Source organism: Mycobacterium sp. E2699 (assembly GCF_001666745.1).
GTDB lineage: Bacteria > Actinomycetota > Actinomycetes > Mycobacteriales > Mycobacteriaceae > Mycobacterium.
The window spans coordinates 1-57,108 of record NZ_LZJH01000080.1; the positions used below are offsets into that span (position 1 = coordinate 1).

The window sequence follows — 57,108 nt, forward strand, 5'->3', positions numbered from 1 at the left end:
CCCGGTCAGCGCGTACTTGACGACACCGGCGCACCCCGCCGCCACCACCTCCGGTGACGATCACCCTGGTTCCTCCTGCGCCTCCGCCGCCACCGCCCCCGGCGCCGGAAGCCGGCGCGATGGCTCCCTCGAACGGGCCGCCGGATCCGCAGACCGAGGACGAACCCGCGGTGCCGCCGCCCCCGCCCGGGGCCCCCGACGGGGTGGTGGGCGTGGCGCCGCACGCCACCATCATTTCGATACGGCAGTCCTCCCGGGCCTTTGAGCCGGTCAACCCGCCGCCGGCCGACCCGAACTCGGACGAGAAGGTCAAGGCCGGCACGCTGAATACGCTGGCGCGGGCCGTCGTTCACGCGGCGAACATGGGCGCGAAGGTGATCAACATCTCGGTGACCTCCTGCCTGCCGGCCGCGTCCTCTACCGACCAGCGCGCGCTGGGCGCGGCGCTGTGGTACGCGGCGACCGTCAAGGACGCCGTGGTCGTCGCCGCGGCCGGCAACGACGGGGAGGGTGGTTGCGACAACAACCCGATGTATGACCCCCTGGACCCGTCGGATCCGCGCGACTGGCACCAGGTCAAGGTCATCTCGTCGCCGTCGTGGTTTTCCGATTACGTCTTGTCCGTGGGCGGCGTCGACGCCGGCGGTGCGCCGATCGACAAGAGCATGTCGGGTCCCTGGGTTGCCGTGGCCGGGCCGGCAACGCACATCATGGGACTGTCGCCGCAGGGCGGGGGGCCGGTGAACGCCTACCCGCCGTCGCGGCCCGGTGAGAAGAACATGCCGTTCTGGGGAACCAGCTTTTCGGCCGCGTACGTCAGCGGAGTCGCGGCGTTGGTTCGGGCGAAATACCCTCAGCTGACGGCACATCAGGTCATCAACCGGATCGTGCAGTCGGCGCACAACCCACCGGCCGGCGTCGATAACAAGGTGGGCTATGGCCTGGTCGACCCGGTCGCCGCGCTGACGTTCAACATCCCGCCCGGCGACCGGATGCCCCCCGGGGCGCAAAGCCGGGTGATCACGCCACCGGCACCGCCGCCGCCGCCAGATCACCGGGCGCGCAACATCGCCCTCGGGTTCCTGGGTGCCGTGATCGCCGGTGTGCTGGTGGTGGCGACGGGCGCGCGGCTCCGGAGGGCGCGATGAGATCGGGGCTGACCGGGTTCAGCCCGCGCAGCAATCGGCGGGTCGTCGGGATCTTGGTGGTGTTCCTGCTCGCGCTGGCGGGCTGGGCGGTGGGCGGCTACGTCGGCGCTGCGGTGGCCGTCGTCGCGGGCATCGCCGTGGTGTTCGTGCGGTGGCGGGGCCAGCCGGCCTGGTCGTGGGCCGTTTTGGCGCTGCGGGGCCGGCGGCCGATCAGCTGGAGCGACCCGATCACCGTGGCCAGCAACCGATCTGGCGGCGGGGTGCGCGTCCAAGATGGGGCCGCCGTGGTGGCGGTGCAGCTGCTCGGCCGGGCGCACCGCCCCACCACGGTGACCGGCTCGGTGAGCGTCGAGACCGAGAACGTCATCGACATCGTCGAACTGGTGCCGATGCTGCAGCACCCGCTGGGCTTGGAACTCGACTCGATCAGCGTCGTCTCGTTCGGGTCGCGGTGCGGCGGCGTCGGCGACTACCCGCGGGTGTACGACGCCGAGATCGGCACCCCGCCGTACGCGGGCCGCCGCGAAACCTGGCTGATCCTGCGGCTGCCGGTGATCGAGAACACCCGCGCGCTGCGCTGGCGGACAACCCTTGGCGCAACGGCGATCTCGGCCGCCCAGCGGGTGGCCGGGCAGCTGCGCTGCCAGGGGCTGCGCGCGAAGGTGGCCACCGCCACGGACCTGATGGAGCTCGATCGCCGCCTCGGCTGGGACGCGGTGTCGGGCACGATGCAAAAGTGGAAGGCCATCCGCGGCGAGGCCGGCTGGATGACGACGTACGCCTATCCGGCGGAGGCGATCAACTCTCACGTGCTCGCCCAGGCCTGGACGCTGCGCGTCGACGAGGTCGTCCAGAACGTCACCGTCCACCCGGACGGGACCTGCACCGCAACGGTCACCGTGCGCACACCCACGCAGGCGCCCAGCCCGCCGAGCGTGGTCCTGCGCCGCCTCAACGGCGAGCAGGCCGCCGCGACCGCCGCCAACATGTGCGGGCCCCGGCCCCTACTGCGTGGCTTGCATCGAAGTCCGTTGCCGCACAGCCTGATCGTCGAGATCGGGCCGTCGGGGGTGTTGGTGGGCAAGCTCGGCAACGGCGACCGACTGATGATCCCGGTTACCGATGCAGGCGAGCTGTCACGGGTCTTCGTCGCCGCCGACGACGCGATAGCCAAGCGGATCGTGATTCGCACCGCCGGCGCGGGCGAGCGGGTCAGCGTGCACACCCGCGACCTGAAGCGCTGGGCCAGCGTGCGGATGCCGTTGGTCAGCGTCGTCAACTCCTCCCGGCCGGTGCCGCGCACTACCGTGAGCGTGGTCGAACACGCCGTCCAACAGGGCGGCGACGTCGCGATCTCGCCCGCGCCGCGGCCCGCCACCGTGATGACGATCGCGCCGGCCGGCACGCCGCTTCCGGACGGACACGGACATGCCTTCGAGGTGGCCGTCCAGCAGGTCAGCGGTGCGACGGTGAAAGTCACTGCGGCGGGCGAAAGTTGGCTGGTCGACATGGACCTGTTCCGGGCGGAGAACCGATATGTCAACCTGGAGTCTGTCGCGATGTCATTCGCCACGTAGCGTCGAGGATGGTGCAGACGATGGGGGATTTGCTCACGGCGCGTAGGCATTTCGACCGCGCCATGGCAACCATGGAGCGGCAGGGGCGCGTCGCGGCGTTGCCTGAGTTCATTGCCGCCACCGAGGCCGATCCGTCGATGGCCGACGCCTGGCTGGGCCGCATCGCCTGCGGCGACAACGACCTGGCCTCCCTGAAGCGGCTCAACCATCACCGCGAGTGGCTGCATCGTGAAACCACGCGGATCGGCCGGGCACTGGCCGCCGAGATGCAGCTGGGCCCCTACATCGGCATCACGGTCACCGACGCATCCCAGGTGGGTCTGGCGCTGTCGTCGGCGCTGACGATCGCCGGTGAATATGCCGACGCCGACCGGCTTTTGGCCAATCGCGAGCTGCTTGACTCGTGGGGCAACTACCAGTGGCACCAGTTGGCCCGGGCATTCCTGATGTACGCCACGCAGCGCTGGCCGGACCTGTTGTTGACGGCCGCGGAGGAGCTGCCGCCGCAAGCGATCGTCATGTCCGCGGTCACCGCGTCGATCTGCGCGCTGGCCGCGCATGCCGCCGCGCATCTCGGGCAGGGCCGGGTGGCACTGGACTGGCTGGACCGCGTCGACGTGATCGGCCAGAACACATCGTCGGGCCGGTTCGGTGCCGAGGTGCTGACGGCCTCGATCGGTCCGGCCGACATCCCGCTGCTCGTCGCCGATTTGGCGTATGTGCGGGGGATGGTGCACCGCCAGCTGCACGAGGAGGACCGTGCCCAGATCTGGCTGTCGAAGGCCGCGATCAACGGGGTGCTGACCGACGCCGCCAAAGCCGCGCTCGGGGACCCGAACCTGCAGTTGGTCGTGACAGACGAACAGACCATCGCCAGCCGCACCGACAAGTGGGACGCATCGACCGCAAAGAGCCGTGAGCAGCTGGAGGACGACGACGCGGCCGGCCGGCGCGCCGAGCTCCTGGCCGAGGGGCGACGCCTGCTGGCCAAGCAGGTGGGCCTGGCGGCGGTCAAGCAGGCGGTGTCGGCGCTGGAAGACCAGCTCGAGGTGCGCATGATGCGCCTCGAGCACGGGCTGCCGGTCGAGGGCCAGACCAATCACATGCTGCTGGTGGGACCGCCCGGCACCGGAAAGACGACCACCGCCGAGGCGCTGGGCAAGATCTATGCGGGCATGGGGATCGTGCGGCATCCGGAGATCCGGGAGGTGCGGCGGTCGGATTTCTGCGGCCACTACATCGGCGAATCCGGGCCGAAGACAAACGCGCTGATCGAAAAGTCGCTGGGCCGAATCATTTTCATGGACGAGTTCTATTCGCTGATCGAACGCCACCAGGACGGCACGCCGGACATGATCGGCATGGAGGCGGTGAACCAGCTGCTGGTCGCCCTGGAAACCCACCGGTTCGACTTCTGCTTCATCGGGGCCGGTTACGAGGAACAGGTGGACGAATTCCTCACGGTGAACCCGGGTTTGGCGGGCCGGTTCAACCGCAAGCTGCGTTTCGAATCCTATTCGCCGGCCGAGATCGTCGAGATCGGGCACCGGTACGCCGCACCGCGGGCCAGCCTGCTCGACGACGGCGCCCGGGAGGCGTTTCTGGACGCGGCGACCACCATCCGCAACTACACCACGCCGGGTGGGCAGCACGGCATCGACGCCATGCAGAACGGCCGGTTCGCCCGCAACGTCATCGAGCGCGCCGAGGGGTTCCGCGACACGCGGGTGGTCGCCCAGAAGCGCTCGGGTCAACCCGTGACCGTCGAGGACCTGCAGATCATCACCGCCGCCGACATCGAGGCCGCGGTGCGCAGCGTGTGTTCGGACAACCGCGACATGGCCGCCATCGTCTGGTAGTTCGCGGCGTCCAGTCACGTGTCGACCGGTGCGACCGAATTGCCGCTACGCCGGCTCGAATCGGAACACGGCGAGCCGGCCGGCCAAAGCCTCGAATTCCTCGGCGGTGCCGTCGCGCACCATCCCCGAGCGCTTCGCGAACGCGACGCCCACCGGGACCTCGGCGGGAAACGCACGCAGCACCGGCCGCGCCTCCTCGGGGTCCAGTTCGACGATCTTGACGGTGCGTGACCGTCGGCCCCGGCTCAACGTGCCGGTGCCGGCGGCGCGGGCATTCGCCGCCCAGTCGGCGCCCGGGTAGCCCGCGACGACGTAGAGGCCACCGCGAAACTCGAACGGCGTCATCGGCGTGCTGCGCGGGCGGCCGGACTTGCGGCCGGGCACCGTCAGCACCATGGCCGGCCCGGTCGGAATCCCGAGCCGCTGGACGGCCTTCATCACTTTGTTCATCGGCTTGAGGTAGCGCGGCGGGCGTGGATCGGACATGTCAGCTCTCCTTCGTCTGGGACTTTGCGAACAGGTCGCGGTGCTCCGACACCCACTGCGCGAACGGGGTCGCCGGGCGCCCCAGGATCTTCTCCACGTCGTGCGTGACCAGCGCGGGTTTGTCGAGCGCCTCGGCCTGCATGGCGATGTACGCGTCGGCGAACTCGGCGCCCAACCCCAGACCGATGAACCGTTGCCGCACCATTTCCGCCGGCGCTTCGAAATATTGCAGCGGGCGGCCGAGAACCTCGCCGATGACCCCGAGCAGCTCCGAGTTGGTGAACGCCTGCGGACCGGTCATCGGGATGCGTTGCCCCACAAGGTCATCGGTGAGCAGCGCGCGCGCCGCGACGGCCGAGATGTCGCTTTCCACGATCGGCGCCGACGATGCCGCGGCGTAGGGTCCGCCCACCGCGTCGCCGGCGCGGAGTTGCGCGCCCCACATGCCGGCGAAGTTGGTCGCGAAGACCGAGGGCCGCAGGCTCACCCAGGCCAGGCCGGAATCCACGGCGAGCTGCTCGGCCTCCCTGTTGCGATCGCCGCGGAAGCGCGAGGGCTGCCGCGAGAAGTCGTCGTCGGCGTTGATCGCCGACAACGCAACCAGCTTCGTCACGCCGGCGTCCCCGCAGGCGGCGACCACGTCGGCCAGCCGCTCGCCCAGGGCCCGCGAATTGAGGAACACGGCAGAGGCGCCCGGCAGGGCGTCGGCCGCCGAGCCGACCACCTCGACCTCTTCCGGGAACCCGGCGGCGTCGGGCCTGCGGGTGACGGCGCGCACCCGGGCGCCCGCGGCGAGCAGTTCGGCGACGAGCGGGCGCCCGACGTTGCCGGTCGCTCCGGTTACGACGATTGTCATGGGGGTGGGTCCTTCCGTGAGTTTTCCTGACTGCGCATACGACGGCGCCGGAGCCGGGAAAGTTACAACCGCAACGCGTAACTTTTTGCGGCCCCACATCGTCGAAGGAACATGAACCAGTCACCGTCGCCCCGCGACCAGGTCGCCGAGGCCTGGCGCCTGCACCGCCCCTATCTGGTCAACCTCGCCTATCAGATGCTCGGCGACGTCGGCGACGCCGAAGACGTTGCGCAAGAGGCCTTTCTGCGGCTGTCGCGGACCGAACCGAACGAGATCGACGACGTTCGCGGCTGGCTGACGGTGGTGGCGAGCCGGCTCTGCCTCGATCAGGTGCGTTCGGCGCGCGCCCGCTACGAGCGGCCGGGCGAGGTCGACGAACCGTCGGCGACGCCCCGCTCTGACCCCGCCGACCGTGTCACGCTGGACGACGAGGTCCGTACCGCGTTGCTGGAGGTCCTGCGCCGGCTCAGCCCCGCTGAGCGCGTCGCGTTCGTGCTGCACGACGTGTTCGGGGTGCCGTTCGACACCATCGCCGAGACTGTCGGACGCCCCGCCGGCACCTGCCGCCAGCTGGCGCGGAGGGCCCGGACGAAATTCACTGCGGGGCAACCGAAATTGAACGACATCGCCCCGTCCGAGCACCAGCTGGTCACCGACAAGTTCATCACCGCCTGCGCCAACGGCGACATCGCCGGGCTGACCGCGGTCCTGGACCCGGCGGTCTGGGGCGTGGGCACGGTTCTGGCCGACCCGGCGCCGCCGCCACAGATCAACCACGGGCCGGATGCGGTGGCCGGCAACCTGATGCGCTATCTGGGCCCGGAAGTGACCCTGGTCAGCGGTCCCGCCGGGGGACCGGCGGTGCTGGCCTTCGCCGACCGCCGGCTCTTCGCCGCGATCGTGCTGACGGTCCGCGGTGGCCTCGTGACCAAGATCGAGGCCGTCGCCGACCCGTTGGCGCGGTGGGGTGCCGAGCGGCCCTAACGCGGTGCCGGACGTTCCGGCCGCGCCGCGAAATGACTCGCGATCGTCGCAGTGATCTGGAGAAACTTGCGCCGCGTCGCCGGGGCCATCTCGCCGTCCACGTCGATCACGCCGCCGGGCCGCAGGTGGGGATCGTAGGGGACTTCGATCACCGGCTGCCCGTGCTCGACGAACTCGCGGGCCAGCAGCTCCCGGGTGCGCTTGTCGGCGTGGCCGTCCGAGTCGTTGAGCACCACGATGGTGTGGCGCAGCAGCGTTGTCAGCCGTTGTTGTGACAGCCATTCGATGGTCCTGGCGGCGGCGTTGGCCCCGTCGGCCCACGGCGAGGTCACCACGACCAGCGCGTCCAGGTCGCGCAACACCTCCTGGGTCACCGGCGAATCCATCGTGGAGCCGCAGTCGATGACCGAGATCGTGAAGTGGCGGTCCAGCCGGCGCGCGGCCTCCCGGTAGACCGCGGGATCGAGGACTCGCCGGGGGCCGGATGCCGGTTCGCCGCCGAGCACGTGCAGGCCGGCGGCATTGCGGCCGAGGCGCCCGACCACGTCGGCGTACGACTCCAGATTCTTGTCGGAGGTCAACCCCCAGAACGAGCTGCTCGACCGTGGGTCGATCCGGTAGCCCAACCGGCCGAACGCGGTGTCGGCGTCGATCGCCACGACGTGGTCCTGCGGACGCAGTTCGGCGAAAAGCGATCCGACGCTGGCGGCCACCGACGTCTTCCCGACGCCGCCCTTGCCCAGCACGCCGACCTTGTAGTGGCCATGAAGCGGGATTCGGATCTCCGATTCGTACTGAGCCTCCTGACGCTGGGCGGCGGAGGGACCGGGCCTGATCAGACCGAAGGTGGCCAGGCGCACGATGCGTCGCCAACCCCGGTCGGGCAGGCCGGGCGGCCGCCGCGGGCGGGGCGTGCTGGTCGGGCCGCAGACGGTCGCGCAGGAATTCGTCGCGCTCGTTCATGGGCTCCTCGCGTGCCGGACCAGTACCGGACCAGTATCGGTCACGCCGTGACGTGCAAACTTCGCCGGGGCAGCCGGCGGCCGGGACGCGACTCGCCCCGTCGTCCGCTGAGCACGCGGCGTGGCCGGCTCCGGCACCGGGGGCGACGGGCGTGTGCGTGATCACAGCAAACTCGCGTCATTGGCGGATATGCCGAGCGGTTCGGTAGGATCGACGCTGGGGTCGGGAACATATCAACCGAAAACGTCCATGTCGGCGACGTCGCCGATCGTTCGCTGCAGCGAATTTACGCCGCTGCCAGCGGGCGGTTAGACTTAACGAAGTTGGCATGTCAGGCGGGTATTGTCATATCGTTTTACGACTTGTCGAAGCCGGTTCCAGGCCACCGTTCAGCGCTGCACGGACGAATCCTTGACGGTTCGTCTCCACCTGGGGCACAGCCGATCGGCAAGACGCCGAAGGGGCTCCCGGTTGCGGCCCCGTCGGAGCCGCTCGTAACGGCAGCGAAGAACGTTCTGGTTGAAGGGTCAGGTGCATATGACGCCCAAGCGCGTTGGGTTGTACAACCCCGCGTTCGAGCACGATTCGTGCGGGGTAGCCATGGTCGTCGATATGCACGGCCGTCGCAGCCGAGACATCGTCGACAAGGCGATCACGGCGCTGCTCAACCTCGAACACCGCGGTGCCCAGGGCGCCGAGCCGCGCAGCGGTGACGGCGCCGGCATCCTGATTCAGGTCCCGGACGCTTTCCTGCGCGAGGTCGTGGAATTCGAGCTGCCCCCGCCGGGCAGCTACGCCACCGGCATCGCGTTCCTGCCGCAGTCCTCCAGGGACGCCGCGGCCGCGTGCGCCGCGGTGGAAAAGATCGCCGAGTCCGAGGGCCTGCAGGTCATCGGCTGGCGCAACGTGCCCACCGACGACTCGTCGCTGGGCGCGTTGTCGCGCGACGCGATGCCCACCTTCCGGCAGGTGTTCATGACCGGCGCCTCGGGGATGGCGCTGGAGCGCCGCGCGTACGTGGTCCGCAAGCGCGCCGAGCACGAGCTGGGCACGAAGGGCCCCGGCCAGGACGGTCCCGGTCGTGAAACCGTATATTTCCCAAGCCTTTCCGGCCAGACTTTTATCTACAAGGGCATGCTGACCACTCCGCAGCTCAAGGCGTTCTACCTTGACCTGCAAGACGATCGGCTGACCAGTGCGCTGGGCATCGTGCACTCCCGCTTCTCCACGAACACCTTCCCGTCCTGGCCGCTCGCACACCCGTTCCGGCGCATCGCCCACAACGGCGAGATCAACACCGTCAACGGCAACGAGAACTGGATGCGGGCCCGCGAGGCGCTGATCAAGACCGACCTCTTCGGCGACGACGTCGAGAAGCTGTTCCCGATCTGCACCCCGGGCGCCTCCGACACCGCGCGCTTCGACGAGGCGCTCGAACTGCTCCACCTCGGCGGCCGCAGCCTGGCGCACGCGGTGCTGATGATGATCCCCGAGGCCTGGGAGCGCCACGAGTCGATGGACCCCGCGCGGCGGGCGTTCTACCAGTACCACGCCTCGTTGATGGAGCCGTGGGACGGCCCGGCGTCGATGACGTTCACCGACGGCACCGTCATCGGCGCCGTGCTGGACCGAAATGGCCTGCGCCCCTCGCGGATCTGGGTCACCGACGACGGCCTGGTGGTGATGGCTTCCGAGGCCGGCGTGCTCGACCTGGACCCGGCCAGGGTGGTGCGCCGGATGCGGCTGCAGCCCGGCCGCATGTTCCTGGTGGACACGGCCCAGGGCCGCATCGTCTCCGACGAGGAGATCAAGGCCGAACTCGCCGCCGAGCACCCGTATCAGGAATGGCTCGACAAGGGCCTGGTTCCGCTGGACGATTTGCCGGCGGGCAAGTACGTCCGGATGCCCCACGAGCGACTCGTCAAGCGGCAGTTGACTTTCGGCTACACCTACGAGGAACTCAACCTGTTGGTGGCGCCGATGGTCCGCTCCGGCGCCGAGCCGATCGGCTCGATGGGCACCGACACCCCGGTGGCCGTGCTGTCGCAGCGCCCGCGGATGCTCTACGACTACTTCCAGCAGCTGTTCGCCCAGGTGACCAACCCGCCGCTGGACGCCATCCGCGAGGAGGTGGTCACCAGCCTGCAGGGCACCACCGGCGGCGAGCGCGACCTGCTCAACCCGGACGAGCACTCCTGTCACCAGATCGTGCTGCAACAGCCGATCCTGCGGAACTACGAGCTGGCCAAGCTGATCAACCTCAACCCCGACGACGAGGTCAACGGGCGCCCACACGGCATGCGGTCCAAGGTGATTCGCTGCCTGTACCCCGTCGCCGAGGGCGGCTCCGGCCTGGCCGCGGCGCTCGAGGACGTGCGCGCACAGGCGTCGGCGGCGATCGCCGACGGCGCCCGGGTCATCATCCTGTCCGACCGCGAGTCCGACGAGCGGCTGGCCCCGATCCCGTCGCTGCTGGCGGTGTCGGCGGTGCACCACCACCTGGTGCGCGACCGGACCCGCACCCACGTCGGCCTGGTGGTCGAGACCGGCGACGCCCGCGAGGTGCACCACATGGCGGCGCTGATCGGTTTCGGCGCGGCGGCCATCAACCCGTACCTGGCGTTCGAGTCGATCGAAGACATGCTCGATCGCGGCGCCTTCGACGGCTTCTCCAGCGCGCAAGACCGCAGCAAGGCCCTGAACAACTACGTCAAGGCCGCCGGCAAGGGCGTGCTGAAAGTCATGTCCAAGATGGGCATTTCGACGCTGGCCTCCTACACCGGCGCGCAGCTGTTCCAGGCGGTCGGGATTTCCGAGGACGTGCTCGACGAGTACTTCACCGGGCTGAGCTGCCCGACCGGCGGCATCACGCTCGAGGACATCGCCGCCGACGTCGCGACCCGCCACAGGCTGGCCTACCTGGACCGGCCCGACGAGCGCGCCCACCGCGAACTCGAGGTGGGCGGCGAATACCAGTGGCGGCGCGAGGGCGAGTACCACTTGTTCAACCCGGAGACCGTGTTCAAGCTGCAGCACGCGACCCGCACCGGGCAGTACAAGATCTTCAAGGAATACACCCGCCTGGTCGACGACCAGAGTGAGCGGCTGGCGTCGCTGCGCGGGCTGCTGAAGTTCCGCGGCGACGTCCGTCCCCCCGTTCCGCTGGACGAGGTGGAGCAGGCGAGCGAGATCGTCAAGCGCTTCTCCACGGGCGCGATGAGCTACGGCTCGATCTCGGCGGAGGCGCACGAGACCTTGGCCATCGCGATGAACCGCCTGGGCGGCCGGTCCAACAGCGGCGAGGGCGGCGAGGACGTCAAGCGATTCGAACGCGACCGCAACGGCGACTGGCGCCGCAGCGCGATCAAGCAGGTCGCCTCGGCCCGGTTCGGCGTCACCTCGCACTACCTGACCAACTGCTCCGACATCCAGATCAAGATGGCCCAGGGCGCCAAACCCGGTGAGGGCGGCCAGCTTCCGGGCCACAAGGTGTACCCGTGGGTGGCCGAGGTGCGGCACTCCACGCCCGGCGTCGGGCTGATCTCGCCGCCGCCGCACCACGACATCTACTCCATCGAGGACCTGGCGCAGCTGATCCACGACCTGAAGAACGCCAACCCGGCGGCGCGCGTGCACGTCAAGCTGGTGTCCGAGAACGGGGTGGGCACGGTCGCGGCCGGGGTTTCCAAGGCGCACGCCGACGTGGTGCTCATCTCGGGACACGACGGCGGCACCGGGGCGACACCGCTGACCTCGCAGAAGCACGCGGGTGCTCCGTGGGAGCTGGGGCTGGCCGAGACGCAGCAGACGTTGCTGCTCAACGGATTACGCGACCGGATCGTGGTCCAGGTGGACGGGCAGCTCAAGACCGGACGCGACGTGATGATCGCCGCGCTGCTCGGCGCCGAGGAGTTCGGCTTCGCCACCGCCCCGCTGGTGGTGGCGGGCTGCATCATGATGCGGGTGTGCCACCTGGACACCTGCCCGGTCGGCGTCGCCACCCAGAACCCGGTGCTGCGGGAGCGGTTCACCGGCAAGCCCGAATTTGTCGAGAACTTCTTCATGTTCATCGCCGAAGAGGTGCGGGAATACATGGCGCAGTTGGGCTTCCGGACCTTCAACGAGGCCGTCGGGCAGGTCGGGTCGCTGGACACCACGCTGGCCCGGGCGCACTGGAAGGCCCACAAGCTGGACCTCGCGCCGGTGCTGCACGAGCCCGAGTCGGCGTTCATGAACCAGGACCTGTACTGCAGCTCGCGCCAGGATCACGGCCTGGACAAGGCCCTCGATCAGCAGTTGATCGTGATGAGCCGCGAGGCCCTGGACTCGGGTAAGCCGGTCCGCTTCTCCACCACGATCGGCAACGTGAACCGAACGGTGGGCACCATGCTCGGTCACGAGCTCACGAAAGCCTATGGCGGCCAAGGGCTGCCGGACGGCACCATCGACATCACCTTCGACGGATCCGCCGGCAACAGCTTCGGCGCCTTCGTGCCGAGGGGGATCACGCTGCGTGTCTACGGCGACGCCAACGACTACGTCGGCAAGGGGCTGTCCGGCGGGCGGATCGTCGTGCGGCCGTCGGACAACGCGCCGCAGGACTACGTCGCCGAGGACAACATCATCGGCGGCAACGTGATCCTGTTCGGCGCCACCAGCGGGGAGGTCTACTTGCGCGGCGTGGTCGGCGAACGGTTCGCGGTGCGAAACTCCGGCGCGCATGCCGTGGTCGAGGGCGTCGGGGACCACGGCTGCGAATACATGACCGGCGGCAAGGTCGTCATCCTCGGCCGCACCGGGCGCAACTTCGCCGCCGGCATGTCCGGCGGCGTGGCCTACGTGTACGACCCGGACGGTGAGCTGCCGCAGAACCTCAACGCCGAAATGGTCGAGCTCGAGACACCGGACGAGGACGATGCCGAATACCTGCACGCCACCATCCAGGCGCACATCGACGCCACCGATTCGGCTGTCGGGCAGCGGATCCTGGCCGACTGGCCCGGCCAGTGCCGCCACTTCGTCAAGGTGATGCCGCGGGACTACAAGCGCGTGCTGCAGGCCATCGCCGAGGCGGAGCGCGACGGCGTCGATGTCGACAAAGCGATCATGGCGGCCGCGCATGGCTGATCCGACCGGCTTCCTGAAATACACGCATCGGGAACTGCCGCAGCGCCGCCCTGTCCCGCTGCGGCTGAAGGACTGGCACGAGGTCTATGAGGACTTCGGCGAAGAGACCCTGCGCGAGCAGGCGACCCGCTGCATGGACTGTGGTATTCCGTTCTGCCACAACGGCTGTCCGCTGGGCAACCTGATCCCGGAGTGGAACGACCTGGTGCGCCGGGGCCGCTGGCGCGACGCGATCGAACGGCTGCACGCCACCAACAACTTCCCGGACTTCACCGGCCGGCTGTGCCCGGCGCCGTGCGAGCCGGCGTGCGTGTTGGGCATCAACCAGGATCCGGTGACGATCAAGCAGATCGAGCTGGAGATCATCGACCGGGCCTTCGAGGAAGGCTTTGTGGTGCCGCTCCCGCCCGATCAGCGGACCGGAAAGACGGTCGCCGTGGTCGGTTCGGGGCCCGCCGGGCTGGCCGCCGCCCAGCAGCTGACGCGCGCGGGCCACACCGTGACCGTCTTCGAGCGCGACGACCGCATCGGCGGCCTGCTGCGCTACGGCATCCCGGAATTCAAAATGGAGAAGCGGGTCCTGGACCGGCGGCTGGACCAGATGCGCGCCGAGGGCACGGAGTTCCGGCCGAACGTCAACGTCGGCGTCGACGTCACCGCCGAACAGCTGCGCGCCGACTTCGACGCCGTGGTGCTCGCCGGGGGAGCCACCGCCTGGCGCGATCTGCCGATTCCCGGTCGCGAGCTCGACGGGATCCACCAGGCGATGGAGTTCCTGCCGTGGGGCAACCGCGTGCAGGAGGGCGATGACGTCTTGGACGAGGACGGCCAGCCGCCGATCACCGCCAAGGGCAAACGAGTCGTCATCATCGGCGGCGGTGACACCGGGGCGGACTGCCTGGGCACCGTGCACCGGCAGGGCGCCATCGCGGTGCACCAGTTCGAGATCATGCCGCGCCCGCCGGACGCGCGCGCGGAATCGACCCCGTGGCCGACCTACCCGCTGATGTACCGGGTCTCGTCGGCGCACGAAGAGGGCGGCGAGCGGGTGTTCTCGGTGAACACCGAGGAGTTCGTCGGCAAGGACGGCCACGTGACCGGGCTGAAGGCCCACGAGGTGACGATGCAGGACGGCAAGTTCGTCAAAGTCGAGGGTTCCGACTTCGAACTCGAGGCCGATCTGGTGTTGCTGGCGATGGGGTTCGTCGGTCCGGAGAAGCCGGGGCTCCTCACCGACCTCGACGTCAAGCTCACCGATCGCGGCAACGTCGCGCGCGGCGCCGACTTCGACACCTCGGTGCCCGGCGTTTTCGTTGCCGGTGACATGGGTCGTGGCCAGTCATTGATCGTTTGGGCGATAGCTGAGGGCCGGGCCGCCGCGGCGGGCGTGGACCGGTTCCTGATGGGTTCGACGGCCTTGCCGGCGCCCATCAAGCCGACCGCGACGCCCCTTACTTAGTCACATCAGTCACACCAGAAACAGAAGAATTCAATTCGGCGTTTCTGCCCACGTTTGCCAGGCGGTTGTTGTCTAATGGTTCGTTGTGGGCTCTGTCACAGAGTAGTCACGGGGGAGTCCCGCCAGAACGGACCGATCGCAGGAGTGGTCACTGTGAATGTCAACCCGGTACCTCGGTCGCGGATGGGGCGAATCGCCTGGTCGTGGTTACGTCACCCGGTGAAGAGCCGCGAATTCCCCGCTAAGCAAGAACGACTGATCACCGCCGAAGAGCTGATGCTGTTCGGGGTGTAGGCGCCACCTCACGATTCCGGCGGAGTTTGCTCGGGATCAGCCGTCCCACAACCCCGAATCCCGGATCGCCTCCGCCAACGGTTCCAGGACGGCGGGGTCGTGCGGCGGGGGGAGGTAGACGATGCCGAGGTCCAGTCCCTCGGCGCCCAGGGCGGCGGCATCGGCCATCACCTTCCCGTAGTCCAGGTCCGGCTCGAGGCGCAGATGAGCCGACATGGTGATCTCCTTGGGGTCCCGACCGATGTCCGCACACCGCGCGGCCAGCACGTCGCGCTTCTGTGCGAACAATTCGGGCGGGCCGCCGGCGAAGTTCCAGTGCTGGGCGTAGCGCGCGGTGATCGGGAGGGTGCGCTTCTCGCCGCTGCCGCCGATGCAGATCGGCGGGTGCGGGCGCTGCACGCCCTTGGGCTCGTTGCGGGCGCCTTTGAGTTGGTAGTACTTGCCGGCGAAGTCCGTGGTCTCCTCGCTCAGCAGGCTGATCAGCACCTGGCAGGCTTCCTCGAATCGGTCGAAGCGTTCCCTGATGGAACCCAGCTCGATGCCATAGGCGCCCGACTCCTCCTCGTTCCAGCCCGCACCGATGCCGAGTTCGAGGCGTCCGTTCGAGATGATGTCCAGCGCCGCGGCCATATTCGCCAGCACGGCCGGGTGGCGGTAGTGAATGCCGGTGACCAGGGTGCCCAGCCGCAACCGCTGGGTGGCCTGGGCCAGCGCGGTCAGCGTCGTCCAGCCTTCGAGGCAGGGTCCGCTGCTGTCGGAGAAGATCGGATAGAAGTGGTCGAAGGTCCACCCGGACTCGAAGACGTCGATGTCGTCGGCGGCCTGCCAGACGGCGAGCATGTCGGCCCAAGTGGTGTTCTGGGGTGAGGTTTTGAACGCGAATCGCATGACCCCGACGGTAGTCCGGGTTTATTAAGGGAAACTAAACTCGTCAGACGATGACCCACACCCTCGGCCCGGACACCAGGATCACCCTGTTGGCGGCCGGCCTGATCTTCCTGCTCGCGCTGGTGCTCGGTGTGTGGAAGTACCGCCAGATCATGGCCGCCGAGGATCACCGTGCGCACCCGTACGTCGACATCGCGCACCGCGCGGCGCTGCTCTACTCGTTCGCGACGCTGCTGCTGGCGGCCTTCGTCGAACTCAGCGCCTGGCCGGCGTGGGTCAACCTCACCGCGGCGGGCGTCGTCGTCTTCTTTTCGTCGGCGCCATCCTCAGCTACATCGGCCACGGGGCGCGGCGCGACACCGTCAACCAATTCGAGCGGCCCAACCGGGGAATCGCGATCGCGATGGCCTTGCTCATCGGCGGCGAAATCGGGGGGTTCGCCGTGCTGCTCGCGGGGTTCATCGCCGGCCAGTTCTTCTGACCCGGCCGCTGCCGGCGGGGACCTGCAGCGCCCGCTGCGCCGCGCTCGCCGCCACGGCCCCATGCGGGTGATCGCCTATCGTCGATGCCGCCGCGAACGTCATCGACCAGGCCCGGTCGGATCGTCGCGAACCCGATTGCTGGCCGAATTGCGTTCTGGCGCATGGATGTCGGGGAACTCAACGCGATCAGGACGCCGGCAGCTTCACCACCCGGTTGTTCTGCGAGTCGGTGACATAGATGGCCCCCTTGCCGTCCAGTGCCACACTCCAGGGGCTTTTGAGGCCGGCGAACGGCAGCACCGTCGGGGTGGTGGATCCGGCGGGCAGCTTCAGCACCCGGTGGTTGTTCGAGTCGACGACGTAGACTGCGCCGCTGCTGTCCACCGCGACACCGGATGGATAGCCGAGCCCCGTGAACGGCAGCACCGTCGGAGTGTTGGAGCCCGGGGGCAGCATCAGCACCTGGTTGTTGCGCGTGTCAGTGACGTAGACGGCGCCCTTGCCGTCCACCGCCACCCCGCACGCGTCAGGCCGGTCGGTGAACGGCAGCGTTCGCTGGGTCGTCGATCCCGCGGCCAGCGCCAGCACCCGGTGGTTTCCCGTGTCGGCGACGTAGACGGTGCCGTTGCCGTCCACCGCGACCCCGGACGGATAGTCGAGGCCGGTGAACGGCAGGACCGTGGGGATCGTCGATCCGGCGGGTAGCGCCGCCACCTCGTTGTCGATCGAGTCCGTCAAGTAGACCGTGCCCCGGCCGTCCACGGCGATCCCCAGGGTGTCGCGCTGGCCGGTGAACCGCAGCACCGTCGGGGTGGTGGATCCTGGGGGCAGCGTCAGCACCTTGTCGTTGCCGCTTTCGGCGACGTAGACGGTGCCGCCACTGTCCACCGCGACACCCCGGGGATCCTCGACACCGGCGAGCAGCACCGCCTGGGACGGCTCGGCGGCCGGCGGCGGCGGCGCCGGGGGCGGCGTCGCCGGGGGCGCCGACCTCTGCCCGACCATGATCACTATGCCGACGATGGCGGCGGCGGTCAGCGCGACGGCACCCACCGCGACCGCCAGCCGCCGCTTGCCGCTGAATCTCTTTGCGGGACTGGGGCGTTGAGGCCGCTCCGGCTTTGCTGATGGCACCAGGTTCGGCGCAGTCGGCCGCGTCGGCGTGTCGGTCGAGGGGACCTCCGCTGTCTGTGCTGCGGCCAGTGGTGTGACGACGAGGGTGTCGGCGGGCGCCAACGGTGTTGGCGCCGCAATGGTCTCGGATGCCGGGCTGGCGCCGCTACCGATGAGGATAGTGTCGTCGTCGTCTCGGTCGGGGTTGCCCAGGGCGTGTTGGGCGGCGAGGGCGAGTTCCCCGGCGCTCGCGTAGCGCTGCGTGGGGTCTTTGGCCATGCCCCGCGCGATCACTTCGTCGAACGCGGCGGGGATGTCTGGTCGACACTGGCTCGGACGCGGGATGGGGGCCGTGAGGTGCGCGGTGATCAAGGCGGGCAGATCACCCGGCGCGTAGGGCTGCGAGCCGGTCAGGCATTCATAGAGCACACACGCCAGTGCGTAGATGTCGGACCGGGCGGTCACTTCAGCGTTGCCGAACCGCTCTGGGGCCATGTAGGCGAACGTGCCGATGGTGGTGCCGGTGCTGGTCAACTTCGCCTCACCCGCCGCGTTGGCCAACCCGAAATCCACCAGGCAGGCGAAGTCGTCCCGGTTGACGAGGATGTTGCCGGGTTTGACGTCGCGGTGCGTCACCTGATCGGCATGAGCTGCATCCAGCGCCGACGCGATCTGACGCACGATGGCCACCGCACGAGGCGGGTCGAGCGGCCCCTCGCGGGCCAGCAGGGCCTGCAAGTTGATGCCCTTGATCAGGCGCATGTCGATATAGAGCTGCCCGTCGATCTCTCCGCAGCCGTGGATGGGGACCACGTGCGGATCATGTAACCGCGCCGCGTGCTGGGCCTCACGAAACAGCCGCTCGCGAAACACCGGATCGTGCGAGTAGCGGGCGGCGATCAGTTTCAGCGCCACCAGGCGATGCAGCACGGTGTCTTCGGCCTCATACACCTCGCCGAACCCGCCGGGGCCAAGCAGTCGGTGTAGCCGATAGTGCCCGAACATCGACCCCGCGCGCGACCCCATTGTGGTGTCTGCGGCGTCGCTCATCGCCGACTCCTCACCTCGTCGCACGCTGCGAACGCGACACCTGATCCCTGCGCCGACGTTTGCCGGCTACAACACTAGAACCTGGGCCAGCCGACCCACTGCAAAACGGGCAGGGAGCCGCGGCGCCAGGCTCGGCCGCGCTTGCAGTCACCGCCTGGGCACACTGGAGCCATGGACCCGGTAACGGCGCTGCGGCAGATCGCCTACTACAAGGACCGCAGCCGCCACGATCCCAGGCGGGTGATGGCCTACCGCAACGCCGCCGACATCGTCGAAGCGCTTGACGACGCGGCGCGGGAGCGGCACGGGCAGGCCAACAGCTGGCAGACGTTGCCGGGCATCGGTCCCAAGACCGCGAAGGTCATCGACCAGGCCTGGTCGGGTCGAGAACCCGACCTCCTGGTCGAATTGCGTTCCGCCGCTGAAGATCTCGGTGGCGGTGACATCCGGTCCGCGCTGCGCGGCGACTTGCACCTGCACTCGAACTGGTCGGACGGGTCGGCGCCGATCGACGAGATGATGGCCACCGCGTCGGCGCTGGGCCACGAGTACTGCGCGCTGACCGACCACTCGCCGCGGCTGACCATCGCCAACGGCCTGTCGCCGGAGCGGCTGCGCGCCCAACTCGACGTCATCGACCGGTTGCGCGACCAGTTTGCGCCGATGCGCATCCTCACCGGAATCGAGGTCGACATCCTCGAGGACGGCGGCCTGGACCAGGAACCCGAGCTCCTCGAGCGCCTCGACGTCGTCGTGGCCAGCGTCCACTCGAAGCTGTCGATGGATGCGCCGGCGATGACGCGGCGCATGCTGCGCGCCGTCTCCAATCCGCACGCCGACGTGCTGGGCCACTGCACCGGCCGGCTGGTCGCGGGTGGGCGCGGCATCCGGCCCGAATCGAAGTTCGACGCCGAGGCGGTGTTCACCGCTTGTCGCGACCATGGGACGGCCGTGGAGATCAACTCCCGTCCCGAACGCCGGGACCCGCCGACCCGGCTGCTCCAGCTGGCGCTCGAGATCGGCTGCGTGTTCAGCATCGATACCGACGCGCACGCGCCCGGCCAGCTGGACTTCCTCGGCTACGGCGCCCAGCGCGCGCTGGACGCGGGCGTGCCGGTCGAGCGGATCGTCAACACCTGGCCGGCCGACCAGCTGCTGGAGTGGACGGCAGCGCTCGGGTAGGTGAGGCAGCGGGGGGGCCGTTTCACTCACGCGTCAGATCGCCAGTGACGTACGACACATAATAAAAATGGGTCAAATCCAAACTCGACGTACCGTTTATGCGTCATTGACTGTAGATTAGGTATGGCGAGCCCGCCGGCCTCGACACGCTTGGGGATCCGTGCGCGGGATCGTTACACCGGCGGACAGGGACGCCGGCCGGCAAGTAGCGTGCGCCGGCCACGGCGTCGTCAGCGAAACGGACGAGAAGGAATGTGGCGTGGAACCAGATCGAGCAGATGCTGGCGAACGCCCCACCCTGCGGAAGGCTTGCGCCACCCGGCACACGCTCGGTAGGCGGCGGGCCGAACTGCCGGCGCCGAAGAGACCATCCGATTCGCCGGCGGGTCAGCGGCAAAACCTGGATGTCGTCGGTGGTCCGACGATGACCGGGCCACCGCTCCGGCCCTGGTCGGCATGGCCCGACTTGCCTGGTGACGTGCGTGAACCTGGTGAGACTGTCCGCAGGACGGCGATCGAGGCACCGTGTCGCGCGGTCTAGGATTCGTCAACTCCGTTGCCGCCCAACTGATGGAGGCGAATGCGTACACCGCCACGACGGTGAGCCAACAGGTACTGGCGAGGCTTGTTCGCATGTTCGACGCGGACACCGGTTTCTTACGCCACAACGACCCGGCCATCGCGGCCTCCAAATTGATCGCGGAATGGCCGTCGCGACCCGACCGCCCACAAGCGGATCTCTTGCCGATCGTCGACTTCACCAGCGCCGACGACGTCTTCGGCCCCTGCGCGCACGGCAAGGAACCGCTCGCGGTACAGCCCACGGAACCGGTGGTGATCCGGCCGTCGGCCGCGACGACCTATGCGTACAAGGCCTTTCAGCGCCAAACGGGAAGACGCCGCATCGCGACACCGTCGATGGCGGCCGCTCCGCTGGTTACCAGAGGGGTGACCACGGGTGTACTCGGCTTCGTCAACTATCGCCGCAAGAAGTGGAAGCAGGAAGAGCTGGGCACCCTGGGGGCGGTGGCGACTCTGTTCGCCCAGCTTCAGGCCCGCATCGCCGCCGAAGAAGGGCTTCGGCACCTGGCTGAGCATGACGATCTGACCGGCCTGCACAATCGTCGATCGGTTGTCGCGCGCCTCTCCGACAGACTCGCGGCGGGACGCCCCGGACCCGTCGCGGTCTTGTATTTCGATCTCGATCGGCTGAAAGCGATCAACGATTACTTCGGCCACCCCGCCGGCGATTACTTCCTCAAGGTCTTCGCCGAACGGCTTCAGGCAAGCTTGGGCGACCAGGGCACGATCGGTCGGATCGGCGGGGACGAGTTCCTCGTCTTCTCGGACCGGGCGATGCTCACCAGGAGCGCGGAATCACTCGCGCAGCGGCTTCAGAGGACGCTGTGCGCGCCATTGAAGATCGGCGACGACGTGATCACTCCCTCCGTCAGCATCGGGATGGCGGTGGGCAAGCCGGGACACGACAACACCGCGGATCTACTTCGCCGTGCGGACGAGGCCGCCCTGACGGCCAAGCGCGCGGGGGGCAACCAGGTCGTGGTGTGCACCAGCGACATCTCTCGCAATATCGTCTTCCGCAACGATATCGAGTTCCATCTGCAGGCCGGCATCGACAGCGATGCCCTGCTGCTGCACTACCTGCCCGAAGTCGACTTGCTGACCCGCGAAATCCTGGGCGCCGAGGCGCTGGTCCGTTGGCGGCACCCGACGCGCGGGCTGTTGCTACCGGATTCGTTCATCGGCGTGGCCGAATCGACCAACCTCGCCGCAGACCTGGGCCGATGGGTCATGCGAAGCGCCTGCGCCGAGTTCAGCCGGTGGCAATCCAACGGGGTGGGACACGGCGCGACGATGCGCATCAACGTGTCGCCCGTTCAGCTGATCACCCCCAATTTCGTCCGCAGCGTCGCCGACACCATCGAGGAGTTCGGCATCGACGGCGGATCGGTGTGCCTGGAGATCACCGAGCGCGCCGTGGTTCGCGACATCGAAACCACTCGGCGAACCCTCGCGGAGCTGAAGGAGGTCGGGGTCCAGATCGCCATCGACGACTTCGGCACCGGGTATGCGGTGCTGTCGCACCTGAAATCCCTTCCGGTCGACATGCTGAAAATCGACGCCGGATTCGTCCGCGACCTGGACACCAACACCAGCGACTTGGCCATCGTTCGCGCCATCATCGGCCTCGCGGAGGCCTTCGGCCTGCAACTGGTCGCTGAGGGCGTCGAGACGCCGGCCGCCGTACAGACCCTGTTGGAGCACGGATGTCATCGGGCGCAGGGTTTTCTGTTCTCGCGCCCGGTTACCGGCAGCGCCATGGAGTCACTGCTGTTCAGACGCCGGGTGCCGATGACCTGCTTCGCCAGCGAGGAGGCGCTGACCGGCGAGGCGATCTAGCGCGGGCGTGCTGGACCGGGTGCGGCTGCGTCAGTCGGGGAGGTGCGGCATCTCGAAGCCCGGGTCCCTGCCGACCAACACCGCCGGCGTGAGGGCGGATCTGCCGTAGCGACGGCGCACTTGATCGATTGCCTCATCGACGGTCGGCCTACCCCCACCGAACGGAAGCATCAATTGCTGCGCGCCGCTGCGGTCGATGCCCGACACCGCGAAGCCGACCAGGGTCAGGCCGCGCTCCGCGATGAGGGGCGCCGCGGACGCGACGAGCTGCCGCGCGGCGGCCAGGATCGGCTGTGTCGACGAGGTGGCCCGCGGCAGAGTGTGTGACCGGGTCGCCCGGCCGAAGTCGTCGAAGCGCAGCCGCAGCACCACCGTGCGACCGGTGCGCCCGGCGGCGCGCATCCGGGCGGTGATGCGGTCGATCAGGTTCACCACCACCGCGTCGACCGCGGGCGCCGACATGCGGTTGCCGGCGCGGCCCAGCGCCCGCTGCGCGCCCACGGAGCGGCGGCGCACGCCGGTGGTCACCCGGCGGCGGTCGATGTTGCGCGACAGCGCATACAGCTGGCGGCCCATCGCCCCGCCCAGCATCGAGGCGAGCGTCGACTCGCTGAGCTCGGCGACTTCCGCGACGGTCGTGATGCCGTGCGCGTGCAGCCTCTCGGCGGTCTTCGCGCCCACGCCCCAAAGCCGGCGCACCGGCAGCGGACGCAGGAACGCCAACTCCTGGTCGGGCGGCACCAGCAGCAGCCCGTCGGGTTTGGCTTCCTGGCTGGCGACCTTGGCGAGGAACTTCGTCCGGGCGATGCCGACGGTGATGGGCAGGCCGACGCGGTCGCGCACGTCGGCGCGCAGCCGTTCCGCGATCCGTACCGGCGTGCCGGAGACCCGGTGCAGGCCGCCGACATCGAGGAAGGCTTCGTCCACCGACAGCGCCTCCACGATCGGGGTGCAGTCGCGGAAGACCTCGAACACGGCGTCGCTGGCGCGGGAGTAGGCGTTCATACGCGGCGGCACCACCACGGCGGACGGGCACAGGCGGCGGGCCTGCGCGCCGCCCATCGCGGTGCGCACGCCGTAGGCCTTGGCCTCGTAGCTGGCGGCCAGCACGACCCCGCCGCCGACGATCACCGGACGCCCCCGCAGGGTCGGGTCGTCGCGCTGTTCGACGGACGCATAGAACGAATCCAGGTCCGCGTGCAGGATGGACGCTTCACACCGCACGAACGTATGTTCCCATGCGGCTGCGACAGCCTAGCCCGATTCGCCGTAGATGCTGGTGACCCAGATGTGCGTGAGGGTGTCGACGACCCGGTCCTCGTCGACCGCCGGGGCCTCGGCCGCGAGCGCGGCCATCATCGTGCGTTCGTTCATCTGGTTCAGCGACGTCGCCAGGTCGGCGGCCGGGATGGTCTCCGGGGCGGCGCCGCGCGCGCGTTCGGCCATGATCATGGCCGCGGTTTGGTCGATCCACTTCTGCATGAATCCCAGCCACACCGCGCGGAGCTCGGAGCTGGTGGCCAGCGCCTCTGTGGCGGCGCGGGCCAGCGTGCGGTGCGAGCTGAACGCGCGGTAGAACGCCTTGATGCCGTTGCGCCACACGCGACGCGGGTCCTCCGGCAGGCGCTGCACCGCGCCGTCGAACTCGGAGTCGGCCCGCGCGATTACCGGTTCCAGCAGCGACAGCAGCACCGCTTCCTTGGACTTGAAATAGAAGTAGAAGGTCGGCCGGGACAGGCCGGCGCCCTTGGCGAGGTCGTCGACGGAGATGCCGGCAAAACCACGCTCTTCCAGCAGTCGCTCGGCGGTGGCGAGGATCGCCTGCTCGCGGTCGTCACCGGAGGGGCGCAGTGCGCGGCGGCCGCGAAGGGCGCGAGTAGGGCCGGCGGTCGTCACGGCACGTTACTTTACACGTTGTTGAAAGTTTCGACAGCCCGTTGACTCGTTCGACACTGCGTTGATAGCGTGGGCCACATGACTGAGCACATAGACGTCGTCATCGTGGGCGCCGGCATCTCCGGCGTGAGCGCGGCCTGGCACCTGCAGGACCGCTGCCCGACCAAGAGCTACGCCATCCTCGAGAAGCGGGCGGCGATGGGCGGCACCTGGGACCTGTTCCGCTACCCCGGCATCCGGTCCGACTCGGACATGTACACGCTGGGCTTCAGGTTCCGCCCGTGGACCGAGCGCCAGGCCATCGCCGACGGCGGCCCGATTCTCGACTACGTCAAGGGCACTGCGGCGATGTACGGCATCGACAAGCACATCCGGCTCAACCAGCGGGTGGTGAGCGCCGACTGGTCGAATGCGGAAAACCGCTGGACCCTGCAGATCGAAAACAACGGCACCCCAACCACACTCACCTGCACATTCCTGTTCCTGTGCAGCGGCTACTACAACTACGAGCAGGGCTACGCGCCGACGTTCGCCGGCTCGGAGGATTTCGCGGGCCCGATCATCCACCCGCAGCACTGGCCGGAGGACCTGGATTACGCCGGCAAGAACGTTGTCGTCATCGGCAGTGGCGCGACCGCGGTCACGTTGATTCCCGCCCTGGCGGAATCGGGTGCGGGGCACGTGACGATGCTGCAGCGATCGCCGACCTACATCGTCTCGCAGCCCAAGCGGGACAAGCTGGCCGAGCGGCTCAACCGCTGGCTGCCCGACAACATGGCCTACTTCGCGATCCGCTGGAAGAACGTGCTGCGCCAGGCTGCGCTGTACGGCGCCTGCCAGAAGTGGCCGAAGCGGATGCGCAAGATCCTGCTGAGCTACGTGCAGCGCCAGCTTCCCGAGGGCTACGACGTCGAGAAAGACTTTGGCCCGCACTACAATCCGTGGGACCAGCGGCTGTGCCTGGTGCCCAGCGGCGACCTGTTCCGCGCCATCCGGCACGGCAAGGCCGACGTGGTCACCGACACGATCGACCGGTTCACGCCCACCGGCATCCGGCTGGCCTCAGGCCGGGAGGTTCCGGCCGACATCATCGTCACCGCAACGGGATTGAACCTTCAACTGTTCGGCGGCGCGAAGGTCGCCGTCGACGGGCAGCAGGTGGACCTGACCAAGACGATGGCCTACAAGGGCATGATGTTGTCCGGGCTGCCGAACATGGTCTACACGGTCGGGTACACCAACGCTTCCTGGACGCTGAAGGCCGACCTCGTCTCGGAGTTCGCGTGCCGCCTGCTGAACTACATGGACGACAACGACTTTGAGACGGTCGTGGTCGACCACCCCGGCTCGGAGGTCGACGAACGCCCGTTCATGGAATTCACGCCCGGATACGTGCTGCGCTCGCTCGACGAGCTGCCCAAGCAGGGCTCACGCAAGCCGTGGCGGCTCAACCAGAACTACCTGCGCGACATCCAGTTGATCCGGCGCGGCAAGATCGCCGACGAGGGGTTGCGGTTCGCGAAAAAGCGTGCGGCGGTTGCCGCTTAGGGGTTGACGGACGGCACGACGACGATGCCGTCGTCGTCGCTGTAGGCGATCTCGCCGGGCACGAAACTGACGCCGCCCAGCCTGATCTCGACGTCGCGCTCGCCGGAGCCGGTCTTGCTGCTCTTGCGCGGGTTGGTGCCCAGCGCCTTGATGCCGATCTCGATGCCGCGCAGCGCGGCGGCGTCACGCACCGCACCGTTGACGATCACCCCCGCCCAGCCGTTGGATCGGGCCAATTCGGCGATGACGTCCCCGACGAGCGCGGTGTGCAGCGAGCCGGCGCCGTCGATCACCAGCACGCCGCCGTCGCCGGGGCCCGAGAGCACCGATTTCAGCAGCGCGTTGTCCTGGAAGCAGCGCACCGTGCTGATCGGACCGGCGAATTCGGGGCGGCCGCCGAACTGACGGAATTGGAGGTCGCAGCTGCGTACGTCGGGGCCGATGTCGTCGACGAGGTCGGCGGTCGGCCGGAACGGCACGGCCACCTCAGCGGCGCCGCAGCTGCCGGATCAGCACGATCGCCAACAGGCTGAGCGCCACCGCGACGATCAGCGGCACCGGCGACTGCCCGGATGCCGCCGGCGCGACCTCGGGTGAGACCGGGTTGGGCGCGGCATCGACGGTCGATTTGGCTTGTGCGGCAGCGTCTTTGGCGGCGGCGGCAAGCTCACCGTTGGTTTCGATGCGTTGCTGGATACCCAGCGGCGGCTCGGCGGGTCTGGGGGGCGGGGGCGCAGGGCTCTTGGCCGGCGCCTTCTTGGCGGGCGCTTTTTTGGCCGGGGCCTTTTTGGCGGGCGCTTTTTTGGCGGGGGCCTTCTTCGCAGGTGCCTTCTTGGCGGGCGCTTTGGCGGCCTTCTTGGCGGCCTCGCCGGGAGGTTTCTTCTCCGGCGGGGTCGGTGGGCCGTCGGGCTCGCTGTCGGGTTGGTCCTGCGGGTCTGCCATGCGGCCGCTCCTTTGCAGCTGTCTCGGGTGCGTCTCGCGCGCCGTTTCCTCGCGTCCCATCATGCCAGGAGGCGCGGCGGGCTCCCGGCGACCGGGGCGCTCAGGGCCTGCGCCGCAGCGCCCACCAGCCGCCCCCGGCGACCAGCGCCACCGCCACCACCGCAAACGGCCAGACCGGGACGCCGCCGTCCCCGCCGGGCCCGGCGGCCGGCGGTCCGGGGGTTCCGGTGCCCGGGACCGTCAGCCGGAACGACCAGGACCCCGACACCACGTGGCCGTCCGCCGACGTGACGCGGTAGTTCACCGTGTAGGTGCCGGCCGGGCCGAGGGGGCGCAGGGCCACGCCGACGATCGCGCCCTGCACCGTCGGCGCCCCGGCCGACCACACGTTGGCGTCGGGCCCCACGACCGTCATGGCGGCGAACGTGGTCTGCAGCCTCTCGTTGAAGGTCGCGCTGACCCGGTCGGGACCGGTGGTGAGGACCGCGTTGTCGGCGGGGTCGGTGGAAACCCGCGCGGCATGTGCCCACGCCGGTTGTGCGTGCAGGATCGCGGCCGACACCATCGCGGCCAGCAGCAGGCCCGCCGCCGCGGCGACCGGGACGCGCCTCATCCGCGTCGGCGCAACAGCACCAGCGCGATGCCGAGGGCGGCCACCACCAGCGCAGCCCCGCCAAGTAGACGGGCGGTGTTGTCCGGCGGCTTCGGTGATTGCGCGCCGCCGCCGGGATGGTGCTCATGCGGCGCCCCGCCCCCCGCGGTGAGGGTCAGCGCCGGCGCCGGGTGTTCCGGCTCGCCGCCGCCGGGCGACGGCGGCTGGTCCCACTTCACGACGGTCCCGTCGGAATAGGTCTGCGTGGCCGGGAAGCTCACCGTCTCGGTGTCGGGCAACTGCACCGCTACCCGGAACAGCCCGAATTGATCCACCCCGATCCCGCCGTTCGGCGCGGCCGTCCAGGTCACCGAGCGAACGCTGCCGGACGCCGCGTCACGGTCGAGCTTGGCCGTCCACCCGGGCATGGCTTCGGTGCTGGCCGCGGCGACGTTGGGCAGGCCGACACTCAGCGCGGTGGTCGCCGCGCCGGTGTTGGACTCGTTGGGTACCTGGAAGGTGACGATGGCCATGGCGCCGCGCACGGGGTTGTCGCTGGTGGCGTGCACGTGCGCCCATGCCGTCGGGATGCCCAGCGCCGAACCGAGATACAGCGCGACGGCCGCGATCAGGACGCGTACGGCGGTCACGTCAATCCGAGGCGGGCCATCAGGTCCGCCTCGATACCGTCGAGCTGCGACGTGATCGCGGCGTGTGCCGCCCGGCGGCGCGCGGCCGGCATGTTCTCCGCGGCGGTCACGGCCGCCGCCAGGTCGGCGAGCCGTTCGCTGATGGCGGCGGCGAACTGCTTGGTCTCGGCGTCCTTGGGCTTTTTCTCCTGCACGACCCGCAACGACTTCTCCGCCCCGGCTATCCGGGCCGACAGCTGGGCGCCGTGCCCGGAGAACTGGCCGATCTGGGCGAGCGGAACGCCGAGCTGGTCCGCGCGCCGCTGGTCGATCGCCGCGCGGGCGGCCATGGCGCCGCGGTAGATCAACGGCGTGAGGACCGGGGCCAGCAGCCGAGACACCGTCAGCGCCCGACGAATCCGTGTCGGCGACAGCAACTTGCCCTCCTTCGCCGCCTTGAGCTCGGCCTCGGCGACCTTCAGGGCCGTCCGGTCGCTGTCCCGCTGCGACTTGATCTGCGCGTTGAGGGCCTTTTCGGCGGCGCGCCGATCGGCCTTGAGCCGACGAGCATCGTTTTTGGCGGCCAGCTTGGCCTCGAGCTTGGCGCGGGCCTTGATCGCGCGGGCTTCGGCGCGACGCGTCGCGCGGCTCTTTCGCTTGCGGAACAGGCCCATTCCCGGCCGCCTCCCGGTCTCTCGTGGACGATCGCTCTCCGAGAGCCAACCCTAATCGGAATGCACCGAAGGCAGCCGGTCAGGTGGGGGCGGGCAAGCTAGGCGTCGAGGCGTTCGACCCGGCGGAGCTCGTTGACCCGCTCCACGACGTCCTGCTGCGCCTGGGGAGACAATCCGACGGTGGCCAGGGCAATGCGGCGCACGCCGTCATCGCGCATCGTGGCCAGCCAGGACAACTCCTTGTCGAGCTTTTCGTAGTACTCGTCGTCGGTGAAGTACGCCGGCTTGATGCGGAAGAAGTTGGCCAAGGCGGCCATGGTCGCCGACGACGGGTTGGTGCGGTTGCCCGAACGTAGCTGGGACAGGTAGGGAGCCGACATCGTGATGCCCTCCGCCTTGAGCGCCGCGATCACCTCCGCCGAGGTGTGCGGCCCGCGCCCCGGTGGATACACCGTGTCGAACAAGCGGTTGAGGCGGGCGGCGAACGTCGTGCTCATCGATATGACCTCCACTGGGCTGTAGAAGTGAACTGTTGCCGAGGTGTATTTGCTGACAATGGTAGCGACGGATCGGGTCCGCAACCAGGTGCAAACCCGCTGTGGTTCGGGGCCGACGTTGCTGGCGACTGCCGAATACCCACTGAACGAGCGTCTAACTAATTCGCTGAGGTGTCCACTAAATCGGCCAACTTCACAGGTTATCCGCAGAATCCGGGTTCACCGCGAGGGTGGCGGGCGACTGGGATCAGGAAAGGCGCCTCGATTCGGGGGAGGATGCTGGGCACTTGCACCGCAACTGGCAGGCAACGAACGGCTGTCCGCGACAACATTTGCTGTCAGGTCGGAGACACGCCCGGAAAACGGGCTCGGGGTGCACTTGATGGCCCCCGGAGATACCCCGGGGGCGACGTCGGGTCGAGACGGCGGGAAGAAGGGGGGTGCCGACGGCACTCTAGCCGATGTCGGTTAACCGCCGGGCGGGCGCAGCCTCCTGCTTGCGCCGGCGCCGAGTTTGCGCGGCCACCACCGTCGCGGCGGTCAGCAGCACCGCCGCCGTTACCGCGACGGCGACCGAGCGCAACCCCAGTGCGGCGTCGAGCAGCATCCACAGCCCGAAGATCAGGAAGAGCAGGCTGGCCATGGCGTGCAGCAGCTGTTGCGGAAGGCGCCGATGCAGCAGCGTGCCCGCACCGATCGCCAATCCGTCGGCCAGCACCATGCCCAGCGTGGAGCCGATCCACACGCCCGTCCAATCGTGGTCGCTGGCGAGCGTGACCGTCGCCAGCGACGTCTTGTCGCTCAGCTCGGCGAGGACGAAGGTGGATACGACGGTCAGCATCGCGAAGCGCGGTTGCCGATCGGTCGGCGCTCCCTCGTCGCCGCCGGCGTCCGCGCGCCAGGCCCACACCGCGAAGGCCAGGAAAGCGATCGCCGACGCGAAGGCCATCGGACGCGACGGGAGCGTGGCGCCCAGAAAGTGGCCGATCGACACCGTCACCCCGTGCACCAGGCACGCGGCCACCGCCACCCCCGCCAACACCACCCACCATCGATAGCGCAGCGCATAGGTCATGGTGACCAGCTGGGACCTGTCGCCGAGCTCGGCGAGGAAAACCACCCCGAAGGTGAGGAGTGTGGCGGCGAGCATGGCGGGCGACCTTTCGACACGTCGTCCGTGACCGCATCGGTCACCGGACCCGGTCGAAGGTCTCGCCCACCGCCCTGTCGGGATCGGTTCGCCGGCCGGGCTGTGCGCCAGTGTGTCGACTCGACGATTCGGGGCTACTCCCCTTCGCTAACGGTGCCAACGCTAACGGGTGGGGAGGCCGCGCGCCAGGCGACCGGGCAAGTTCGGACGCCCGTATCTGTAGATTCGCCGCCCGAATCAGCGCGTTTGAATTCCCTTACGCGGCAAGCAGCATAGCCAGTATCGCCGTGTCGGGGTGGCTGATCGGGTCGACGCCGACGCGGCTCACCATCGAGGTGATCGTCCCGTCCGCCTCCGCTTCGACCCACGCGGCCCGGTGCTCCAATCCCAGATACGGGAGCCCCGGCAGCAGAACGCACCCGGACGCGGCCCCGGTGCACTCCGGCAACGAGGGCATGGTTTCCGACGGCGGATGCAGCATCAGCAGCGCGGGCGGTTGATGGTCGGCGAAATACCCTGGCTGGATTGCCGATTCACCAAAGACAGTGCCCTCGGCCAGCACCAGGCCGACGGTGCCGGGCTCGGGCTCGTCGGGCAACTCCTCGCGCGCCCCGAAGACCGTTGTGGTGGAAAGCAATCCGGGCAACGACGCGACCCTGACCGCGACCATCAGAAGCTGGGCCCACTCTTTCGTCGAATCCGGCCAACGCCCCGAGATGACAAACCCTTTCAAGGCACCGCGGGCATGGAAGGGGGAAACCCCGATGGGGCGGTCGGACCCAGATTCCATCTCGACCTCCGTGTGACGCCTGGCTTCGCCTAACCACACTGGTAGCTCGAATGATTAAGCATGCCTGCGGGTTAGGCGCCGTGCAACCCGACACGGCCACTGACGCACATGTTCTCAAGATGCCCCGATTTTGCGCAGCGCAAACAGCTGGGGCGCCACGCTATACGCGTGACGCCCCAGCCTGGAAAAAGACGGTTTCAGCCGAAAATCAATCCCTGAGCTTTTGATGTCGCGGCCGCGTAACGGTCCTGCACGTCCGCCCAGTTGACGACGTTCCAGAAGGCCTTGGCGAAGTCGACCTTGACGTTCTTGTACTGCAGGTAGAACGCGTGCTCCCACATGTCGAGCAGCAGCAGCGGCACGATTCCGAGCGGGAAATTGGATTGGTGGTCGTACACCTGGAAAATCAGCAGCTTCTGAGCGAGGCTGTCCCAGCCGAGCGCCGCCCAGCCCGAGCCCTGCACGGTGGTGGCGGCGGCGTGGAACTGCGCGCGAAACTTGTCGAACGAACCGAAGGCGTCGTCGATGGCCGCGGCGAGCTCGCCGGTCGGCTTGTCGCCGCCGTTGGGGGACAGGTTCTTCCACCAGATGCTGTGGTTGACGTGGCCGGCGAGGTTGAACGCCAGGTTCTTCTCGTTCAGGAGCACCGCCGAGTGGTCCTCCTTGGCGCGTGCCTCCTCCAGCTTCTCCAGGGCGTCGTTGGCGCCCTTGACGTAGGTGGCGTGGTGCTTGTCGTGGTGCAGTTCGTTGATCTGGCCGGAGATGTGCGGTTCCAGCGCTCCAAAGTCCCAGTCCAAGTCGGGCAGGGTGTATACAGCCACAGCATTCCTTTCTTCGGTGCATCGTTGGTGATGATCGGACGCTCATCGCGCGGGGCTGCCACGCGGCGGCCAGCCATAATCAACCCTGCTCCATGCGCGCGCCCGCCGCAAGGACGACCGCCGTGAGGGGATACCCGCCGGGGTGTGAGTGTCAGTACAGGATGATGATGGCGAGAACCGCGAGCAACGCCAGCGCAATCAGGGCGGCGCGAAGGGCGGCGACGCTATAGCTGTGGTTACAGGCAGGCGAGCCGGAATACGAGTTCGACGCGGCCGGCGAACCCGGACCGAACGAATGCGTGGCCATCAAGCGCCTTTCACCTGCAAGCCCACCCCGCTCGAGTGAGGTGAGTCACAACGATTTTTCGTGACGGTGATCATAACCCCTCGCGCCGGGGTTGGAAAATGCGCTGGCTGACGGCGCGCCGGCGCGGGGTTTCCGGAGATTGCCGCGCGACACCGACGTAGGCGGGATCCGGCCGGTGTCAGGTGTCCCGGCGGGCTCAGCTGCGAGCAGTTAGCGAGGCAATTCATTTCGCTCGTGTACCGGTTAGGGCTGTTTATGGTACAGCCGTACCACCCGGGGGTTATCCACAGTTGCGGACCGGGTGACTCGAAGAGGCTGTGTTGATGCGGTGGCTACCCGCTCAGTAACTGTGGATAAACCTGTGCAAACTGTGGATAGCCCTGAGAAAGTGTTGGGTTGCCGGACCGCCGGATGCGCGGGCCCGCGCCGCGCACCGCGGGCCGCCTCGTCGCTTAGCGCGGACCGCCGCCAAGCCGGGGCGGTGCCGGATTGCCCCGCTTCTCACCGGGCCGCTTACCGCGGCCCGCCTCGTCGCCGGGGCTAGGCTGGTCCGGTGATCCAGGTGTGCTCCCAGTGCGGCACGCGGTGGAACGTGCGCGAGCGGCGACGTGACTGGTGTCCCCGCTGCCGCGGGGCGCTGATGGCTCCCCTGCCCGACATGCCGGTGGCAGACCCGCGATGGAACGCACCGGCCGGGCAGACCGCCGGACCCGCGGGCCCCGGCTGGCAGCGCAGCGCGCCGCGGTTGCCGCCGGGCTTCCGGTGGATCGCGGTGCGCCCGGGCGCAGCGCCGCCTCCGCGCCGAGGTCACCGGTCCCTGGGCCCCACCCCGCGCTACGCCGTGATTCCGCGCTGGGGTTTGGCCGACCGCGTTGAGCAGACCCCGACGGCGGCCGAAAAGCCTTCCCAGACCGGGCCTTCCGCGCCGGTCTTGCGGACCACGCTGTTCCTGACCGTGCTGATCCTCAGCATGGCCGCCCTGGTGTATGTCGTGAGATACGCGCTGTTGGTGTTCAACCGGAACACGCTGCTGAATTCGGTCGTGGCCATCGTCGCGGATTGGATCGGGGTGCTGGCCAGCGTGGGGGCGATCGCGGCGGTGTTCACCTCCGGCGTGATGTTGATCCGGTGGCTGATCGCACGCAGGGCCGCGGTCTTCGCCCATCACGGCCTGCCGGAGTCGCGTTCCGTTCGCGCGTTGTGGCCCGGATGCGTGGTGCCGCTGGCAAACCTGCTGTGGGCTCCCGTGTACGTCATCGAGCTGGCAACCGTCGAGGAACACTACGCGCGGCTGCGACGGCCGATCCTCGAGTGGTGGATCGCGTGGGTCTTCAGCTACCTGGTCTCGATCTTCGCCATCTTCACCGGCTTCGCCACTGATGCCCAGGGCATCGCCAACAACACCGTGTTGATGGTGTTCGCCTATCTGCTCGCCGCCGTCACGGTGGCCGCGGTCGCCCGGGTGTTCGAGGGCTTCGAGCGCAAACCGGTGCAGCGGCCCGCGCACCGTTGGGTGGTGGTCGAGCGGGACGGCCCGGACCGCGGCGCCGGCCGCGCATCCGGCGGTCCGGTTGAGCTGGAGGGGCAGGAACCGGCAGCATAGGGATATGACGTGGGCCGACGAGGTGCTCGCCGGGCATCCCTATGTCGTTGCCCATCGAGGGGCTTCGGCCGCTCGGCCCGAACACACGCTGGCTGCCTACGATCTCGCGCTCAAACAGGGCGCCGACGGCGTGGAATGCGACGTGCGCCTGACCCGCGACGGCCACCTGGTCTGCGTGCACGACCGCCGTCTGGACCGGACCTCGACGGGCGCCGGTTTGGTCAGCACCATGACGCTCGCCGAGTTGCGCGAGCTCGAATATGGTGCGTGGCACGACAGCTGGCGCGCCGACGGCACGCACGGCGACACCAGCCTGCTGACCCTGGACGCCCTGGTGTCGCTGGTTCTGGACTGGCACCGGCCGGTGAAGCTCTTCATCGAAACCAAGCACCCGGTGCGCTACGGCTCCCTGGTGGAAAGCAAGCTCCTCGCGTCGTTGCATCGCTTCGGCATCGCGGCGCCCGCCTCGGCCGACCGGTCCCGCGCCGTGGTGATGTCGTTCTCGGCGGCCGCGGTCTGGCGGATCCGGCGAGCCGCGCCGTTGCTGCCGACGGTGCTGCTCGGCAAGACCGCTCGCTACCTTGCCAGCAGCGCGGCCACCGCCGTCGGCGCCACCGCCGTCGGACCCTCGTTGGCGACGTTGAAGGACTATCCCCAACTGGTGGACCGCGCCGTCGCGCAGGGCAGGGCCGTCTACTGCTGGAACGTCGACGAGTACGAGGACATCGACTTCTGCCGGGACGTCGGCGTGGCCTGGCTCGCCACCCATCACCCAGGTCGCACCAAGGCGTGGTTGCAGAACGCGCGGGCCGGGGACGGCAGCGGTTAGACGCGCTATCGCGGCCCCTCGAGGGCGGCGGCGGGCACGGGCGCGTCCGTGGCGAGCGCGTCGAACAACTTGCCGGCGACCTGGTGGTTCCACACCACCACCGAGCCGACGTCGCTGTCGGTGAATTCGCCGATCGGAACGGTGATCGAGGTCGTGGACCCGCGCAGCGCCCAGCCGAGCCGGGCGAGATCCCACACATGGTCGCCCCGGTCGACGGTCATGGCGTCGGCCGCCGCGCGCGGCACCGAGTACCAGCGCAGGGGATTCAGCCACACCGCCGGGCTGGTGGCGCGGTGCAGCAGCGCCGACAGGAACTCGCGCTGGTTGACCATCCGATCCAGATCGGCGCGCGGTGTGTCGCGCGTCCGGACGTAGCCCAGGGCGTCGCGGCCCGCGAGTTTCTGGCAGCCGGCCGGCAGGTCGATGCCGGCCAACGGGTCGTCGATGGGCGCGGCCGGGCACACGGTGATCCCGCCCAGCGCGTCGACGAGGCCGGCGAAGCCGCCGAAGCCGATCTCGACGTAGTGGTCGAGGCGCAGCCCGGTGGCCTGCTCCGCCGTCCGGGTCAGCAGCGGCGCGCCGCCCATCGCGAACGCGGCGTTGATCTTGTCCTTGCCGTGATCCGGGATCGGTACGTACGAGTCCCGCGGGATCGACACCACCGTCGGCGGGGTGCTCGATCCGGGCGCGGGCACGTGCACCAGCAGGATGGTGTCGGTGCGACCGTTGCCGACGTCGCCGCCGGTGGCCAGGTCGCGCTGCTGCTCGGCGGTGAGGCCTTGCCTGCTGTCGGAGCCGACGATCAGCCAATTCGTGCCGCGGCCCGCCGCGGGCCGGTCGGGATAGTCGGTCAGCGCCTGTTCGCGGTGCAGCTCGGCGTCGAACCAAGCCGCCCCGGCCACGACACCGACGCCGGCGAGCAGCGCGCCGATCAACGTCGTGAGCGCCACCGCCCGGACCCAGCGGCGGTTGCGGCGCGCCCTCGGGCCGACGGGCCTCGGGGGCGGCGGCGGCTTCGGCGCTGGTGGTGTGGGCACCGGGCGTCGCAGCGGTGCGGTGGGCGGATCGGCCCGGGCGATCACCTGCGGCGGCTCCGGCCTCCGCGGCGGTCGGGGCGCGCGCCGGTGCGGTGCTCGGTCGCCGTTCACCCGGCTAACGTACGCGGGCTACCTGCGGGCTCGTAGTCCGTTGATGAACGGGCAACCCATCAGCAACCGGATCGCCTGGCTCAGCCCGGTCATGTCGTCCACCGGCTTGTGGAAAGGCAGCCGGACGTCGTGGTCGCCGTCGGTCGCTTCGACGCGGAACCGCATGCCGTACCGGTCGAGCCCCAGTGGGCGCACCTGCCCCCGCCGCAGCGGCGCCGGCAGCTTCGACACCAGCCGCGCGACCACGTCGTTGTGCACGGTGTCCAGGTGCCACAGCAGGCTCGCCTCGACGTCGCAGAACGGGTCGGGCCGGGCGGCGAGCAGGTCCGCGACGCTGACGGGCTCGGCGCCGGTGGCGTCGGTGACGACGACGGAGGCGATCTCCAGCCGGAACAGCGCGTACCGCGGCTCTCCGCCGGACGGCCCCGACCGCGGGGTCTCGACCTGCAGCAACGCCGGGTTCGGGTACGCGGCGGCGATCCGGTCAAGCGTGTCGGTCACGGCGTCAGCCGGGACCCGCTGCAGGCGGCCGCGCACCCACACCAGGGAACGCACCGGTTCCCGCAACGGCAGTGGGGCGTAGTCCGTCAGCTCCAGCAGCGCCTGCGATCCGGCGACGGGTTCGCCGGCGTCGACGGGGATGGCCAGCGCAAAGGAACCGTCGGGCAGCAGGTGGTGGACCGGCGAAGCGAACGGGTCCCGTCGCGCCGGCCCGCCTTCCAAGGCCAGCAGCGCGCCACCGGCCCGCGCGCAGGCGCTGCGAATGCGTTCCGGGGTCGTCGGTGCCCGGCCGCTCGGCAGTGCCATAGTTCTCCTCCGCTAATTAGGTAAGCCTAAGTTAACTTACGGTCGCCCGCGTCGCAAGGTTCGTGCGGCGTCGAGCGCCGTTAGGGTTGGGGCGTGGTCCGCATCGCATACCTCGGTCCCGAAGGGACCTTCACCGAGGCGGCGCTCCTGCAAATCACCGCCGCCGGCCTGGTGCCCGGTCAGGAGCCGGGGCCCGTGCGGCGGATCCCGCTCGAAAGCACCCCGGCGGCGCTCAACGCGGTCCGCGACGGCAACGCCGATTACGCGTGCGTGCCCATCGAGAACTCGATCGACGGCTCGGTCAGCCCCACGCTGGACAGCCTGGCGATCGGTTCGCCTCTGCAGGTGTTCGCCGAGACCACCCTCGATGTGGCGTTCAGCATCGTCATCAAACCGGGCCTGGGCGCGCGCGACGTGCGCACGCTGGCCGCCTTCCCGGTGGCGGTGGCGCAGGTGCGCAAGTGGATGGCGGCCCAGCTGCCGGGCGTCGAGCTGCGGCCGGCGTACTCGAACGCCGACGCGGCGCGGCAGGTGGCCGAGGGCCAGGCCGACGCCGCGGTGACCTCCCCGCTGGCCGCCGCGCATTGGGGACTGACCGCCCTGGCCGAAGGCGTCGTCGACGAACCCAACGCCCGCACCCGCTTCGTGCTGATCGGCCTGCCGGGTCCGCCCCCGGCCCGCACCGGAGCCGATCGCACCGCGGTGGTGTTGCGGATCGACAACGTGCCGGGTGCGCTGCTGTCCGCGCTGGCCGAATTCGGCATTCGGGGCATCGACCTGACCCGAATCGAGTCCAGGCCGACCAGAACCGAACTCGGAACCTATCTGTTCTTCGCCGACTGTGTCGGCCACGTCGACGACGGCGCCGTCGCCGAGGCACTCAAGGCGTTGCACCGTCGTTGTGCCGATGTGAGATATCTGGGTTCCTGGCCGACGGGGTCGGCCGTCGGGGTGCCGCCACCGCCGGCGGACGAGGCCTCGCGCTGGTTGGCGCGACTGCGGGAAGGCAAACCGGACCAGACGTCCGGGGCGGGGGGGTAGGGAGCGATGGGCGGTCGTTTGGTGCTGTTGCGGCACGGGCAGTCCTACGGCAACGTCGAGCGCAGGCTGGACACCCGGCCTCCCGGCGCGGAGCTGACGCCGTTGGGCCGTGACCAGGCCCGCGCGTTCGCCCGCGATTCGGGACGCCCGGCGCTGCTGGCGCACTCGGTGGCCACCCGGGCGTGGCAGACGGCCGAGGTGATCGGCGTGGAAGTCGAACTGGGCGCCCGGCAAGTCGCCGGGATTCACGAGGTGCAGGTCGGGCGGCTGGAAAACCGCAGCGACGACGAGGCGGTCGCCGAGTTCAACGCGATCTACGAACAGTGGCACCGCGGGGACCTCGACGTGCCCCTGCCCGGCGGGGAGACCGGCAACGACGTCTTGGACCGCTACGTGCCGGCGCTGACCGAACTGCGGATGCGCTATCTCGACGACGACGAGTGGAACGGCGACATCGTCGTCGTGAGCCATGGCGCGGCGATCCGGCTGGCCTCGGCGGTGCTGGCCGGGGTGGACGGCAACTTCGCGCTGGACAACCATCTCGACAACGCCGAATCGGTGGTGTTGGCCCCGATCACCGACGGGAGGTGGAGCTGCGTGCGGTGGGGAAACCTGACGCCGCCGTTCTACCCCCAGGCCGACGCGACGCCCGTCGCCGACGCCGTGCGCTCAGGCACCGATCCGATGGGCTAGCGACTCGTCGGCACAGGCGCAGCCGACGGCATCGCAGTCGATCACGAAGGTGTGTACCAACAGCTCGGGGCTGTCGCAGTCCGGCTCCGTGCATTCCCACCGGCGCAGCGAATGACGAATGATGGTGCCGTGGCAGTGATCCAAGCCCGCCCGGCACTCGCGGCATTCAGCGCTCATAAGCCGTTCATAGCACCCGGCCCGGACATAATGGGGTTGCCGCGCCCGCACAAGGGGTTCAGGGGCGTCAGGCCCAGCCCAGTTCTTCCAGCCGGTCGTCGTCGATGCCGAAGTGATGGGCGATTTCGTGGATGACCGTGATCGCCACCTCCTCGACGACGTCGTCGGCGGAGTCGCAGGCGTCCAGTAGCGCCTCGCGGTAGATGGTGATGGCGTCGGGCAGCGACCCGGCGTAGTCGGAGTCGCGTTCGGTGAGCGCCACCCCTTCGTAGAGGCCGAGCAGTTCGGCGTCGTCCGGGTGGCGGTCCTCCACGAGGACGACGACGTTGTCCATCGCGGCCGCCAGCGCGGGCGGGATCAGGTCGAGCGCGTCGGAGACCAGCTCGTCGAACCGCTGCGGGTCCATCCGCACGGCCACCCGGCTAGCCGCCCGGGGGCGGCGGAGGCGGGGGCGCTTCAGGTGCGGGCGGCGCCGGCGGTGCGCCGGCGTCGGCCGGCGGTGGGACGTCCCGCGGCGCTTGGGGGGCCGGAGGCTGCTGCGGGGCCGGCGCCTGCGGTTGCGTCGCGACCGGCTGCTGTCCCGGCAGGTGCTGGTTGTTGGGCGGTATGGCGTCCGGCGGGTTGCCGGCCTGGCTCTGCTGGCTCGGCACCTGGACCGGTATCGGCGGCATCGTCAGCCGCTCCTCCGGAATGTCGGGCGGCGGCACCGGGGGCTGACCGTTGATGAGCAGCTGCCCCTTGGCGCTGTTGACCAGCGTGGCCCAGCCCCCGTTGCCCAGCGTCGCGCCGATGCTGCAGGCGACCTGGCGGCTGCCCGCCGACCAACTCGGCAGCGACACGGTCGGGTAGATGAGCGTCAGGGTGGTGGTGCGCAACTTGGTCGGCGCGAGGTAGGCGTCGGTCATCTTCGTGCACGAGTCCTTGATGAAGCCGTCCTGGTCGGGCTCGGCCGGCACGGCACCCGGAAACTTCTCGGCCAGGTTCACCGTGCCGGTGACCTCCATGGCGTGCGGCGCCGCGCAGTCGACCGGGACATCGGTGGGCTGGTTGGTCGTCGAGTCGATGCCCAGGCAGGTGCCGGCGGGCCAGACCTTGGACTGGTCGACGTCGGCGACCTTGCCCTTGAAGATCTCTTGCTGATTGTTGGCCCCCGGCAACTGCAGGCCGCACAGCATGCGGCGGTCACCGGACTGGCGCCAGGCCCGGTCGCCGGCCCACAGCAGGCTGACCATGAACCTGCTGGCCGGGTCGAACTTGGGCCCCAGATAGTTGTGGACCGCGGGCTCGCACTGCTCCTGCGTCATCTGCTGGACCCGCGCCGGCGACGGCGGAGCGGCGCCGGGCCCGTACTCGGCACCCGGGAACGTCCGCATGTCGACGGACTCGGCGACCTCGAACTTGTGGTCGTCGGCGCAGTTGACGATGGTGGCCGACTCCGGGGTGGCGTCCGGCCATGTCAGGCAGTCGCCGCTCTTGGCGCGGTTGAACGCGGCGTCGCTCTTGGTGCCGGTGCTGGGCACCGGTTCGCTGTTGATGTAGCCGGCCAGCCGCCCCGGCCCGCTGCCGACCGGGATCGCCGTGACCAGCCCGGCGATCAACAGGCCGCCCAGCGCGGTGAGCAGCAGCGCGCGCCTGGTCGCCGTCGCCTGCAACCCGCGCGGCCAGGCGAAGCCGGCCCGTTTCCGAGGGTCGTCGGGGGAGCCGGCGGGGGTACCGGCTTCCGGAACTTCCTTCTCGGGCGCTTCCGACATCGGCTCCATTCTGACAGGGCCGGCGAAGTGGCGTGACGAAAGTTGCGGATGTCAACTTCTGGGATCAACGCGGTGGGGTGCTCTGACGGCCGGGGCGGTCCGCGAAAGTAGTCTCAGGCGCGTGATCGACCTGAAATTGCTCCGGCAAGACCCCGACGCCGTGCGCCGCTCCCAAGTCAACCGTGGCGAAGACCCGGGGCTGGTGGATGCGTTGCTGAGTGCCGACGCCAACCGCCGCGCGGCGATCTCGGCCGCCGACGACTTGCGCGCCGAACAGAAGGCCGCCAGCAAGAGCGTCGGCGCCGCGTCACCCGACGAGCGCCCGGCCAGGCTGGCGCGCGCCAAGGAACTCGCCGAGCAGGTGAAGGCCGCGGAGGCCGCCCAGGCCGAGGCCGAGGCGGCGTTCACCGCGGCGCACATGGCGATCTCGAACGTCGTCGTCGACGGCGTGCCCGCCGGCGGGGAGGACGACTACGTCGTCCTCGACACCGTCGGCGAGCCCGCGGCAATCGAAAACCCCAGGGACCATTTGGAATTGGGGGAGGCGTTGGGCCTGATCGACATGCAACGCGGTGCCAAGGTGTCCGGCTCGCGGTTCTACTTCCTCACCGGCCGCGGCGCGCTGCTGCAGCTGGGCCTGTTGCAGCTGGCCCTGCGGCTGGCCGTCGACAACGGCTTCATCCCGATGATCCCGCCCGTGCTGGTGCGCCCGGAGGTGATGGCCGGCACCGGGTTCCTGGGCGCGCACGCGGACGAGGTGTACCGGGTGGAGGCCGACGACCTGTACCTGGTGGGGACGTCGGAGGTGCCGCTGGCCGGCTACCACGCCGACGAGATCCTCGATCTGTCCGGCGGGCCGCTGCGCTACGCGGGCTGGTCGTCGTGTTTCCGGCGTGAGGCCGGCAGCTACGGCAAGGACACCCGTGGCATCATCCGGGTGCACCAGTTCGACAAGGTGGAGGGGTTCGTCTACTGCGCGCCCGCCGACGCCGAGGCCGAACACCAACGGCTGCTGGGCTGGCAGCGCGAGATGCTGGCCCGCATCGAGGTGCCGTACCGGGTGATCGACGTTGCCGCGGGCGATCTCGGCTCGTCGGCCGCGCGCAAATTCGACTGCGAGGCATGGGTTCCCACGCAGGGCACCTACCGCGAGCTGACGTCGACGTCGAACTGCACCACGTTCCAGGCGCGCCGGCTGGCCACGCGCTACCGGGACGCGAACGGCAAGCCTCAGGTGGCGGCCACGCTCAACGGCACCCTGGGCACCACCCGGTGGTTGGTGGCGATCCTGGAGAACCACCAGCAGCCCGACGGCAGCGTGCGGGTGCCCGCCGCGCTGGCGCCGTTCGTGGGCACCGACCTGCTGGAGCCGGCCGGCTAGTGGCGATCGCAAGCGCGGCGTAGCCGGGCGCTGGGGGTACCCCCGCGGAGCTGGGGGACGGGTCGCCATCATTGGCTAGAGACGGCGGGCGCCCGGGGTGTGGCCGAAGGCGCGCCGGTAGGTGTCGATGAAGGCGCTGGGCGTGGCCCAGCCGCACGCCAGCGCCACCGCGGTGACACCGCGGTTCTCGGCGAGCAGCATCAGCGCGTGCTGGAGGCGGACCTGCGTGCGCCACTGCGGGTAGGTCATGCCCAGCTCGTCGCCGAACAGGCGGCTCAGGGTGCGCTGGCTGACGCCGACCCGGTTGCTGAGCTGGCGCAACGTGAGCGGGGCCGCCAGGTTGTCGGTGATGAGGGTGCACGCCTGCCGCAACCGGCTGTCGGCGGGGGTCGGGATCCACAGTGGCTCGCGGGCGCTCGTCGTTTGCAACTGGTCGTGCAGCACGGCCAGCATCCGGTGGTGTTCGCCGGTGTCGAGCGCCTCGGATTCCGAGCACGCGATGATCAGTTCTCGCATCAAGGGATTGACGGCGAGCACCGTCGGTGTCACGGGGCCCCGACGGTAGCGTCCGGGGTCGAGCGCGACGCCGTGGAACCGGGTGTGGCCGTGAAACCTGTGTTCGTGCCACACGCCCGCCGGTATCCAGATGGCGCGATTCGTCGGGGTGATCCAGGTGCCCGCGGGCGTGGTGACCGAGACCGCGCCCGCGGACGGGTAGACGATCTGGTGCAGGCGATGCCGGTGCCGCCGGATCCGCGCGCCCGGCGGCAGCGACTGGGACGAGGTCGCCAGGCCGTTGTGGCCGCTTTCCGACATATCAAGGCAGAATATCGGAAGCCCGCAAGGCGGCTCGGCGCCTAGCGTTGGCGAGATGGCGATGAATCTGTTGCACCGGTGGCGGTGCAGTTCGACGGGCTGGCAGGAGACGGTGGCGGACCGGCTGCTGCCCTGGGTGCTGGGCGACGTCGAATTGGGTTCTCGCACACTGGAAATCGGGCCGGGTTACGGGGCGACGACGCGCGCCCTGCTGGACAGGGCCGAGGCACTTACGGCCGTCGAGGTCGATGCCGCGATGGCCGATCGGCTGAATCGCCGCTACGGCGATCGGGCCCGCATCATGCACGGCGACGGCACCGACACCGGGTTGCCCGACGACCACTTCAGCTCGGTGGTGTGCTTCACGATGCTGCATCACGTCCCCGACGCACAGCTCCAGGATCGGCTGTTCGGCGAGGCGTTCCGGGTGCTGCGGCCCGGCGGCGTGTTCGCCGGCAGCGACGGCGTGCCGTCGCTGTCCTTCCGGCTCCTCCACATCGCCGACACCTACAACCCGATTCCACCGGCGGACCTGCGTCGGCGGCTTCAAGCGGCCGGATTCGTCCACGTCGCGGTCGACGTCAGCGGCGGGCGACAGCGCTGGCGCGTCACCAAGCCGGCTTGAGAGCGGCCTGAGACCGGCCTACGCGTCCACGGTCGCGGGTGTCGGCGTGGATTTCGCGTGCCGGCGCATCCGCTCCATGGTCGCGAAGTAGAAGGCGAGCGGGAACGAGAAGCTGGTGAAAAAGCTCGCGAGGAAGAACAGCCACGGCCGCCGGATCCCGCGCCGGTAGCCGTCGACGATCGTAAAGACCGGCAACAGAATGACATTCGCGATGATGTAGTCCTGGTCGCCCGAACCCGCGGCCGGGTTGGCGAACTGCTCCGCCAGGAAGTGCGGATAACTGGCCGGCCCCGACACGATGCTGCCCTCGCCGTGCGCGGCGAGCACGAAGTGAATGTTGAAATACCAGCCCAGCACGACCGAGGCGATGCCCGCCGCGTAGTAGACGCACTCCAGCGCCGACAGCCACGGCCCGTCGGCCGGTTTGGCGTAGATCTTCGGGTTCGACGCGATAATCCAGGCGACGACGGCGATCCCGAGTATTGCGTGGATGTAAAGCCAGATCATGGGCGAAGTCTCACCCCCCGGCCAAAGTTCTGTCAATAGTGACAAAAGATTCTGAGGTACCTTACTCCCATGGTCAGGCCCGCGCAGACGGCGCGCAGCGAGCGCACCCGGGAGGCGCTGATCCAGGCCGCGCTGGTGCGGTTCCTGGCCCAGGGCGTCGAGGAGACGTCGGCCGAGCAGATCGCGTCGGACGCGGGGGTGTCGCTGCGGACCTTCTATCGCCACTTCCGGTCCAAGCACGACTTGCTGTTTGCCGACTACACCGGGCTGACCTGGTTCCGCGCCGCGTTGGATGCCCGGCCCGCCGCGGAGCCGATCATCGATTCCGTGCAGTCGGCGGTCTTCTCGTTTCCCTATGACGTTGAGGCCGTGACGAAGATCGCCGCGCTGCGGGGCGGTGAGCTCGACCCCGGCCGCATCGTGCGCCACATCCAGGAAGTCCAGGCCGACTTCGCCGACGCCATCCAAGAGCAACTGCAACGGCGTAGCTGCGCGGCGATGCACGACCCGGACGCGCGGTTGCGCGCCGCGGTGACCGCCCGCTGCGTCGCGGCCGCGGTGTTCGGCGCGATGGAACTCTGGATGATCGGCGACGATCGCTCGCTGGGGGAGCTGGCGCGGATGTGCCACACGGCGCTCGAGTCGTTGCGCGCCGGGATCACCGACGCCTGGGCCGCCGGCGCCTGACGCCGCGTTTCGTCATAATTGACAAAACTTCGCGGCCGTGTCAGCCTCCTTTCCGGAGGGCAGGGACATGACTGAATACGACGCGATCGTCATCGGTGCGGGACACAACGGGTTGGCCGCGGCGGTACTGCTGCAGAAGGCCGGCCTGCGAACGGTGTGCCTGGACGCCAAGCTGTATGCCGGTGGGATGGCCTCCACGGTCGAGCTTTTCGACGGCTATCGCTTCGAGATCGCCGGCTCGGTGCAGTTCCCGACGGCGTCGGTGGTGGTCGAGGAGCTGGGCCTCGACACCCTCGAGACGATCGACCTGGACGTGATGTCGGTCGCGGTGCGCGGCGTCGGCGACGATCCGCTCATCCAGTACAGCGACCCCATCAAGTTGTTCACGCACCTCAACGAGGTGCACGGCGCGGACGCCGTCAACGGGATGGCGGGCCTGATGGCCTGGAGCCAGGCGCCGACCCGGGCCCTGGGCCGGTTCGAGGCGGGGACCGAGCCCAAGACTTTCGACGAGATGTACGCCTGCGCCACCAATGAATTCGAGCGCTCGGCCATCGACGACATGCTGTTCGGTTCGGTCACCGATGTGCTGGACCGCTACCTGCCCGACCGCGAGAAGCACGGCGCGTTGCGCGGCTCGATGACCGTGCTGGCCGTCAACACCCTCTACCGCGGGCCGGCCACGCCGGGCAGCGCCGCGGCACTCGCCTTCGGGCTCGGCGTTCCCGACGGCGACACCATGCAGATGAAGAAGCTGCGCGGCGGCATCGGCGCGCTCACCGCGCACCTGGCCGAACTCTTGGAGAGCCTGGGCGGTGAGGTGCGGCTGCGCACCAAGGTCACCGAAATCCTGGTCGCCGGGGGCCGGGTGACCGGCGTGCGCACGGAGGCCGGCGAGACGCTAACCGCGCCGATCGTCGTCTCCAACCTGGCGCCCGACGTCACGCTGAACGAGATGGTCGATCCCGCCGCGCTGCCCGCCGACATCCGCGAGCGTTACGCGGGGATCGACCATCGTGGCAGCTACCTGCAGATGCACTTCGCGCTGGAGGAGGCGCCGCAGTTCGCCGCGCCCTACGAGGCGCTCAACGAGCCGGCCATGCAGGCCTCCATCGGCCTGTTCTGCACGCCGGAGGAAGTCCAGCAGCAGTGGGAGAACGCCCGGCGCGGGATCGTGCCGGCCGACCCGACGGTGGTGCTGCAGATCCCGTCACAGAACGATCCGGACCTGGCGCCCGAGGGCAAGCACGCCGCATCGGCGTTCGCGCTGTGGTTCCCGATCGAGGGCGGTGCCGACTATGGCCAGACGAAGGTCGAGATGGGCCAGCGGGTGATCGACAAGATCACCCGGCTCGCGCCGAACTTCGAGCGCAGCATCATCCGGCACACCACCTTCACGCCCAGGCACATGGGGGTGATGTTCGGCGCCCCGGGCGGCGACTACTGCCACGGGCTGTTGAGCTCGGATCAGATCGGGCCGAACCGGCCGGGCCCGAAAGGCTTTCGCGGCCAGCCCATCCCGATCGAGGGGCTGTACCTCGGCGGGGCGGGCTGCCACGGCGGGCCGGGGATCACGTTCATCCCCGGCTACAACGCCGCCCGCGCGGCGCTGCGTGACCTGGGGCGCTAACCGCGCTGGCTCAGCAGTTCGTCCAGCAACGCCGTGAACTCGTCCGGGCGGGCCGGGGTCAACGCGGGGCTGGGCCAGGTCCCCGGTACGTCCAGGGTGATCAGCTTGGACTTGAAGGGCCGCTGGATGTCCAGGGGTAGCCAGCGGCGGAGGTCGGAGCTGCCCCAGATGCGGAAGCGCTGCACGAACATGCCCAGCGACTCGGTCCTGTAACCGCGGATCGCTTCCAGCGCGATGACCTTCGACGTGCCGGACGGAAAGTGGTAGCGGCGCAACGTGATCGCCGCCCGGTCCAGCTGAACCAAGCCGTCATCGTAGGTCGCGGTCATTTCTTCGAGCTGCGCAGTTGGTGGCCCCGCGCGGTCAGGCAGTGGCCGTCGTCCAACCGCCACTGCCAGCCGTGCAGGTTACAGGTCAAGGTGTTGCCCTCCACCACACCGAATTTCGACAGGTCGGCCTTGAGGTGGGGGCAACGGCGTTGCATCTCCCAGCCGTCCAGCGTGATCGACGCGGAGTCGTCGTGGGTCTCGGCGAACCACCCGTCCGCGTAGGCGATCCGCTCGTCGGTCAGGCACTTGAAGAACGTGTACAGGTATTCGTTGTAGCCGCCGACCCGCCACGCGGTGAAGCGGGTGGACAAGAAGATCGTGTTGACCCAGTCGGGTTCGTGATCGCGCAACACAGTGCGCACCAGCTCCGGCGCGATCGCGAAGCCGTAACGCACCTTCTCGTCGGGAATCCGTTCGCGCACTGATCTTTTCGGGAAGTCGAGGATCACCGTCTCGGGCCCGATGACCAGCTCGACGGGGTAGCCGATGCCGTCGCAGATCTCGTCGCTCTGCAGCATGATCGGCTCGAAGAGCGCGCGCAGCTGGTCGAGCAGTGGCTCGCCGGTCGCCGGGGCCCAGCAGGCGCGTTCCGCGGCCAGCACGGGGGCCATCCGGTCGGCATAGTCGGCGATGTAGGCCGCTTTGCCGGTGGTGAAGATGGCCTCCACGTCGTCGGCGGGCAGCGGATGGCGCAGCGAGTTCAGCGTGGCGCCGGTGAAGTCGGCGGTCGACCCCGGGATCATCAGCAGGCCGCCGTCGTGGCCGTGCATGCGCATCTGCTCCAGGAAGACGACCTGGTCGGGGAAGATGTTGGCCGGATCGCCGTGGTCGTCGTTGAGGTGGCGCAACTCCGGGTCCAGAAAGCACGGCGGCCCCGCGGACGGCACCACCCAGCGCGCCCCCACCTGGGCGATGTATTGGCGGGCGCGATCCATCCCGCGCTGCCGCTTCTGGATCCCGAACGACTCCTTGGCCCGGGCCGGCATGTCGTAGACCATCGGGTACCAGATCGCCCCGGAGTACTGCAGCAGGTGCACGTCCACGTGGCCGAATTCCGTTGCCAGCACCTCCATTTCCACCGGCCGTGCGTCGTTCATGTTGAACACCGTGGTGGTGCCGTCGGACACCACCAGCGCGGAGTCGCCGATCGGGCCGTCGGCCGGCGCGCGCAGGGCGATGATCATGATGTCGAGATCGCCCTTGGGCCCGCCGACCCGGTGCTTGGTCGAGTCCGTGGTCTCGACGAACCGGTGAAAGCCCAGGAGTTGCAACTCGTTTCGCAGGTCGGGCACCGGGAAGTCGGGCAGCAGCACCACCGCGTCCTTGTTGACGTGCTCGCGCAGGTTCTTGGCGTCGAAGTGGTCCTTGTGCAGGTGCGACACGTACAGGTAGTCACAGTCGCCCAGCCGGTCCCAGTCCAGCCCGCTGTTGTCCGGGAACGGAAACCAGGACCCGAAGTAGGCCGGATTGACCCAGGGGTCACACAGGATGCTGCCCGCGTGGGTCTCGATCAGGAATCCGGCGTGGCCGACGCTCGTGACCTGCACTGATGCCTTTCCTGGGAAATCGGGGCCCGCCGCCGGTTGACGGCTTGCCAGCCCCCGAGCTTAGCGCGAGGCCGCATCCTCGGCCCGCCACAACCGCCGTTAAAACCCGATGCGCGCCGGGTCGGTGCGCAGCCACGCGCGGTGCCCGTCGACGCCCCCGCCCAGGACGGGCGGCACGGTCACATAGCGGCCCGCCCAGCGCAGCCGCTGCGCTTCACCGCCGAAGTCGGCGACTTCGGCGGGAGCCACCTTGATGAACTCCGCCCCGGTGGACCCCGCGCCCACTCGGAAGGTGACCCCACCGAGCTCGTTGACCCAGACCGCGCGCACGGGCCTGCCCGCGGCGAAGCGGCCCACGACCGCCGGCACGGGTGGCGGGGGATCGGGGACGGACACGGGGCCTCTCCTCGGCGCTTCCGGCACTTCGGGCGGCTCACAGTCGGGAGCACTAGGCTGAAGTGCTGTGGAACCGGTATACGGGACAGTCATTCAGCTCGCCCGCTTGGTCTGGCGCATTCAGGGTCTGAAGATCACTGTCTCGGGCGTCGAGAACTTACCGAAAAGCGGCGGCGCCGTCATCGCGATCAACCACACCGGCTACCTGGACTTCACCTTCGCGGGTTTGCCCGCGTACAAGCAGGGCCTGGGGCGCAAGGTGCGGTTCATGGCCAAGCAAGAGGTGTTCGACGACAAGATCACCGGGCCGATCATGCGCAGCCTGCGGCACATTCCCGTGGACCGTCAGGACGGGGCCGCGTCATACGAGGCCGCCGTGCGGAACCTCAAGGACGGCGAGCTTGTCGGCGTCTACCCCGAGGCCACGATCAGCCGCAGCTTCGAAATCAAGGAGTTCAAGTCCGGTGCGGCCCGGATGGCGGTCGAGGCCGGGGTGCCGATCGTTCCGCACATCGTCTGGGGCGCGCAGCGCATCTGGACCAAGGGCCACCCCAAGAAGCTGCTGCGCCCCAAGGTGCCGATCGTCGTCCTGGCGGGTGAACCGATCGAACCCACGCTGGCCGTCGAGGAGTTGAAGGGGCTGCTGCATTCGCGGATGCAGCACCTGCTGGAACGGGCCCAAGAAATGTATGGGCCGCATCCGGCCGGTGAGTTCTGGGTGCCGCGACGGCTCGGCGGCAGCGCACCGTCGCTCGCCGAGGCGGCCCGCATGGACGCCGAGGAGGCCGCCGAGCGGGCGGCCCGTCGCGCCAGAGCCACCGGGCCGCCGGAGCAGTAGCCGATGGCGGAGCCGACCTTTCGCGCCCTCGAGATCCTGGCCCGCCTCGTGGTGCTGGCCACCGGCACCCCCATCACCTACCGGGGCGAGGAGAACATCCCCGATCGGGGCGGCGCCGTGATCGCGATCAACCACACCAGTTACGTCGACTTTTTGCCCGCCGCATTGGCTGTGCATCGGCGACGTCGTCGGCTTAGATTCATGATCAAAGCCGAGATGCAACAGGTGAAGGTGGTCAATTTCCTGATCAAGCGCACCCGCACCATTCCGGTGGACCGCGGCGCCGGGGCGGACGCCTATGCGGTCGCCGTCCAACGCCTGCGCGAGGGCGAGCTGGTCGGCGTCTATCCCGAGGCCACGATCAGCCGCAGTTTCGAGCTCAAGGACTTCAAGACGGGCGCGGCCCGGATGGCCGTCGAGGCGGACGTGCCGATCGTGCCGGTGGTCGTGTGGGGGGCTCACCGCATTTGGACCAAGGACCATCCCCGCAACGTCGGCCGCAAGAAGGTGCCGATCTCGGTGGAGGTGGGTGGGCCGTTGCGCGCGGCCGCGGACGTCGCGTCCACCACGGCCGCCCTGCGCGAATCGATGACCGCGCTGTTGCACCGGGCGCAGCACGCCTATCCGCACCCCGCCGGCGCCTACTGGGTGCCGCGCCGGCTGGGCGGAGGCGCACCGACTTTGGCCGAGGCGGCCCGGATAGAGGCCGACGAGGTCGCGGCACGGTCGGCGAGGAAGGCCGCCAACCGCACTCCGCATCAGTCGCTTTAGGGGGAAAGGAGCAAGGAGATGGCAGAGCCGTTCTACCGGTTTGCGGAGTGGGTCGTTCCGCCGGTCGTCGCCATGCAGGGAACGAAATTCACCTACCACGGGCTGGAGAACATCCCCACGCGCGGCGGTGCCCTGCTGGCCCAGAACCACACCAGCTACCTCGACTGGCTCCCGACGATGCTGGCCGTCAAGGAGCGCGGTCGGCGGATGTACTTCATGATCAAGGCCGAAATGGCCGACGTGAAGGCGGTCAACTACGTGATCAAGCACGCGCGGCTCATCCCGGTGGATCGCCGGGCGGGACACGGCGCGCTCGAGGTGGCCGTGCAGCGCATGCGCGAGGGCCAGCTCATCGGCATGCATCCCGAGGCGACGATCAGCCGCAGCTTCGAGCTCCGGGAATTCAAGACCGGGGCGGCGCGGATGGCCGTCGAGGCGCAGGTGCCGCTGATCCCGGTGGTCGTCTGGGGCGCCCATCGGATTTGGCCGAAGGACCACCCGAAGAAGGTGTTCCGCAACAAGGTTCCGATCACCGTGGCCGTCGGCCGCCCGCTGCAGCCGCAGGGCACGGCCGATCAGCTCAACGCCACGCTGCGGCAGGCGATGAATGCGCTGCTGTACCGGGTGCAGGAGGAGTATCCGCACCCCGAGGGCCAGTATTGGGTGCCGCGGCGGCTGGGCGGCACCGCGCCGAGCCAAGACGACTCCCGTGCGATCCGGTTGGCCGAACTACAGGAGCGGGTGCAAAGGTACGGTAGCGACGGCGTGACCCGACCGGGGCAGGGCCAAAGCGGATTGCATTGACGACTGCAGAGGGCGGATCGCCTCCATGACCTTGCCGGCGCTGATCGCCTGCGACGTCGACGGCACCCTGTTCGACGAAAACGAGACCATCAGCCCGCGCACGCGCGACGCCGTGCGCGCGGCCGTCGGCGCCGGCGCGCAATTCGTCGTCGCGACCGGCCGCCCGCCGCGCTGGATCCGTCCCGTCGTCGAGGCGCTCGGCTTCGCGCCGATCGCGGTGTGCGCCAACGGCGCCGTCCTCTACGACCCCGCGAACGATCGTGTGGTGTCGTCGCAAACGCTGGCCGTCGACACCCTGGCCGAATTGGCCGAGCTCGCGACGCGCGTCATCCCCGGCGCGGGTCTGGCCGTCGAGCGGATCGGCGAACGTGCCCATGACACGGCCACGCCGCAATTCATCAGCTCGCCGGGCTACGAGCATGCCTGGCTCAATCCGGACAACACCGAGGTGTCGATCGAAGACCTGCTGAGTGCGCCTGCGATCAAGCTGCTGATCCGCAAGACCGGCGCCCGCAGCGCGGACATGGCGGCGGCACTGGCGAAACACGTTGGCATCGAAGGCGATATCACCTACTCCACCAATAACGGTTTGGTCGAGATCGTGCCGCTGGGGATCAGCAAGGCCAGCGGGGTGGAGGAGATCGCCAAACCCCAGGGGATCACCAGCGACGAGGTGGTGGCGTTCGGCGACATGCCCAACGACATCCCGATGCTGCGGTGGGCCGGCCACGGCGTGGCGATGGGCAATGCGCATCCCGACGTCGTGGCCGCCGCCGACGAAGTCACCGCGCCCAACACCGACGACGGGGTGGGCCGGGTGCTGGAACGCTGGTGGCTTTAGCTAACCCGCGGGTGCGATGTGCGCCGCCAGCTGCTGCGGCAGGTAGTTGAGCATCAAGGGCGCCAGTCCCATGAACGGCGTGCCGAAGATGGTCACGGGGATTTGCGTATTCGGGACGATGCCGCTCAGATCTATCGTCGCGGTCACCGGGTGGGGCGGAACGAGAATGCCGTCGAAGGGCAGGTGCAACGTGATCGGCACGGTGGTGCTGACGGGGCCGATGACCGGAATGGTGACGTTGACGGGCACCGGGATCGTCATATCCACGATGGTTTCGCCGTTGAGCAACCCGTTGGCCACGACGGCCGGGCTGTTGATCAGTGCACCAAGCGCTCCGACGCCGTTGCCGGCCAACAGCGCCTGTTGAACCGCCGTCGCCGCGTTCGCCATCCCGCCCAGCGTCGCCAGCGGCGCGCCCGCCACGGCGTAGGTGACCACCAATGGCAAGCCGAAGAAGGCGCTGAGCGATCCGGTCGTGGGATTGAGGATCGGGACAGTGGCGGTCGCCGAAATGCTCGGAATCGTAAGCACATTCAGCACATTGGTGAAGTTCTGCGACATCTGTCGAAGGATCGACGGCGGCATCAGGTTGGTGAAGTACTGCGCCTCCTGCCCGGGGATGTTCGCGAGGGCGAAGAGATTTCCCAGCGGGCCGAGCAGTGTCGGGGTGACCGTGGCATTCAAGGTGGGGTTGAGTAGGCCACCCGTGATGGTGACCACCGGAGTGCCCGGATTGGCCCCCGTGACAACGAGATTGGCGAAGGCCTGCGCGACGTCCTGCACCGCGCCGTAATAATTGCCCGCCAGGACGGCCTGCAGGGCCACCTGCAGCTGAGCGCCGAACGCGGGCAGGCCGGCCACGATGCCGGTTGCCGCGGCGTAGAGGTTGGTGGCGAACTGCTGGGCGAAGCCGATCTGTGTGGTGATGAACTGCTGCACGTAGTACGCGGCGGGGAATGTCAGGAGTTGCTGGATGCCGGATCGGATGGCCGCCGGCAGGCCCGCCAGGAACGTGGGGAAGTTTTCGATGGTGTTGGTAAGCGACGTCGCGACCTGCTGCCAGTAACCCAGCTGGTTGACCAGCACCTGGCGCAGCAACGGGAACGGGTCCGCGGACCAGGCGTTGAAGAGGGTTTGCAGGTTTGCCGACGTGGTGGCGATCAGTTGCCCGTACGCGCCCCCCGGGGACGCGGCGGCCAGGCCGGACGCGGCCGGAAATCCGGTCGACAGCAGGCTCTGCTCGGCGTTGGCGATCTCGGTGCCGAGGTACGCCGTCGCGCCACCGTTCAAGAGCGCGACGAATTCGTACTCAAACGACGCGGCTTGCGCGCCCAGAGCTTGGAACTCCCGGCCGACCCTGCCGAACACCTCGGAGATCGCGATCGACACCTCGTCGGACGCCGCCGCGGCCACACCGGTCGTGGGACCCGCGGCCGCCGCTGTCGCGTCGCCCAGATTCGAGCCGATACCCGCCAGCTGTTCGGCCGCGGCCGTCACCAGCTCCGGTTCTGTGATCACAAATGACACGACCGCCTCCCCTCGATCCCAACCCCAGGCAGGTCGAGCCTACTGTGACGGCGGACACACCGAGCGCGAAACGCCCGGAAACCCGTCAGGTGGCGGTGGGGTGACTCGGCAGCGAGAAGTGTTCGGGGGGCACCTCGGGGCCGCTCGGCGATTGTGTCGACAGCGGCGTCGTGATGCCGTCGATGACCGAGGTGACGTTACCGGTGAGCCGGTCGTAGTTCAGGGTTCCGTGTTGGAAGTTCTGCGTAATCTGCAGCGGCTCTTGTATTTCCGCGCTCGTCGGCAATCCGAGCGGGCCCCTCTCGTAGCTCAGCGACGCCCAGGCGTCGTAGATCGCACCGGTCACCGGTTGCGGGCCGATCTCGGGCGACCAGTACATCGCGCCCTTGGCGAAGGTGACGAAACGGGCGCCGCCCTCGGCGCTGTCTTCCGGAGACGTGGGCGCGCCCAGGGGGCTGTTCATCCCGCCCATCGCCAGCCAGTGATCGTAAATTGCCCCGCCCTTGAGCGCATTGATCAGCTCTTCGGGCGGATCATTGAAATGCGATGCGATGTCCCGGATTTCGTCCATCAAGGCGTAGGCGGCGTTGCCCGGGCAGTCGGTGTTGCCGACGTCGCGGTGCGTGAAGATGGTGGGCAGGTTGGCGATGGTTCCGGCCGCGAAGGTGGTGTAGTGGCTGCCGGCCGACTCCAGCGCCACCGTGCCCTTGGGGTCGACGCCGTCCATGCCCAGCCGCCAGCCGAGCAGCCTGCCCAGGGTTCGCAGCTGGATCGGCGTGGGCGGCACGTCGTCGAAGTTGCCGATCATCGCCACGCCCCACGTGTTGCGGTTGAATCCGCCGGTGTGGAAGGCCTCCACGGCCTTGGTGAGCCCCCCGGCGCTGCCCTCGAACACCTGGCCGTACTTGTCGACCAGCGCGTTGTAGGCGATGTCGCACCACCCCAGGGTCTTGGCGTGATAGGTGTAGATCGCCTTGACGATCCCGGCCGATTCCAGCGGCGAGTAGTCGTTGCTGCCGGCGGTGTGGTGGACCACCGCGGCGCGAATCCCGTTGTCGTACTGCGGACTACCACAGCGCAGCGACTCGTCGGCGCCCCACTCGGCCCGGCTGATGATGGGGGGCGGTTGCCCGGGCATCATCACCCCGCTCGGCGGCGTCCAGTGCGTCCTGGCCGGCGTTTGCGGCGGGGAGATGAGGATCGCGGAGATGTTCTGCCCGTAGGGCTGTTCCCTGCTCACCGGCTTGTATCCCAACCCGTCGTGGGCCGCCGGGGGGTTCGAGCCCGTCGGCGGCGCGTCCATCGGGCGGGTGACGGCTACCTGCACCGTCGTGGTCGCGCCGACGAACACCGGGTCGGTGCTGCGCGGCCCCTCCGACGGCCCGGCCGACTCGTCGTCGCCGGCCGGGCCGGCGTCGGGTGCCGAGGTCTCATACTCGGTCTGGTACCAGGGCCCCCAGCTTCCGTCGGGGCGTTTCGCGCGGACGCGGGTCGACGTGCCGGCGAGGTCGCCGGTGAGCGCGACCATCGAAAACGGCGTGGCCTGCGTGAGTTCGCGAACCGTGACGCCGCCCGCGAGCCCGATCAGCGGCTGCTCGGCCAGCTGGGTGTCCTGTACCCGCGGCGGCTGCGGCGCGCCGCGGTCGTGTGTCGCTTCGCCCACCCACGAGACGATGACGACCGTCGCCGCGATGGCGGTGAGCAACGTCGTGGGCGCGCGACTGCGGGACGACACCAGCTGATGTTACTTGTGTTTCTGGTGTTAATTATGAGGCGACACGATGCCCGCCGCCGAAAAGTCCACGAAAACCTGTTCGACGGCACCGCAGAGGTGTGATTGGGGGCTCTGCGGTGCCGTCAGGGGACAGGTTTCTCCCGGTCCTAGTGGGGCAACACCGGTGCGGCGGCACCGGTCAGGGCGCCGGTTGCGCCCGGCGCGGCACCTGCGGCACCCGGCAGGGCACCGGCGGCACCCGGCAGCGCGCCCGCGCCGGCCGGCAGGGCACCGGCGGCGGCACCAGGCAGGGCCTTGGCCGCACCCGGCAGCGCACCGGCGGCGGCCGGCAACGCGGCACCCGGCGCACCACCCGCGGCACCCTGCTGGACGCCCTGCATGATGGCCGGCATCACCAGGCCCTTGAGCAGGTCGATCGCCTGGCTGGCGCCCAACTGGTTGGCGGCTTGCATGATGTCGTTGACCAGTCCGCCACCACCCGAGCTGCCCCCGGTGCCGCCGCCGCCCGACGCGATCGGCGAGGCACCGCCCAGCGTCGACGGGTCGCCGAGGATCGGGTAGGTGCCGCCGGCGCCCGGGTCCAATCCGGTCGTCGAGTCGATCGGCACCTCACTGGGCGACAGGGTAGGACTGCCGATGCCGGGCGCGACGCCGGCCGGGCTGGTCAGCCCCGGGTTCGACAGCGCCGGGTTGAGTCCGGCGGCCGGCGTCGTGGGCACCGCACCGGGCGTGGTGACCCCGGGCGTCGTGGGCGGCAGTCCCGGGTTCGACAGGGCCGGGCTCGTCAGGCCCGGGCTGGTCAGCGCCGGGCTGGTCAACCCCGGGCTGGTGAGACCGGGGCTGGTGAGACCCGGGCTCGTGAGACCCGGGCTGGTGAGACCCGAGGTGCCCAGGCCCGGAGTGGCCAGGCTCGGGGTGGCGGCCCCGGTGGCCCCGGTCCCGCCCAGGGCGGGCACGGGCGGCAGGTTGATCCCGAACTGCGACAGGCCCTGCGACAGCGCACCCATCAGTTCGCCGGGCAGGTCGGACATCACCGCGGCCTTCTTGAACTCGTGGTGCTCGGCCGGCTTGCTGTCGGCGGTCGATTCGTAGACAAGGAAGTATGCGCAAGGACTCGCCACTGCCACGGCGGCGACCGCGCTCATGGCTGTCGAAAGCTTGCGTCGGCGTCGGTTCGGCACGGAAGTCTCCTCAAATCTGGACAACTATTGCAACTGCGTTGTGTCGGCGTGCCCGGCCTGTCCTATCCGGCATGAAGCACACAGAGTCGATGGTACGAGTGGGATTGCTGTGACTAGAGTGCTGATATTGAATCGTGAGGTAATTGCGACTCCGACTGTGACCAGGGATTCGGGTCGTCCCAAAGCCGTTGTCATTTGCCTTAACCCGGACTTCCTGGCCTCGCCAAATGGGTTAGGCCGACGCCGTCGGATACCCTAAGCAACCGATGACCGCTCGCTTCGATCTTTTTGTCGTCGGCTCTGGATTCTTCGGCCTGACCATTGCCGAGCGCGTGGCTACCCAACTCGGGAAGCGCGTGCTCGTCGTGGAACGCCGCCCGCACATCGGCGGCAACGCCTATTCGGAGGCCGAGCCGCAGACGGGCATCGAGGTCCACAAATACGGCGCCCACTTGTTCCACACCTCCAACAAGCGGGTCTGGGACTACGTGCGGCAGTTCACCGACTTCACCGACTACCGGCACCGGGTGTTCGCCATGCACGACGGGCAGGCCTACCAGTTCCCGATGGGCCTGGGCCTGGTGTCGCAGTTCTTCGGCAGATACTTCACCCCCGACGAAGCGCGCCGGCTGATCGCCGAGCAGGCCGCCGAGATCAAGACCGAGGACGCGCAGAACTTCGAGGAAAAGGCGATCTCACTGGTCGGCCGGCCGCTCTACGAGGCGTTCCTCAAGAACTACACCGCCAAGCAGTGGCAGACCGACCCCAAGGAACTGCCCGCGTCCAACATCACCCGGCTGCCGGTGCGCTACACCTTCGACAACCGATACTTTTCCGACACCTACGAGGGCCTGCCGGTGCACGGCTACACCGCGTGGCTGCAGAACATGGCCGCCGACGACCGCATCGAGGTCCGGCTGGGCACCGACTGGTTCGACGTCCGCGACCAGTTGCGGGCCGAAAGCCCGGACGCGCCCGTCGTATACACCGGCCCGCTGGACCGCTACTTCGACTACGCCGAAGGCCGGCTCGGCTGGCGCACACTGGATTTCGAGGTCGACGTGCTGCCGATCGGTGATTTTCAGGGCACCCCGGTGATGAACTACAACGACCCCGATCCGCCCTACACACGCATCCACGAGTTCCGCCACTTCCACCCCGAGCGCGACTACCCGACCGACAAGACGGTGATCATGCGCGAGTACTCGCGGTTCGCCGACGAGGACGACGAGCCCTACTACCCGATCAACACCGAGGCCGACCGCGCGGTGCTGGCCGCCTACCGGGCCAGGGCGAAGGCCGAGACCGCGTCGTCGAAGGTGCTGTTCGGCGGCCGCCTGGGCACCTACCAGTATCTGGACATGCACATGGCCATCGCCAGCGCACTGAACATGTACGACAACAGCCTGGCGCCGCATTTGCGCGAAGGCAAAGTTCTAGTGGAGGAAGGCGCGGGGGGATGACTGCTGTAAGCCTGCTTTCCAGGATCATCCTGCCGCGGCCGGGTGAGCCCCTGGACGTGCGCAAGCTCTACCTCGAGGAGTCGACGACCAACGCCCGGCGTGCGCACGCGACATCGCGGACCTCGCTGCAGATCGGCGCGGAGTCCGAGGTGTCGTTCGCCACGTACTTCAACGCGTTCCCCGCCAGCTACTGGCGCCGCTGGAGCATCTGCCAGTCGGTGGTGCTGCGCGTCGAGGTGACGGGCG

At 69.0% G+C, this 57,108-nt stretch carries 50 protein-coding genes and 4 pseudogenes (1 of these 54 only partly in view); 24 read left to right on the forward strand and 30 right to left on the reverse strand.

Going from position 1 to position 57,108, the window contains the following annotated elements; all coding sequences use genetic code 11:
- Window positions 1-38 precede the first annotated feature (38 nt).
- From mycP to eccA, 3 genes and pseudogenes are all read left to right on the forward strand, one after another.
- Window positions 39-1,148: pseudogene (gene mycP / locus A5696_RS13620) on the forward strand (type VII secretion-associated serine protease mycosin); the annotation flags it as partial.
- Window positions 1,145-2,725: a type VII secretion protein EccE gene (gene eccE, locus A5696_RS13625; protein ID WP_067879375.1), complete on the forward strand. Its 1,581-nt coding sequence runs from the start codon at window positions 1,145-1,147 to the stop codon at window positions 2,723-2,725. The pseudogene mycP and the gene eccE, both read left to right, overlap by 4 nt.
- Before the next feature lie 8 nt (window positions 2,726-2,733).
- Window positions 2,734-4,584 carry a type VII secretion AAA-ATPase EccA gene (eccA, locus tag A5696_RS13630; protein WP_156738380.1) on the forward strand — a complete coding sequence of 617 codons (1,851 nt, stop codon included), beginning with the start codon at window positions 2,734-2,736 and terminating at the stop codon, window positions 4,582-4,584.
- Between the two features lie 45 nt (window positions 4,585-4,629).
- Here eccA and A5696_RS13635 read toward each other — a convergent pair whose 3' ends face one another.
- Together A5696_RS13635 and A5696_RS13640 are read right to left on the reverse strand one after the other, a co-directional pair.
- A complete protein-coding gene (locus A5696_RS13635; protein WP_067879378.1) occupies window positions 4,630-5,070 on the reverse strand; it encodes a nitroreductase family deazaflavin-dependent oxidoreductase in 441 nt (146 codons plus the stop codon).
- A 1-nt stretch (window position 5,071) separates the two neighbouring features.
- A complete protein-coding gene (locus tag A5696_RS13640) occupies window positions 5,072-5,926 on the reverse strand; it encodes an NAD(P)H-binding protein (RefSeq protein WP_067879381.1) in 855 nt (284 codons plus the stop codon).
- Between the two features lie 111 nt (window positions 5,927-6,037).
- On the opposite strand from A5696_RS13640, the gene sigI reads away from it, so the two are divergent.
- Window positions 6,038-6,910 (forward strand): RNA polymerase sigma factor SigI, encoded by an 873-nt coding sequence (sigI, locus tag A5696_RS13645; protein ID WP_067879384.1) that lies wholly within the window; start codon window positions 6,038-6,040, stop codon window positions 6,908-6,910.
- On the opposite strand, the gene A5696_RS13650 is transcribed toward sigI, so the two are convergent.
- The gene (locus A5696_RS13650; RefSeq protein ID WP_067879387.1) at window positions 6,907-7,797 is read right to left on the reverse strand and encodes a MinD/ParA family protein; all 891 of its coding nucleotides are present in this window, start codon (window positions 7,795-7,797) and stop codon (window positions 6,907-6,909) included. The genes sigI and A5696_RS13650 overlap by 4 nt on opposite strands.
- 613 nt (window positions 7,798-8,410) lie before the next feature.
- Here A5696_RS13650 and gltB point away from each other — a divergent pair.
- Window positions 8,411-13,000, forward strand: coding sequence for a glutamate synthase large subunit (gene gltB, locus A5696_RS13655; protein WP_067879391.1), 4,590 nt, complete (start codon window positions 8,411-8,413; stop codon window positions 12,998-13,000).
- Entirely contained in the window at window positions 12,993-14,459 is a 1,467-nt protein-coding gene (locus A5696_RS13660) for a glutamate synthase subunit beta (protein WP_067879394.1), read from the forward strand. Before gltB ends, A5696_RS13660 begins: the two co-directional genes overlap by 8 nt.
- A gap of 330 nt (window positions 14,460-14,789) precedes the next feature.
- On the opposite strand, the gene A5696_RS13665 is transcribed toward A5696_RS13660, so the two are convergent.
- Window positions 14,790-15,641 carry an LLM class F420-dependent oxidoreductase gene (locus A5696_RS13665; RefSeq protein WP_067879396.1) on the reverse strand — a complete coding sequence of 284 codons (852 nt, stop codon included), beginning with the start codon at window positions 15,639-15,641 and terminating at the stop codon, window positions 14,790-14,792.
- A 122-nt stretch (window positions 15,642-15,763) separates the two neighbouring features.
- On the opposite strand from A5696_RS13665, the pseudogene A5696_RS13670 reads away from it, so the two are divergent.
- Window positions 15,764-16,122: pseudogene (locus tag A5696_RS13670) on the forward strand (hypothetical protein).
- A gap of 187 nt (window positions 16,123-16,309) precedes the next feature.
- Here the strand turns inward: A5696_RS13670 and A5696_RS13675 are convergent.
- Complete coding sequence (locus A5696_RS13675) at window positions 16,310-18,286, reverse strand: serine/threonine-protein kinase PknD (protein ID WP_067879400.1); 1,977 nt, start codon at window positions 18,284-18,286, stop codon at window positions 16,310-16,312.
- 171 nt (window positions 18,287-18,457) lie between these two features.
- Between A5696_RS13675 and A5696_RS13680 the strand changes: the two genes are divergently transcribed.
- Together A5696_RS13680 and A5696_RS13685 are read left to right on the forward strand one after the other, a co-directional pair.
- Window positions 18,458-19,468, forward strand: coding sequence for a PHP domain-containing protein (locus A5696_RS13680; protein WP_067879403.1), 1,011 nt, complete (start codon window positions 18,458-18,460; stop codon window positions 19,466-19,468).
- A gap of 570 nt (window positions 19,469-20,038) precedes the next feature.
- The gene (locus A5696_RS13685; RefSeq protein WP_067879406.1) at window positions 20,039-21,889 is read left to right on the forward strand and encodes a bifunctional diguanylate cyclase/phosphodiesterase; all 1,851 of its coding nucleotides are present in this window, start codon (window positions 20,039-20,041) and stop codon (window positions 21,887-21,889) included.
- A gap of 30 nt (window positions 21,890-21,919) precedes the next feature.
- Here the strand turns inward: A5696_RS13685 and dinB are convergent, their stop codons facing one another.
- Both dinB and A5696_RS13695 read right to left on the reverse strand, forming a co-directional pair.
- On the reverse strand, window positions 21,920-23,113 hold the full coding sequence (gene dinB / locus A5696_RS13690; protein ID WP_067879409.1) for a DNA polymerase IV: 1,194 nt from the start codon (window positions 23,111-23,113) through the stop codon (window positions 21,920-21,922).
- A gap of 30 nt (window positions 23,114-23,143) precedes the next feature.
- A complete protein-coding gene (locus A5696_RS13695; RefSeq protein ID WP_067879412.1) occupies window positions 23,144-23,785 on the reverse strand; it encodes a TetR/AcrR family transcriptional regulator in 642 nt (213 codons plus the stop codon).
- A 78-nt stretch (window positions 23,786-23,863) separates the two neighbouring features.
- Between A5696_RS13695 and A5696_RS13700 the strand changes: the two genes are divergently transcribed.
- Entirely contained in the window at window positions 23,864-25,333 is a 1,470-nt protein-coding gene (locus A5696_RS13700; RefSeq protein WP_067879415.1) for an NAD(P)/FAD-dependent oxidoreductase, read from the forward strand.
- Here A5696_RS13700 and rraA read toward each other — a convergent pair.
- The 10 genes from rraA to A5696_RS28010 form a co-directional block, all read right to left on the reverse strand.
- Complete coding sequence (gene rraA / locus A5696_RS13705; RefSeq protein ID WP_067879418.1) at window positions 25,330-25,818, reverse strand: ribonuclease E activity regulator RraA; 489 nt, start codon at window positions 25,816-25,818, stop codon at window positions 25,330-25,332. The two genes, A5696_RS13700 and rraA, sit on opposite strands and share 4 nt — an antisense overlap.
- A 1-nt stretch (window position 25,819) precedes the next feature.
- Window positions 25,820-26,275 (reverse strand): nucleoid-structuring protein H-NS, encoded by a 456-nt coding sequence (locus A5696_RS29175; RefSeq protein WP_067879610.1) that lies wholly within the window; start codon window positions 26,273-26,275, stop codon window positions 25,820-25,822.
- Window positions 26,276-26,375: 100 nt separating this feature from the next.
- Window positions 26,376-26,888 (reverse strand): copper resistance CopC family protein, encoded by a 513-nt coding sequence (locus A5696_RS13715; protein ID WP_067879421.1) that lies wholly within the window; start codon window positions 26,886-26,888, stop codon window positions 26,376-26,378.
- On the reverse strand, window positions 26,885-27,517 hold the full coding sequence (locus tag A5696_RS13720) for a YcnI family protein (protein WP_231964322.1): 633 nt from the start codon (window positions 27,515-27,517) through the stop codon (window positions 26,885-26,887). The genes A5696_RS13715 and A5696_RS13720 overlap by 4 nt, the downstream gene beginning before the upstream one ends.
- Window positions 27,514-28,170, reverse strand: a complete 657-nt coding sequence (locus A5696_RS13725) for a DUF6474 family protein (RefSeq protein ID WP_067879425.1) — start codon at window positions 28,168-28,170, stop codon at window positions 27,514-27,516. Before A5696_RS13725 ends, A5696_RS13720 begins: the two co-directional genes overlap by 4 nt.
- 98 nt (window positions 28,171-28,268) lie before the next feature.
- A complete protein-coding gene (locus A5696_RS13730; protein WP_067879616.1) occupies window positions 28,269-28,667 on the reverse strand; it encodes a helix-turn-helix transcriptional regulator in 399 nt (132 codons plus the stop codon).
- 454 nt (window positions 28,668-29,121) lie between these two features.
- Window positions 29,122-29,817, reverse strand: coding sequence for a TMEM165/GDT1 family protein (locus tag A5696_RS13735; RefSeq protein ID WP_067879428.1), 696 nt, complete (start codon window positions 29,815-29,817; stop codon window positions 29,122-29,124).
- A gap of 256 nt (window positions 29,818-30,073) precedes the next feature.
- Window positions 30,074-30,607: a peptidase gene (locus A5696_RS13740; protein ID WP_067879619.1), complete on the reverse strand. Its 534-nt coding sequence runs from the start codon at window positions 30,605-30,607 to the stop codon at window positions 30,074-30,076.
- A gap of 197 nt (window positions 30,608-30,804) precedes the next feature.
- On the reverse strand, window positions 30,805-31,428 hold the full coding sequence (locus tag A5696_RS13745) for a superoxide dismutase (protein WP_067879431.1): 624 nt from the start codon (window positions 31,426-31,428) through the stop codon (window positions 30,805-30,807).
- Between the two features lie 151 nt (window positions 31,429-31,579).
- Window positions 31,580-31,735: a hypothetical protein gene (locus tag A5696_RS28010; RefSeq protein WP_197516974.1), complete on the reverse strand. Its 156-nt coding sequence runs from the start codon at window positions 31,733-31,735 to the stop codon at window positions 31,580-31,582.
- A 553-nt stretch (window positions 31,736-32,288) separates the two neighbouring features.
- Here A5696_RS28010 and A5696_RS13750 point away from each other — a divergent pair.
- Together A5696_RS13750 and A5696_RS13755 are read left to right on the forward strand one after the other, a co-directional pair.
- Complete coding sequence (locus A5696_RS13750; RefSeq protein WP_067879434.1) at window positions 32,289-33,338, forward strand: DUF4328 domain-containing protein; 1,050 nt, start codon at window positions 32,289-32,291, stop codon at window positions 33,336-33,338.
- A 4-nt stretch (window positions 33,339-33,342) separates the two neighbouring features.
- On the forward strand, window positions 33,343-34,167 hold the full coding sequence (locus tag A5696_RS13755) for a glycerophosphodiester phosphodiesterase (RefSeq protein WP_067879439.1): 825 nt from the start codon (window positions 33,343-33,345) through the stop codon (window positions 34,165-34,167).
- Between the two features lie 5 nt (window positions 34,168-34,172).
- Here A5696_RS13755 and A5696_RS13760 read toward each other — a convergent pair whose 3' ends face one another.
- Together A5696_RS13760 and A5696_RS13765 are read right to left on the reverse strand one after the other, a co-directional pair.
- On the reverse strand, window positions 34,173-35,315 hold the full coding sequence (locus A5696_RS13760) for an LCP family protein (RefSeq protein WP_067879443.1): 1,143 nt from the start codon (window positions 35,313-35,315) through the stop codon (window positions 34,173-34,175).
- An 18-nt stretch (window positions 35,316-35,333) separates the two neighbouring features.
- The gene (locus tag A5696_RS13765; protein WP_067879448.1) at window positions 35,334-36,122 is read right to left on the reverse strand and encodes a DUF2470 domain-containing protein; all 789 of its coding nucleotides are present in this window, start codon (window positions 36,120-36,122) and stop codon (window positions 35,334-35,336) included.
- A 93-nt stretch (window positions 36,123-36,215) separates the two neighbouring features.
- Between A5696_RS13765 and pheA the strand changes: the two genes are divergently transcribed.
- Both pheA and A5696_RS13775 read left to right on the forward strand, forming a co-directional pair.
- Window positions 36,216-37,163 carry a prephenate dehydratase gene (gene pheA, locus A5696_RS13770; RefSeq protein ID WP_067879451.1) on the forward strand — a complete coding sequence of 316 codons (948 nt, stop codon included), beginning with the start codon at window positions 36,216-36,218 and terminating at the stop codon, window positions 37,161-37,163.
- A 6-nt stretch (window positions 37,164-37,169) separates the two neighbouring features.
- Window positions 37,170-37,856, forward strand: coding sequence for a histidine phosphatase family protein (locus tag A5696_RS13775; protein WP_067879454.1), 687 nt, complete (start codon window positions 37,170-37,172; stop codon window positions 37,854-37,856).
- On the opposite strand, the gene A5696_RS28380 is transcribed toward A5696_RS13775, so the two are convergent.
- The 3 genes and pseudogenes from A5696_RS28380 to A5696_RS13785 all read right to left on the reverse strand — a co-directional run bounded on the left by A5696_RS28380 (window position 37,833) and on the right by A5696_RS13785 (window position 39,793).
- Entirely contained in the window at window positions 37,833-38,033 is a 201-nt protein-coding gene (locus A5696_RS28380; protein WP_082956488.1) for a hypothetical protein, read from the reverse strand. The genes A5696_RS13775 and A5696_RS28380 overlap by 24 nt on opposite strands.
- Window positions 38,030-38,451, reverse strand: a pseudogene (locus A5696_RS13780) (metallopeptidase family protein). Before A5696_RS13780 ends, A5696_RS28380 begins: the two are co-directional and overlap by 4 nt.
- 4 nt (window positions 38,452-38,455) lie before the next feature.
- Entirely contained in the window at window positions 38,456-39,793 is a 1,338-nt protein-coding gene (locus tag A5696_RS13785) for a septum formation family protein (RefSeq protein ID WP_067879459.1), read from the reverse strand.
- A gap of 112 nt (window positions 39,794-39,905) precedes the next feature.
- Here A5696_RS13785 and serS point away from each other — a divergent pair, with 112 nt between their 5' ends.
- Window positions 39,906-41,165, forward strand: coding sequence for a serine--tRNA ligase (gene serS / locus A5696_RS13790; protein ID WP_067879462.1), 1,260 nt, complete (start codon window positions 39,906-39,908; stop codon window positions 41,163-41,165).
- Window positions 41,166-41,240: 75 nt separating this feature from the next.
- Here serS and A5696_RS13795 read toward each other — a convergent pair whose 3' ends face one another.
- A complete protein-coding gene (locus A5696_RS13795; protein ID WP_067879465.1) occupies window positions 41,241-41,981 on the reverse strand; it encodes a helix-turn-helix transcriptional regulator in 741 nt (246 codons plus the stop codon).
- Between the two features lie 55 nt (window positions 41,982-42,036).
- Between A5696_RS13795 and A5696_RS13800 the strand changes: the two genes are divergently transcribed.
- Window positions 42,037-42,606, forward strand: coding sequence for a class I SAM-dependent methyltransferase (locus A5696_RS13800; RefSeq protein WP_067879468.1), 570 nt, complete (start codon window positions 42,037-42,039; stop codon window positions 42,604-42,606).
- Between the two features lie 18 nt (window positions 42,607-42,624).
- Here the strand turns inward: A5696_RS13800 and A5696_RS13805 are convergent, their stop codons facing one another.
- The gene (locus tag A5696_RS13805; protein ID WP_067879471.1) at window positions 42,625-43,113 is read right to left on the reverse strand and encodes a DUF2834 domain-containing protein; all 489 of its coding nucleotides are present in this window, start codon (window positions 43,111-43,113) and stop codon (window positions 42,625-42,627) included.
- A 69-nt stretch (window positions 43,114-43,182) separates the two neighbouring features.
- Here A5696_RS13805 and A5696_RS13810 point away from each other — a divergent pair, with 69 nt between their 5' ends.
- Both A5696_RS13810 and A5696_RS13815 read left to right on the forward strand, forming a co-directional pair.
- Window positions 43,183-43,800, forward strand: coding sequence for a TetR/AcrR family transcriptional regulator (locus tag A5696_RS13810; protein ID WP_067879474.1), 618 nt, complete (start codon window positions 43,183-43,185; stop codon window positions 43,798-43,800).
- A gap of 67 nt (window positions 43,801-43,867) precedes the next feature.
- Window positions 43,868-45,430 (forward strand): NAD(P)/FAD-dependent oxidoreductase, encoded by a 1,563-nt coding sequence (locus A5696_RS13815; RefSeq protein WP_067879477.1) that lies wholly within the window; start codon window positions 43,868-43,870, stop codon window positions 45,428-45,430.
- Here A5696_RS13815 and A5696_RS13820 read toward each other — a convergent pair.
- The 3 genes and pseudogenes from A5696_RS13820 to A5696_RS13830 all read right to left on the reverse strand — a co-directional run.
- Window positions 45,427-45,759, reverse strand: a complete 333-nt coding sequence (locus A5696_RS13820; RefSeq protein ID WP_067879482.1) for a hypothetical protein — start codon at window positions 45,757-45,759, stop codon at window positions 45,427-45,429. The two genes, A5696_RS13815 and A5696_RS13820, sit on opposite strands and share 4 nt — an antisense overlap.
- Window positions 45,756-47,306: an MBL fold metallo-hydrolase gene (locus A5696_RS13825; RefSeq protein ID WP_067879485.1), complete on the reverse strand. Its 1,551-nt coding sequence runs from the start codon at window positions 47,304-47,306 to the stop codon at window positions 45,756-45,758. The genes A5696_RS13820 and A5696_RS13825 overlap by 4 nt, the downstream gene beginning before the upstream one ends.
- Window positions 47,307-47,426: 120 nt before the next feature.
- Window positions 47,427-47,702, reverse strand: a pseudogene (locus A5696_RS13830) (aminoglycoside phosphotransferase APH(3')); the annotation flags it as partial.
- A gap of 67 nt (window positions 47,703-47,769) precedes the next feature.
- On the opposite strand from A5696_RS13830, the gene A5696_RS13835 reads away from it, so the two are divergent.
- Genes A5696_RS13835 through A5696_RS13850 form a run of 4 tightly spaced genes read left to right on the forward strand, consistent with a single transcriptional unit; the run spans window position 47,770 to window position 50,956 of the window.
- Complete coding sequence (locus A5696_RS13835) at window positions 47,770-48,540, forward strand: 1-acyl-sn-glycerol-3-phosphate acyltransferase (RefSeq protein ID WP_067879491.1); 771 nt, start codon at window positions 47,770-47,772, stop codon at window positions 48,538-48,540.
- 3 nt (window positions 48,541-48,543) lie between these two features.
- Window positions 48,544-49,311 (forward strand): 1-acyl-sn-glycerol-3-phosphate acyltransferase, encoded by a 768-nt coding sequence (locus tag A5696_RS13840; RefSeq protein ID WP_067879493.1) that lies wholly within the window; start codon window positions 48,544-48,546, stop codon window positions 49,309-49,311.
- Between the two features lie 18 nt (window positions 49,312-49,329).
- Window positions 49,330-50,115 (forward strand): 1-acyl-sn-glycerol-3-phosphate acyltransferase, encoded by a 786-nt coding sequence (locus tag A5696_RS13845; protein ID WP_067879497.1) that lies wholly within the window; start codon window positions 49,330-49,332, stop codon window positions 50,113-50,115.
- 25 nt (window positions 50,116-50,140) lie between these two features.
- Window positions 50,141-50,956, forward strand: a complete 816-nt coding sequence (locus A5696_RS13850) for a Cof-type HAD-IIB family hydrolase (RefSeq protein ID WP_067879501.1) — start codon at window positions 50,141-50,143, stop codon at window positions 50,954-50,956.
- On the opposite strand, the gene A5696_RS13855 is transcribed toward A5696_RS13850, so the two are convergent.
- The 3 genes from A5696_RS13855 to A5696_RS13865 all read right to left on the reverse strand — a co-directional run bounded on the left by A5696_RS13855 (window position 50,957) and on the right by A5696_RS13865 (window position 55,399).
- A complete protein-coding gene (locus A5696_RS13855; RefSeq protein WP_067879503.1) occupies window positions 50,957-52,483 on the reverse strand; it encodes a PE family protein in 1,527 nt (508 codons plus the stop codon).
- 85 nt (window positions 52,484-52,568) lie between these two features.
- The gene (locus A5696_RS13860; RefSeq protein WP_197516975.1) at window positions 52,569-54,218 is read right to left on the reverse strand and encodes an LGFP repeat-containing protein; all 1,650 of its coding nucleotides are present in this window, start codon (window positions 54,216-54,218) and stop codon (window positions 52,569-52,571) included.
- A 146-nt stretch (window positions 54,219-54,364) separates the two neighbouring features.
- Complete coding sequence (locus A5696_RS13865; RefSeq protein WP_197516976.1) at window positions 54,365-55,399, reverse strand: PirG; 1,035 nt, start codon at window positions 55,397-55,399, stop codon at window positions 54,365-54,367.
- Window positions 55,400-55,665: 266 nt separating this feature from the next.
- On the opposite strand from A5696_RS13865, the gene glf reads away from it, so the two are divergent.
- Window positions 55,666-56,862: a UDP-galactopyranose mutase gene (gene glf / locus A5696_RS13870; protein ID WP_067879513.1), complete on the forward strand. Its 1,197-nt coding sequence runs from the start codon at window positions 55,666-55,668 to the stop codon at window positions 56,860-56,862.
- Window positions 56,859-57,108, forward strand: the 5' end (the start) of a protein-coding gene (locus A5696_RS13875; protein ID WP_067879517.1) for a glycosyltransferase. The gene runs 1,643 nt beyond the window's last position; 250 of the gene's 1,893 nt are visible here — the first part of the coding sequence; it begins with the start codon at window positions 56,859-56,861; its stop codon lies beyond the right edge, outside the window. The genes glf and A5696_RS13875 overlap by 4 nt, the downstream gene beginning before the upstream one ends.

Coding starts and splice junctions, on each gene's coding strand:
- A5696_RS13795 (WP_067879465.1), bottom strand. CDS start 41,981: ATGTCGGAAAGCGGCCACAACGGCCTGGCGACCTCGTCCCAGTCGCTG.
- A5696_RS13635 (WP_067879378.1), bottom strand. CDS start 5,070: ATGTCCGATCCACGCCCGCCGCGCTACCTCAAGCCGATGAACAAAGTG.
- sigI (WP_067879384.1), top strand. CDS start 6,038: ATGAACCAGTCACCGTCGCCCCGCGACCAGGTCGCCGAGGCCTGGCGC.
- A5696_RS13815 (WP_067879477.1), top strand. CDS start 43,868: ATGACTGAATACGACGCGATCGTCATCGGTGCGGGACACAACGGGTTG.
- A5696_RS13665 (WP_067879396.1), bottom strand. CDS start 15,641: ATGCGATTCGCGTTCAAAACCTCACCCCAGAACACCACTTGGGCCGAC.
- A5696_RS13850 (WP_067879501.1), top strand. CDS start 50,141: ATGACCTTGCCGGCGCTGATCGCCTGCGACGTCGACGGCACCCTGTTC.
- eccE (WP_067879375.1), top strand. CDS start 1,145: ATGAGATCGGGGCTGACCGGGTTCAGCCCGCGCAGCAATCGGCGGGTC.
- A5696_RS13800 (WP_067879468.1), top strand. CDS start 42,037: ATGGCGATGAATCTGTTGCACCGGTGGCGGTGCAGTTCGACGGGCTGG.
- A5696_RS28010 (WP_197516974.1), bottom strand. CDS start 31,735: ATGGCCACGCATTCGTTCGGTCCGGGTTCGCCGGCCGCGTCGAACTCG.
- A5696_RS13715 (WP_067879421.1), bottom strand. CDS start 26,888: ATGAGGCGCGTCCCGGTCGCCGCGGCGGCGGGCCTGCTGCTGGCCGCG.
- A5696_RS13840 (WP_067879493.1), top strand. CDS start 48,544: ATGGCGGAGCCGACCTTTCGCGCCCTCGAGATCCTGGCCCGCCTCGTG.
- A5696_RS13775 (WP_067879454.1), top strand. CDS start 37,170: ATGGGCGGTCGTTTGGTGCTGTTGCGGCACGGGCAGTCCTACGGCAAC.
- A5696_RS13845 (WP_067879497.1), top strand. CDS start 49,330: ATGGCAGAGCCGTTCTACCGGTTTGCGGAGTGGGTCGTTCCGCCGGTC.
- eccA (WP_156738380.1), top strand. CDS start 2,734: ATGGTGCAGACGATGGGGGATTTGCTCACGGCGCGTAGGCATTTCGAC.
- A5696_RS13680 (WP_067879403.1), top strand. CDS start 18,458: ATGGACCCGGTAACGGCGCTGCGGCAGATCGCCTACTACAAGGACCGC.
- A5696_RS13735 (WP_067879428.1), bottom strand. CDS start 29,817: ATGCTCGCCGCCACACTCCTCACCTTCGGGGTGGTTTTCCTCGCCGAG.
- gltB (WP_067879391.1), top strand. CDS start 8,411: ATGACGCCCAAGCGCGTTGGGTTGTACAACCCCGCGTTCGAGCACGAT.
- A5696_RS13685 (WP_067879406.1), top strand. CDS start 20,039: ATGGAGGCGAATGCGTACACCGCCACGACGGTGAGCCAACAGGTACTG.
- A5696_RS13640 (WP_067879381.1), bottom strand. CDS start 5,926: ATGACAATCGTCGTAACCGGAGCGACCGGCAACGTCGGGCGCCCGCTC.
- A5696_RS13675 (WP_067879400.1), bottom strand. CDS start 18,286: ATGAGCGACGCCGCAGACACCACAATGGGGTCGCGCGCGGGGTCGATG.
- A5696_RS13755 (WP_067879439.1), top strand. CDS start 33,343: ATGACGTGGGCCGACGAGGTGCTCGCCGGGCATCCCTATGTCGTTGCC.
- A5696_RS13805 (WP_067879471.1), bottom strand. CDS start 43,113: ATGATCTGGCTTTACATCCACGCAATACTCGGGATCGCCGTCGTCGCC.
- A5696_RS13700 (WP_067879415.1), top strand. CDS start 23,864: ATGACTGAGCACATAGACGTCGTCATCGTGGGCGCCGGCATCTCCGGC.
- A5696_RS13785 (WP_067879459.1), bottom strand. CDS start 39,793: ATGGAGCCGATGTCGGAAGCGCCCGAGAAGGAAGTTCCGGAAGCCGGT.
- A5696_RS13725 (WP_067879425.1), bottom strand. CDS start 28,170: ATGGGCCTGTTCCGCAAGCGAAAGAGCCGCGCGACGCGTCGCGCCGAA.
- A5696_RS13820 (WP_067879482.1), bottom strand. CDS start 45,759: ATGACCGCGACCTACGATGACGGCTTGGTTCAGCTGGACCGGGCGGCG.
- A5696_RS13765 (WP_067879448.1), bottom strand. CDS start 36,122: ATGGCACTGCCGAGCGGCCGGGCACCGACGACCCCGGAACGCATTCGC.
- A5696_RS13810 (WP_067879474.1), top strand. CDS start 43,183: ATGGTCAGGCCCGCGCAGACGGCGCGCAGCGAGCGCACCCGGGAGGCG.
- A5696_RS29175 (WP_067879610.1), bottom strand. CDS start 26,275: ATGGCAGACCCGCAGGACCAACCCGACAGCGAGCCCGACGGCCCACCG.
- A5696_RS28380 (WP_082956488.1), bottom strand. CDS start 38,033: ATGAGCGCTGAATGCCGCGAGTGCCGGGCGGGCTTGGATCACTGCCAC.
- A5696_RS13660 (WP_067879394.1), top strand. CDS start 12,993: ATGGCTGATCCGACCGGCTTCCTGAAATACACGCATCGGGAACTGCCG.
- glf (WP_067879513.1), top strand. CDS start 55,666: ATGACCGCTCGCTTCGATCTTTTTGTCGTCGGCTCTGGATTCTTCGGC.
- A5696_RS13740 (WP_067879619.1), bottom strand. CDS start 30,607: ATGGAATCTGGGTCCGACCGCCCCATCGGGGTTTCCCCCTTCCATGCC.
- A5696_RS13730 (WP_067879616.1), bottom strand. CDS start 28,667: ATGAGCACGACGTTCGCCGCCCGCCTCAACCGCTTGTTCGACACGGTG.